This window comes from Coprococcus sp. RTP21428st1_C9_RTP21428_210409 (assembly GCF_040227395.1).
Classification (GTDB): domain Bacteria; phylum Bacillota; class Clostridia; order Lachnospirales; family Lachnospiraceae; genus Coprococcus; species Coprococcus aceti.
In genome coordinates, this window is sequence record NZ_JBEHVV010000012.1 from 1 (window position 1) to 50,454 (window position 50,454).

The 50,454-nt window shown below is 46.1% G+C and carries 39 protein-coding genes and 2 tRNA genes; 37 read left to right on the top strand and 4 right to left on the bottom strand.

Annotated features, from left to right (window positions below; translation table 11 throughout):
- The 7 genes from pyrF to ABUA34_RS04020 all read left to right on the top strand — a co-directional run.
- Positions 1–854: orotidine-5'-phosphate decarboxylase (gene pyrF / locus ABUA34_RS03990; protein ID WP_349822875.1), on the top strand; the 854-nt coding region annotated here is incomplete at its 5' end.
- A 72-nt stretch (positions 855–926) separates the two neighbouring features.
- Positions 927–1,691 (top strand): dihydroorotate dehydrogenase electron transfer subunit, encoded by a 765-nt coding sequence (locus ABUA34_RS03995; protein WP_055144778.1) that lies wholly within the window; start codon positions 927–929, stop codon positions 1,689–1,691.
- Positions 1,692–1,702: 11 nt separating this feature from the next.
- On the top strand, positions 1,703–2,605 hold the full coding sequence (locus ABUA34_RS04000) for a dihydroorotate dehydrogenase (protein ID WP_502880154.1): 903 nt from the start codon (positions 1,703–1,705) through the stop codon (positions 2,603–2,605).
- A 43-nt stretch (positions 2,606–2,648) separates the two neighbouring features.
- Positions 2,649–6,185 carry an EAL domain-containing protein gene (locus tag ABUA34_RS04005; protein WP_349822877.1) on the top strand — a complete coding sequence of 1,179 codons (3,537 nt, stop codon included), beginning with the start codon at positions 2,649–2,651 and terminating at the stop codon, positions 6,183–6,185.
- Positions 6,186–6,264: 79 nt separating this feature from the next.
- The gene (gene pyrE, locus ABUA34_RS04010) at positions 6,265–6,939 is read left to right on the top strand and encodes an orotate phosphoribosyltransferase (RefSeq protein ID WP_349822878.1); all 675 of its coding nucleotides are present in this window, start codon (positions 6,265–6,267) and stop codon (positions 6,937–6,939) included.
- A 112-nt stretch (positions 6,940–7,051) separates the two neighbouring features.
- Positions 7,052–9,157 carry an LTA synthase family protein gene (locus ABUA34_RS04015; RefSeq protein ID WP_173795463.1) on the top strand — a complete coding sequence of 702 codons (2,106 nt, stop codon included), beginning with the start codon at positions 7,052–7,054 and terminating at the stop codon, positions 9,155–9,157.
- A gap of 113 nt (positions 9,158–9,270) precedes the next feature.
- Complete coding sequence (locus ABUA34_RS04020; protein WP_015534804.1) at positions 9,271–10,143, top strand: methionyl aminopeptidase; 873 nt, start codon at positions 9,271–9,273, stop codon at positions 10,141–10,143.
- Positions 10,144–10,265: 122 nt separating this feature from the next.
- Here the strand turns inward: ABUA34_RS04020 and htpG are convergent, their stop codons facing one another.
- Both htpG and ABUA34_RS04030 read right to left on the bottom strand, forming a co-directional pair.
- Positions 10,266–12,224, bottom strand: a complete 1,959-nt coding sequence (gene htpG, locus ABUA34_RS04025) for a molecular chaperone HtpG (protein ID WP_349822879.1) — start codon at positions 12,222–12,224, stop codon at positions 10,266–10,268.
- Positions 12,225–12,474: 250 nt separating this feature from the next.
- Complete coding sequence (locus tag ABUA34_RS04030; protein WP_055144706.1) at positions 12,475–12,972, bottom strand: DUF5721 family protein; 498 nt, start codon at positions 12,970–12,972, stop codon at positions 12,475–12,477.
- Between the two features lie 182 nt (positions 12,973–13,154).
- Between ABUA34_RS04030 and glgA the strand changes: the two genes are divergently transcribed.
- The 16 genes from glgA to ABUA34_RS04110 all read left to right on the top strand — a co-directional run bounded on the left by glgA (position 13,155) and on the right by ABUA34_RS04110 (position 31,504).
- Positions 13,155–14,591, top strand: a complete 1,437-nt coding sequence (gene glgA / locus ABUA34_RS04035; RefSeq protein ID WP_015534807.1) for a glycogen synthase GlgA — start codon at positions 13,155–13,157, stop codon at positions 14,589–14,591.
- Between the two features lie 94 nt (positions 14,592–14,685).
- Positions 14,686–16,431, top strand: a complete 1,746-nt coding sequence (locus ABUA34_RS04040) for an Rqc2 family fibronectin-binding protein (protein WP_055280072.1) — start codon at positions 14,686–14,688, stop codon at positions 16,429–16,431.
- Positions 16,432–16,526: 95 nt separating this feature from the next.
- On the top strand, positions 16,527–17,405 hold the full coding sequence (locus ABUA34_RS04045) for a YicC/YloC family endoribonuclease (RefSeq protein WP_022216788.1): 879 nt from the start codon (positions 16,527–16,529) through the stop codon (positions 17,403–17,405).
- 27 nt (positions 17,406–17,432) lie between these two features.
- On the top strand, positions 17,433–18,071 hold the full coding sequence (gene gmk, locus ABUA34_RS04050) for a guanylate kinase (protein WP_015534810.1): 639 nt from the start codon (positions 17,433–17,435) through the stop codon (positions 18,069–18,071).
- A gap of 77 nt (positions 18,072–18,148) precedes the next feature.
- Complete coding sequence (gene rpoZ, locus ABUA34_RS04055; protein ID WP_015534811.1) at positions 18,149–18,388, top strand: DNA-directed RNA polymerase subunit omega; 240 nt, start codon at positions 18,149–18,151, stop codon at positions 18,386–18,388.
- 137 nt (positions 18,389–18,525) lie between these two features.
- Positions 18,526–20,079 carry a UDP-N-acetylmuramoyl-L-alanyl-D-glutamate--2,6-diaminopimelate ligase gene (locus ABUA34_RS04060; protein ID WP_022216786.1) on the top strand — a complete coding sequence of 518 codons (1,554 nt, stop codon included), beginning with the start codon at positions 18,526–18,528 and terminating at the stop codon, positions 20,077–20,079.
- Positions 20,048–22,306 carry a replication restart helicase PriA gene (gene priA / locus ABUA34_RS04065; protein ID WP_349822880.1) on the top strand — a complete coding sequence of 753 codons (2,259 nt, stop codon included), beginning with the start codon at positions 20,048–20,050 and terminating at the stop codon, positions 22,304–22,306. The genes ABUA34_RS04060 and priA overlap by 32 nt, the downstream gene beginning before the upstream one ends.
- A 20-nt stretch (positions 22,307–22,326) precedes the next feature.
- Positions 22,327–22,794 (top strand): peptide deformylase, encoded by a 468-nt coding sequence (gene def, locus ABUA34_RS04070; protein WP_015534815.1) that lies wholly within the window; start codon positions 22,327–22,329, stop codon positions 22,792–22,794.
- A 34-nt stretch (positions 22,795–22,828) separates the two neighbouring features.
- On the top strand, positions 22,829–23,755 hold the full coding sequence (gene fmt, locus ABUA34_RS04075) for a methionyl-tRNA formyltransferase (protein WP_022216784.1): 927 nt from the start codon (positions 22,829–22,831) through the stop codon (positions 23,753–23,755).
- 20 nt (positions 23,756–23,775) lie between these two features.
- The gene (rsmB, locus tag ABUA34_RS04080) at positions 23,776–25,128 is read left to right on the top strand and encodes a 16S rRNA (cytosine(967)-C(5))-methyltransferase RsmB (RefSeq protein ID WP_349822881.1); all 1,353 of its coding nucleotides are present in this window, start codon (positions 23,776–23,778) and stop codon (positions 25,126–25,128) included.
- A 30-nt stretch (positions 25,129–25,158) separates the two neighbouring features.
- Positions 25,159–26,235, top strand: a complete 1,077-nt coding sequence (gene rlmN / locus ABUA34_RS04085) for a dual-specificity RNA methyltransferase RlmN (RefSeq protein ID WP_055144700.1) — start codon at positions 25,159–25,161, stop codon at positions 26,233–26,235.
- An 83-nt stretch (positions 26,236–26,318) separates the two neighbouring features.
- Positions 26,319–27,053 (top strand): Stp1/IreP family PP2C-type Ser/Thr phosphatase, encoded by a 735-nt coding sequence (locus ABUA34_RS04090; protein ID WP_015534819.1) that lies wholly within the window; start codon positions 26,319–26,321, stop codon positions 27,051–27,053.
- 6 nt (positions 27,054–27,059) lie between these two features.
- Positions 27,060–29,270: a Stk1 family PASTA domain-containing Ser/Thr kinase gene (pknB, locus tag ABUA34_RS04095; protein ID WP_349822882.1), complete on the top strand. Its 2,211-nt coding sequence runs from the start codon at positions 27,060–27,062 to the stop codon at positions 29,268–29,270.
- Positions 29,271–29,284: 14 nt separating this feature from the next.
- Positions 29,285–30,157 carry a ribosome small subunit-dependent GTPase A gene (gene rsgA, locus ABUA34_RS04100; RefSeq protein ID WP_117549456.1) on the top strand — a complete coding sequence of 291 codons (873 nt, stop codon included), beginning with the start codon at positions 29,285–29,287 and terminating at the stop codon, positions 30,155–30,157.
- Positions 30,157–30,819 (top strand): ribulose-phosphate 3-epimerase, encoded by a 663-nt coding sequence (gene rpe / locus ABUA34_RS04105; RefSeq protein WP_117549067.1) that lies wholly within the window; start codon positions 30,157–30,159, stop codon positions 30,817–30,819. The genes rsgA and rpe overlap by 1 nt, the downstream gene beginning before the upstream one ends.
- Before the next feature lie 22 nt (positions 30,820–30,841).
- Positions 30,842–31,504 (top strand): thiamine diphosphokinase, encoded by a 663-nt coding sequence (locus ABUA34_RS04110; RefSeq protein ID WP_349822883.1) that lies wholly within the window; start codon positions 30,842–30,844, stop codon positions 31,502–31,504.
- A gap of 110 nt (positions 31,505–31,614) precedes the next feature.
- Here the strand turns inward: ABUA34_RS04110 and ABUA34_RS04115 are convergent, their stop codons facing one another.
- A complete protein-coding gene (locus tag ABUA34_RS04115; protein WP_238050233.1) occupies positions 31,615–33,639 on the bottom strand; it encodes a Na/Pi cotransporter family protein in 2,025 nt (674 codons plus the stop codon).
- 272 nt (positions 33,640–33,911) lie between these two features.
- Here ABUA34_RS04115 and ABUA34_RS04120 point away from each other — a divergent pair, with 272 nt between their 5' ends.
- Positions 33,912–35,360 (top strand): SLC5/6 family protein, encoded by a 1,449-nt coding sequence (locus tag ABUA34_RS04120; RefSeq protein ID WP_055224119.1) that lies wholly within the window; start codon positions 33,912–33,914, stop codon positions 35,358–35,360.
- A gap of 15 nt (positions 35,361–35,375) precedes the next feature.
- Positions 35,376–35,831 (top strand): 23S rRNA (pseudouridine(1915)-N(3))-methyltransferase RlmH, encoded by a 456-nt coding sequence (locus ABUA34_RS04125; RefSeq protein ID WP_015534824.1) that lies wholly within the window; start codon positions 35,376–35,378, stop codon positions 35,829–35,831.
- 6 nt (positions 35,832–35,837) lie between these two features.
- Here ABUA34_RS04125 and ABUA34_RS04130 read toward each other — a convergent pair whose 3' ends face one another.
- Positions 35,838–36,236 (bottom strand): 23S rRNA (pseudouridine(1915)-N(3))-methyltransferase RlmH, encoded by a 399-nt coding sequence (locus ABUA34_RS04130; protein WP_015534825.1) that lies wholly within the window; start codon positions 36,234–36,236, stop codon positions 35,838–35,840.
- 122 nt (positions 36,237–36,358) lie between these two features.
- Here ABUA34_RS04130 and ABUA34_RS04135 point away from each other — a divergent pair, with 122 nt between their 5' ends.
- The 12 genes from ABUA34_RS04135 to ABUA34_RS04190 all read left to right on the top strand — a co-directional run bounded on the left by ABUA34_RS04135 (position 36,359) and on the right by ABUA34_RS04190 (position 50,452).
- Entirely contained in the window at positions 36,359–37,171 is an 813-nt protein-coding gene (locus ABUA34_RS04135) for a Cof-type HAD-IIB family hydrolase (protein WP_022216777.1), read from the top strand.
- Positions 37,172–37,291: 120 nt separating this feature from the next.
- Positions 37,292–38,704 (top strand): LCP family protein, encoded by a 1,413-nt coding sequence (locus tag ABUA34_RS04140; protein ID WP_022216776.1) that lies wholly within the window; start codon positions 37,292–37,294, stop codon positions 38,702–38,704.
- A 250-nt stretch (positions 38,705–38,954) separates the two neighbouring features.
- The gene (gene pyrH / locus ABUA34_RS04145) at positions 38,955–39,653 is read left to right on the top strand and encodes a UMP kinase (RefSeq protein ID WP_055145001.1); all 699 of its coding nucleotides are present in this window, start codon (positions 38,955–38,957) and stop codon (positions 39,651–39,653) included.
- Between the two features lie 45 nt (positions 39,654–39,698).
- Positions 39,699–40,244, top strand: a complete 546-nt coding sequence (frr, locus tag ABUA34_RS04150; RefSeq protein ID WP_015534829.1) for a ribosome recycling factor — start codon at positions 39,699–39,701, stop codon at positions 40,242–40,244.
- A 45-nt stretch (positions 40,245–40,289) separates the two neighbouring features.
- A complete protein-coding gene (gene uppS / locus ABUA34_RS04155; RefSeq protein WP_055224115.1) occupies positions 40,290–41,018 on the top strand; it encodes an undecaprenyl pyrophosphate synthase in 729 nt (242 codons plus the stop codon).
- A 21-nt stretch (positions 41,019–41,039) separates the two neighbouring features.
- A complete protein-coding gene (locus tag ABUA34_RS04160; protein WP_055224113.1) occupies positions 41,040–41,837 on the top strand; it encodes a phosphatidate cytidylyltransferase in 798 nt (265 codons plus the stop codon).
- Positions 41,838–41,929: 92 nt separating this feature from the next.
- Entirely contained in the window at positions 41,930–43,072 is a 1,143-nt protein-coding gene (gene dxr / locus ABUA34_RS04165) for a 1-deoxy-D-xylulose-5-phosphate reductoisomerase (RefSeq protein ID WP_055280012.1), read from the top strand.
- Position 43,073: 1 nt separating this feature from the next.
- Positions 43,074–44,171 (top strand): M50 family metallopeptidase, encoded by a 1,098-nt coding sequence (locus ABUA34_RS04170; RefSeq protein WP_055144682.1) that lies wholly within the window; start codon positions 43,074–43,076, stop codon positions 44,169–44,171.
- A gap of 58 nt (positions 44,172–44,229) precedes the next feature.
- Positions 44,230–45,279: a flavodoxin-dependent (E)-4-hydroxy-3-methylbut-2-enyl-diphosphate synthase gene (gene ispG, locus ABUA34_RS04175; RefSeq protein ID WP_022216771.1), complete on the top strand. Its 1,050-nt coding sequence runs from the start codon at positions 44,230–44,232 to the stop codon at positions 45,277–45,279.
- A gap of 47 nt (positions 45,280–45,326) precedes the next feature.
- A complete protein-coding gene (locus ABUA34_RS04180) occupies positions 45,327–50,138 on the top strand; it encodes a PolC-type DNA polymerase III (protein WP_349818416.1) in 4,812 nt (1,603 codons plus the stop codon).
- 129 nt (positions 50,139–50,267) lie between these two features.
- Positions 50,268–50,339 (top strand) — tRNA-Glu (locus ABUA34_RS04185).
- A 41-nt stretch (positions 50,340–50,380) separates the two neighbouring features.
- Positions 50,381–50,452: transfer RNA gene (locus tag ABUA34_RS04190), tRNA-Glu, on the top strand.
- Positions 50,453–50,454: the final 2 nt, after the last annotated feature.

A 50,454-nucleotide genomic window follows, 5' to 3' on the forward strand; every position in this document is an offset into this window, starting at 1 on the left:
ACTATGTACCGGAGCATATCCAGAAAGCTGCATTTGCAGAGTATGGCGAGACACTTGAGGGCGCTGGTGAGGCTATATGGCAGTTCAACAAGGGAATAGTTGACGCTACATATGATCTTATACCTGCAGTTAAGCCACAGATAGCCATGTATGAGCAGTTCGGAATCGAGGGACTCAAGGCATTCAAGAAGACAGTTGACTATTGCAAGGAGAAGGGACTTGTCGTTATCGGAGATATAAAAAGAGGCGATATAGGTTCAACATCAACAGCATATGCGGTTGGTCATATCGGAAAGGTACAGGTGGGAAGCAAGACATATGCTGGATTTGATGAGGATTTCATCACAGTAAACCCGTATCTTGGAACAGACGGAATCAAGCCATTTGTGGATGTGTGCAAGGAGGAGAACAAGGGTATATTCGTTCTCGTCAAGACATCCAATCCATCATCAGGTGAGTTCCAGGACAGACTTGTGGATGGACGTCCACTCTATGAGATAGTCGGAGATATGGTTGACAAATGGGGCAGCGATGTTGTAGGTGAATCAGGATATTCAGCGGTTGGAGCTGTTGTCGGTGCCACATACCCTGAGATGGGCAAGGTGCTGAGAAAGGTTATGCCAAAGTCATTTATCCTTGTTCCGGGTTACGGAGCACAGGGGGGTAAGGCTGCAGACCTTGTACACTACTTCAATGAGGACAGACTCGGTGCGATCGTCAACTCATCAAGAGGAATCATAGCTGCTTACAAGCAGGACAAGTATGCACAGTTTGGTGCTGAGAACTATGCAGATGCCTCAAGACAGGCAGTAGTTGACATGATCGAGGATATCAACGGCGCACTTGATGCGTAAAAAGCAGAAAGTGTTTGGCGGATCAAGGTAGTTCGCCGTACACTGATAATAGAATGATTATGGAGGAAGAGTATGGGCAAACTTAAGATGACAGCAAAGGTGGTCAGTCAGGAGACTCTTGCCACAGATGTATACAGTCTGGTGCTTGAAGCTCCAGAGATAGCTTCACAGGCTATAGCAGGACAGTTCGTGTCTGTATATACTCACGATGGCAGCAAGATGCTCCCGAGACCTATCAGCCTCTGCGGAATAGACAGGGAGGCGGGAACACTCCGCCTTGTATACAGAGTGGTTGGATTTGGAACAAAGGAATTTTCACAGCTTGCGGCTGGAGATACGGTCGATATATTGGGGCCTCTCGGCAACGGCTTCATGAAGTCCGACAAGAAGGCGATCCTGATAGGCGGAGGTATAGGAATCCCACCTATGTTACAGCTTGCAAAAGAGCTTGATTGTGAGAAGTCAGTCGTGCTCGGCTACAGGGATGAGATATTCCTGAACGAGGAATTTGAGCCATACGCACAGGTGTATATGTCATCTGAGGATGGACAGCACGGTGTGAAGGGCAACGTAATAGATGCCATAAAGGAATACGGCGTGGACGGTGCTGTCATATATGCATGTGGCCCTACTCCTATGCTTCGGGGAATCAAGGCATACGCCATGGAGAAGGGCATCGAGTGCCAGATATCCATGGAGGAGAAGATGGCGTGCGGCGTGGGCGCATGTCTTGCCTGCGTATGCAAGACAAAGGATATAGATGAGCATTCACAGGTGCACAACAGAAGGATCTGTAAGGATGGACCTGTATTCTACGCTGAGGAGGTGGAGCTGTAATGTCAGATAAGATCAATATGTCAGTGGATATAGCGGGTGTGACTCTCAAGAATCCAATAACAGTAGCTTCAGGAACATTTGGCTCAGGCATGGAGTACAGCGAGTTCGTGGATCTTTCACAGCTCGGTGCAGTAACCACCAAGGGCGTGGCAAATGTGCCATGGCCGGGCAATCCGACACCACGTATAGCTGAGACTTACGGCGGCATGATGAATGCCATAGGACTTCAGAATCCTGGAATCGATGTGTTCAAGAAGAGAGATATACCATTCCTCAGGGATTATGATACAAAGATCATTGTAAATGTGTGTGGAAAGTCCAAGGAGGACTATGTTGACTGCGTTGAGAAGCTTGGCGATTGTGATGTGGATCTGCTTGAGATCAACGTGTCATGTCCGAATGTAAAAGAGGGCGGAATCGCATTTGGCCAGCAGCCGGATGCGCTCTACGATATAACAAAGGCAGTCAAGGCAGCGGCAAAGCAGCCTATCATCATGAAGCTGAGTCCGAATGTCACAGACATAACAGAGATGGCCAGAGCTGCAGAGGCTGGCGGTGCTGATGCGGTATCACTCATCAATACACTGACAGGTATGAAGATAGATGTGAACAGAAGAACATTTGCAGTGGCAAATAAAACTGCAGGTGTGTCAGGCCCTGCGATCCATCCGATAGCAGTCAGAATGGTATACCAGGTGGCAAATGCAATAAAGCTTCCTATCATCGGAATGGGCGGCGTGGCTACCACAGAAGATGCCCTTGAGATGATTATGGTTGGCGCAAGTGCGGTGGCAGTTGGAACGTCCAACTTCCACAATCCTTATGCAACAGTGGAGATCATAAAGGGTATTGAGGAGTATATGAAGAAGAATTCCATCAGCGATATCCATGAGCTGATAGGCTGTGTAAAATAGAACGATATAAGTCTTCTGTAAGAGTTTTAAGGGGTGTTGGGTTATGGAAGATAACATAGATATTGAAAGATATGCACAAAAACTCCGCATGGAACTGGATGAGGCGCTTGGCAGAAATGAGGAGCTCAGCGAGGAGATATCTGATCACGCAAGGATGCTGGAGAAGACTCTTGACAATCTGGCAGGCGGTGTGGGTATATTTGAACTTCACGGGAATAAGCCGGCTGTCAGGTACATGAGCAAAAGCTTTTACAAGCTGTTCAATGTGACCGAGGATCAGATGAGTGGATATGCCAGTGACTACGTGATGCTGGCTATTCCAGAGGATCGGTCTGTCCTTAAGAAGCAGATCCTGGAGACCATAACGAGTAACAAGACCACGGTGCGTGACATCCGCTTTACGGATGTGAATACCGGGGGATATTTGTGGATACAGGTCTGCCTTTCTGTCATGTCCATAAAAAAGGGAATTATCGCACTGTGTGCGGTGTTTATCGATGTGACAAGCAAGATGGAAGCGGAGCTGGAGAACAAGGCGCAGTCTGAGATGCTCAGGCTGATACTTCAGGGAAGCGGAGAGTCCATAATCGTGTACGATGTCCCAACGGATACTCTGATAAATAAGAAGGTCGTGGATGGCGAGATGGTCACCACCATGAAATATGAGAATTTCTATAAGGGCATCGACACTAACAGGATAGTCCACGCTGACGACAGAGACGCCGTGACCGGCATGTTCAGAAAGATCCTTGATGCGGATGCGGATAGCTGTGACAGGCTGATGGGTGATCTGCGCCTTGATCTGAATGGCGGAGGCAAATGTGAGTGGTACAGAGTGCTCTTTGTTCCTCTCAGGGACTCCAAGAAAAAGGTTTGCAAGATATTCGGAAAATATTACTCCATAAACGATGAGAAGATAAGAAGTCAGGAGCTTCAACTCAGGGCGGAGAGGGATTCTCTGACGGGACTTTACAATCATGTCACATTTCAGCACAAGGTGACAGATATGCTTGAGTCATTCCCAGGTGAGCTCTGCGCTTTTTATATCATGGATATTGACGACTTCAAACATATAAATGACGCATTTGGACACTATGCGGGGGATGATCTCCTGTGTGATGTTGCTGTGACTCTTGAGGAAGTTGCCTCGGCGGCCGGAGGATTCTCAGGACGACTGGGAGGCGATGAATTTGCACTGTTCATCCCGATCGTCGACAGAAGGGAGGATGTGTATAAGCTTGCTGATGATATACAGTCCAGACTCACCACCATCAACTGCAGTCTTCCGCACACTATGTCCGTGGGAATAAGCGTTCACAGGATAGAGGATGGGATAGAATTTGATTTGTTGTACAGCGAGTCGGATCAGGCGTTGTACGCGGCAAAGAGGGGCGGCAAGAACCGTTACTGTGACTATGCCGACTCAGCGGATATGCATTCATGTGATTCGCATCACAGCGGATATACATACAATGATGACGAAGGTCTTATGCTGGATGAGATATCTGGTATAGCATATGTTGCGGACATGAAGACCCACGAGATGTATTTCCTCAACAAGGCGGCGAAGAGAAGCCTTGGAATTGCGGAGAACGACGATTCTTACAAGGGTAAAAAGTGCTTTGAGATAACCCAGGGCGGTGATGACCAGTGCCCATTTTGTTCTAATGAGATACTGGTTCCCGGACAGAGCTATGTATGGAATCACTACAACAGCAAGGCAAAGGGACTGTATGTGGTGAAGGATAAGATAGTTGACTGGCACGGAAGAAAGAGCCGGCTTGAGATTGCAGTTGACGTGTCTGATATAGATAAGACAACACAGGTTCTGGCGGACAGCTATGACATAGAGGATGCCCTTGTCAATTTCATGGCGAATATAACTTCAAAGCAGAGCAGTGAGGAGAAATATACCAGTCTGCTCGAGGTGATTGGAACTTTCTACAATTCCAAGAACGCCTGCCTTGTGGAGTATGGACAGGATGGCACAGGGGAGCTTTATTACTGGAAATCATCAGACGAGGAGTCGATAGAGGATGGTCTGAAGGCTCTTGTCACACAGAAAATGAGGGATGAACTGGAGAAGGAAGTCCTCAGGGACGAGGTTCTCATAGTGAACCGTTCCCATCCATTAAGGAATCCTGAAACAGGATTTGCACGGATGCTGAGTGACAGCAGGATATGGTCACTGTATGCGGTTCCGATCATAGTGGACGATGAACTGCTCGGCAGGGTATTTGTGTTCAATCCGGAGAAGCATAATGGAAACATAAGACTCATGAAGAACTTTGCTGCCTTTATCGGAAGTGAGATATATCAGAGACATCTGAAGGAGGATCAGCAGTTTGAGTTCACCCATGATAAGCAGACAAAATGCTTTAACAGGAACAGTTACATAGACTATATAAGAAGCAGAAAGAATTTGAGCAGTCTGGGACTGGTTGCTGTGGATATCAATGAGATAAGGGGCATCGCGGAGATGTTCGGACCGGATTATGCGGACGATGTGATTCTGCAGTTTGTCGGAAGGATAAGGAAGACGTTCCCGGACGACAGGGTGTTCCGCATGGGCTATGAAAGCTTTATCATCATATGTGAAAATATTGAGCAGTTGAAGTTCAATGTATACGCTTCAAGACTCAGGGAAAATCTGCTCTACGGTGAGTTCACGGCATGCTGTGGCTATGTCTGGACAGATTGCAATATTGATGTCCGCAGGATGGAGGATCATGCGGCAAATCTCCTGTATTCCGAGAAGCAGCGGTGGTATGAACAGCAGGACTGTCATTCGGTGAAGTGGAATACGCTGAAAAAGGATATGGTGAAGAAGGAGCTTGAGGAAGGACTGTTCTATGTCCTTTATCAGCCGAAGATGCTGTATCCGTCAGGAAAGATATGCGGGGCAGAGGCCCTTGTAAGATATTCCGGAAATGATGACTTGGCGGATGTTATCGACAGGCTTGAGAAGAGCAGAACTGTAAAATATGTGGATTTTTACGTGCTTGAGAATGTGTGCAGAGATCTGGCAAAATGGCATGAAGAGGGAATGCCATACATCCCGGTATCCTGTAACTTTTCCAGAATGTCGCTTATAGAGAGCAATGTGGCCAAGCAGATAGCAGCAGTGGTTGACAGGTACGGAATACCGCATGATGTGGTCGAGATAGAGATAACGGAGTCGGTCAGTGAGCAGGAGCATGATACTCTGGTGAACATTTCGAACAATATACATGAACTGGGCTTCAGGATCGCGATGGACGATTTTGGAACAAAATACTCAAATGTCGCCATGCTTGCCCATATGGGATTTGACATTATCAAGTTCGACAAGAGCATGATAAATGACATAACTGTCAATCCGGTGGATCGCACGGTTATGTGTCATCTCATAAACATGTGCAATGAACTGGGAATGTTCTGTATAGCTGAGGGTGTGGAGACCGAGGATCAGGCGGATGCGCTCAGCAGCATGGGACTGGCTTGTATACAGGGGTATCTGTGCAGCAGGCCGCTGGAGAAAGAAAAGTATGTGGAGATGTGCAGGGAAAGAGGCATATCACAGCCGTACACCAATAAATAATTGAATCTTTATATGGATTATGGTAGTATGTGTAAGAAAAAGGGCAAAAAAGCCTGAAAACAGGAGGATTCGCAGAGACATGGAACAGTACAAGAAGGAATTTATCGAATTTATGATTGACTGTAACGTACTCAAGTTTGGAGATTTCGTTACAAAGAGTGGAAGAAAGACACCATTTTTTGTCAATACAGGCTTTTACAGAACAGGTGCCCAGCTCAAGAGGCTTGGCGAGTATTATGCTGAGGCTATAAATGCAGAGTTTGGTCTGGACTTTGATGTGTTATTTGGTCCTGCATACAAGGGAATACCTCTCACAGTTGCGACAACTATGTCCATAGCAGAGATGTACGATGAGGACATCAAGTATTGCTCAAACAGAAAAGAGGTAAAGGATCACGGCGACAAGGGAATACTCCTTGGAAGTCCTATAGAGGATGGCGATAAGGTTGTCATCATCGAGGATGTCACAACAGCCGGAACATCTATTCAGGAGACACTTCCTATCATCAAGGCACAGGGCGACGTGGATGTCATGGGTCTTGTGGTTTCAGTAGACAGAATGGAGAGAGGCCAGGGCGAGAAGAGTGCGCTGACAGAGATCGAGGAGAACTACGGAATCAAGACAACAGCTATCGTAACAATGGCAGAGGTAGTGGAGCATCTTTACAACAGAGAGTATAAGGGAAGAGTTATCATAGATGACACCCTTAAGGCCACTATCGACGCTTACTACGATCAGTACGGTGTAAAGTAGATATAATATATCTTAAAATATTGTAAAAAGTCTTAAAATATTATATAAAATAAAGATATGGAGTTAAGGGCCATATCTTTATTTTTTTTGTTTATATGGGAGATTTCAACGTATGATAAAGTTTTTTAAGGCGATGTTTGGGGATGTAAGGGAATATTTCAGAAAATGGTCGGGGTGGATACTGTTCACTGTGTTGATCCTGTATTATGAATTGCTGTTTCACGGCATGAATTTCAGCCTGGATGATGGAAACATAGCCGCTATAATAGCATTTGCGGTGGTGGCGGGAGGCGTGTTCGGCGTGCTGACAGGATTTTTTCCGCCGGTCATCAATAAGATACTTGCAACGCTGTTCACGTTGTTTACGGGTGTGATCTTCATCGCCCAGTACGTATATCATTCTGTCTTCAACAACTATCTGTCTGTTATTGGAACCATAAAATTCGGCAATCAGGCTGTGGACAATGCGGACACGGTCATATCCAATATAAAGGCACAGATAGTGGACGTTATTCTTCTGGCTGTCCCGGTGCTCATAATGATCGTGTGCATATGGACATTTATGGCATTTGACAGGAGAAGGTGGTGGGTGAACCTCATAGGTGCCGCCGGAACAGCTCTGGTGTATGCCACAACACTGTTTGTGATGTGGGCTGTGAACTCGGATGTGTACAGTCCGTACAATTTATACAAGGAATATACATCGGTTGATCTCTCTATTGAAAAGCTCGGCGTCATGGAGAGTTTTGTGGTGGATGTCAGAGAGGGTATCGCAGGCAAGAGCTCAGCACAGAGCAGGATAAACTTTGCCTCGGGTGGTGAGGTCGATATCGACTCACTTGCCTCCACAGAGAGCACAACGATGCAGGAGATTACCACCGAGACGGTGGATGTCGCGGAAGCGACCACAGAGGAGGTTGTGATCGACACATCCCCGAATGTCCTGGATTTGGATTTTGATGCCATAAATGACCTTGCGGGAAATGATGCGGTTTCATCGCTCAGCGAATATTTTGCAAATATACCCCCGACAAATAAGAATGAATATACAGGTATGTTCGAGGGCTATAATGTCATATGGATAACTGCGGAGGGGTTCTCAGGCTATGCGCTTGATTCCGGTCTGTTCCCTACACTGTCAAAACTTGCGGACGAGGGCTTTGTCTTTGAAAATTACTATCAGCCGCTATGGTACGGTTCAACATTAGGCGGAGAGTATGCAAACCTGATGGGAAGCCCGACTAAGAACGGTTCATACCTCAGTATGTGCAGGGCTGCCGACAATGAGAATGGCATGCTGTTTTCCATGGCGAATACGCTCAAGAGACTCGGCTATAGCTGTTACGGATTCCATGACAACGACTATACATATTATGACAGGAATATCACCCATCCGGCGCTGGGATACGAGTGGATAGCCAGCGGTAATGGGCTTGAGTACCAGACTGACGAGAACGGGCAGGACATGTGGCCTCAGTCGGATCTTGTCATGATGGAGGAGACATTTGACAAGTATACAGAGACGCAGCCGTTCCACCTGTACTATCTGACGGTCAGCGGTCATGTGCCATATGGATACGGTGCGGCAAATGCCATGGCGGAGAAGAACAAGGCTGTGGTCAGTGACCTTAACTATGTCCTGGATACGACAAAGGCATATCTGGCATCCCAGTACGAAACGGAAAAGATGCTTGAATATATGATGAAGAGACTTGAGAAGAAGGGGCTGCTGGACAATACTGTTATCGTCCTGGCGGGGGATCATGTACCGTATGACAATATGGACGTTGTGGATGAACTGGCAGGGGAGAACTTTGAAAACAGTCTTGAGGCGTACAGGAGCAGACTTGTCATATGGTCGGCGTCGATGGAGAAGCCGGTGAGAGTTGACAAGGTGTGCAGCAGTATAGATATCCTGCCGACCATGCTCAATCTCATGGGAGTGGATTATGATTCGAGGCTCATCATAGGAAGGGATATCCTGTCAGACAGTACAGGACTGGTGCTGTTCCCGGACAGAAGCTTTATAACGGATGCATTTGAATATAACGCAGTCACGGACACGCTGACATCCCACACGGGTGCGGAGGTATCGGATGACAGTTTCATTGCGATGCAGCTATATGTCGCGGATAAATTTACAGCAGCTGACAACATAACAGAGTCGGGGTATTATACATATGTTGCCAGGTATCTGGGGATAGACGAGTATAATTGACAATATTTATCATATTAAAATGTGGAATTATTCTCAAAAACGTATTATAGTATTTGTGGCTAATACCATAGGTATGTAATGAAAATATTATGCAATAAAGAAAGAGGTTAATTATGAAACTTGGTAGAAATGATATGTGCTGGTGCGGAAGTGGTAAGAAATACAAGACCTGTCACCTGGCTCTTGACGATAAGCTTGAGGATATGAAGAACAGAGGATTCAAGATTCCTACACATGCGATGATCAAGAACGCAGAGCAGATCGAGGGAATCAGGGAGGCTTCAAAGGTCAACACATCTGTGCTCGACTACATAACTCCATTTGTCAAGATAGGAGTGTCTACCAGAGAGCTGGATGACCTTATCTATAACTATACAAAGTCCATAGACGCTATTCCTGCATGTCTTGGATATGAGGGATATCCTAAGAGTGTGTGTATATCGGTAAATGATGTGGTATGCCACGGCATTCCAAGTGATGACATTATTCTCCAGGATGGAGATATAGTTAATATCGACTGTACAACAGAGTACAAGGGATATTTCGGAGACTCATCAAGAATGTTCATGCTGGGAAATGTTGATCCCGCATGGAAGAAGCTTGTAGAAGATACAAAGAAGGCTCTTGATATAGGTGTTGAGGTGTGCAGCAAGCCATATGTGACCATAGGAGATATAGGATATGCCATCAACAAATTTGCACAGGAGCAGGGCTATTCGGTTGTCCGTGAGATAGGTGGCCATGGAGTAGGTCTTGCAATTCATGAGGAGCCTTATGTAAGTCATATAGGACAGCCTGGCAAGGATTATGTGCTTGCTCCGGGAATGGTGTTTACCATTGAGCCTATGATCAACATGGGCGGCCCTGATGTATATCAGGATGCAGATGACGGCTGGACTATCTACACGGAGGATGGCTCACCATCGGCACAGTGGGAGTACACACTGGTTATGACAGAACATGGAGTGGAGATACTTGCCCACTAGGGAGTGGAATAGAATAAAAGAGCAGCAGCCTGATATGCTATCAAAGACATATCGGGCTGCTGCTTTTTGTTGTGTTAGTTATCCATTAGGATCTGCTGCCGTAAACCGGCAGACAGATTATATTACTTTGTAAGTATTCCAAGGATCTCGTTGCTTCTTGCGATGAACTTGGTCATTGCCTCTGCTGACAGTGGACGGTTGGCAAGTACGGCCAGATCATATAACTGGCAGCAGATCGTAGCTGTGTTGTCGCTGTCAGGGTTGTCCAGAACGTATTTAACAAGCTTGTTGTTGCTGTTCAGGATTAGTGTCTCGCCCTCGCCCTGACCGAACATTGATGGATCCATACCGGCCATGCCGTACATCTTCATCATTTCCTGCATACGTCTTGTCTCCTCAGGCTGGGTGAGGATAGAAGATGTATTCTCATCCTTCAGGGATTCAACCTTTACATTCAGGTTCTTCATGTCGAGAGCCTTCTCAAATGTAGCTGTGAGCTTATCCTTGTATTCCTTTGCAGTCTCCTCGGAGAGCTCCTCGCCGACAAAGTTGTCAGAGAGCTCAGCGTCTATTCTGTAGAAGTGAACATTCTCATTCTTCTGCTCAAGCAGTGTGATGAATGGGCTGTCGATGGTCTGTGTCATGATCAGCGCGTCCATGCCCTCAGCCTTGAACATATTGATGTACTGTGACTGAGCCTGCTCATCGGTTACATAGAATACCTTGTTCTCATACTTTTCCTTTCCAGCCTCAAGATACTCAGGGAGAGTTATATATTTGCCCGCGAGATTCTTGTATATACAGAAGTCCTTCATCTTGTCGAGGAACTTGAGATCCTTCAGACAACCAAACTTGATAAATGGGTTGATGTCATCCCAGTACTTCTCGTAGTCCTCTCTGTGTGTCTTGTACATGCCGGACAGCTTGTCTGCAACCTTCTTGGTGATGTAGTCTGAGATCTTCTTGACAAATCCGTCATTCTGAAGCGCACTACGTGATACGTTCAGTGGAAGATCAGGACAGTCGATACATCCCTTTAAGAGCATGAGGAACTCAGGAATTACTTCCTTGATATTGTCGGCGACGAATACCTGGTTGTTGTACAGCTTGATCGTTCCCTCAAGGTTGTCATACTGTGTATTGATCTTAGGGAAGTACAGGATACCTTTCAGGTTGAATGGGTAGTCCATGTTCAGGTGTATCCAGAACAGAGGCTCCTTGTAGTCGTGGAATACCTTTCTGTAGAACTCCTTGTATTCCTCGTCGGTGCAGTCGTTTGGATGCTTTGCCCACAGTGGGGTAGTGGTGTTGAGTGGCTTAGGAGCTTCAGGCTTCTTCTCCTCGGTCTTTGTATCGTCTGCGTCTGGGCCCTTGCTGTCCTCAGCATTATCTGCTGTGTCGCTGACTTCCTTTGCATCCACGTCTACAGTAGCATCCTTAGGATCTTCCTGTGGCTCGTCTGCGTTGGTGTAGTAGATCTCAACAGGCATGAACGAACAATACTTGTCGATGACCTCCTTGATCCTGTATTCATTTGCAAATTCATAGCTGTCCTCGTTCAGATAAAGGGTGATGGTAGTACCTCGGTCAGCCTTAATGCACTTCTTCATGGAGTATTCAAGGCCGTCCTCGCACTCCCAGTATACAGCGTCCTCGCCGTCCTTGTATGACTTTGTCTCGATGGTGACCTTGTCGGCAACCATGAATGCGGAGTAGAAGCCCAGTCCGAAGTGGCCGATGATCTGTTCCTCTGTTGCCTTGTCCTTGTACTGCTCAAGGAATGCCTCGGCTCCTGAGAAAGCGATCTGGTTGATATATTTCTCAACCTCCTCCTCAGTCATACCGATACCGTTATCGGTAAATGTGATGGTCTTGTCGTTGGCACTTGTGGCCACATCTATACGATATGGCTCATCCGGCTCGTCAAATTCGCCCATAAGAGACAGCTTCTTAAGCTTTGTAACGGCATCACAGCCGTTTGATATAAGCTCCCTGACAAATATATCGTGGTCTGAATACAGCCACTTCTTGATGACAGGGAAAATGTTTTCACTGTTGATCGATAAATTTCCGTTCTTCATAATTGTATACATCTCCTTAAAATATAATGGTTTTCAATGAAAGATGTGTCATCCCCGATCTGTGTTCAATCTTAATAGAAATGTACACTGACACATCAGGCTAAAAGGTATGATAAATCAGCTGGGAACTAAAGTCAAGAAAAAATTAGCACTCAGACAAAATGAGTGCTAACAGGGGCGGCGCGTAAAAAAATCCGGCATCAGATGAGGTGCCGGATCTTCAAAAATCATATTAAATTTCTTCAAAAAATCAGCTTTCGGTGAAATATATTCCGGCAGTCTTCAGGAAATCCCTGATCTCCGCATCCCACACATGCTCAAGGGTCTTATCCATGGTGAATATGTTCTGGGTCGCCATGGATGTGAGTTGTATGCTCATGCCGTCATAGTAGACGTTCAAGGTGAGATTTGCCACATCAGATACAGGTATGGTGAGATGGTTCTTCTCAAGCATATCCATGATGTCCGGCTGGGAGAGCACGAGCACTATCTTGAAGCTCAGTGGCAGCTTCTTTCCTCTTATAACATTATATACATGTGGTTTTATGGACTCCCATGAGGCGTAGGATGTGGAAGCCATGAGCTCCAGCTCCTCCTTGTCATAGAAATCCTTGTTTACCCTTCCGTCAAAGCTGTATGTTATCCCGCTTTTTACAAATGCCTCCATGGCGAGAAAACGGTCAAATGTATTGTCCATCAGAAGCTTCTTCACGAAGTCCCTGGTCTCGGTGATGGTGATGTCTAACATTGAAAATCTCCTGTTTTCTGGATTGTGATCCAGCCGTATCTGCGTGCGGCTGCATGCTAAAAGTATATCAGCGGAATGTGGCAAATGCAACAATATAGATACACTGATTTATTGAATTATGGATACCCGTGTGATATAATGTACAAGGATTTAATGTCTAAATGTTATGGAGGGTTTATTTGATGAAGAAGGTTGCATATATAGCATCAGAGTGTGTGCCATTTATAAAGACGGGTGGTCTTGCGGATGTAGTTGGAACACTGCCAAAGATATTTGATAAGAACGAGTATGATGTGAGAGTCATCATGCCGAATTATCTCTGTATTCCGAACAAGTACAGGGAGAAGATGCAGTATATAACGCATTTTTATATGGACATCGGTTACAAGAATGATTATGTTGGCGTTATGTATCTGGAGTATGAGGGTGTCAAGGTATATTTCATAGATAACGAGTATTACTTTAACGGATTTACACCTTATGGTGATGTAAAGTGGGATATCGAGAAGTTCTGTTATTTCTCAAAGGCAGCGCTTTCGATCCTTCCATCGATCGGTTTCCAGCCGGATATACTTCACTGTCATGACTGGCAGGCAGGACTTGTGCCTGTATATCTCAAGACTCTGTTTGCAGGAGATATGTTCTATACAAGCATGAAGTCTGTTATGACTATTCATAATCTCCAGTTCCAGGGCAAGTGGGATATAAAGACCATTCAGGAGTATTCAGGACTCCCTGATTATGTATTTACACCGGACAAGCTGGAGATCCAGAAGGATGCTTCCATGCTTAAGGGCGGACTTGTATATGCAGATAAGATAACAACGGTAAGTAACACATATGCCAAGGAGATACAGACTCCATATTATGGAGAGGGACTTGACGGGCTCTTAAGTGCCAGATGGCAGTCACTCTGGGGCATTGTCAACGGTATAGATTACGAGGTATGGAATCCTGCAACAGATCCACAGGTATATAAGAACTACAGCGTGGATAACTTCAGACAGCTCAAGAAGATCAACAAGATCGAACTGCAGAAGGAATGTGGACTTCCTCAGGATGAGAATCAGTTTGTAATAGGAATCATATCCAGACTCACAGACCAGAAGGGTCTTGATCTGGTTGACAGGATCATGAACGATATATGCTGTGACGGAGTACAGTTCATCGTCCTCGGAACCGGTGACGGCAAGTACGAGAACATGTTCAAGTATTATCAGGGAATACATCCTGCAAAGGTATCAGCGAACATCTATTATTCAGATGAGAGATCTCATAAGATGTATGCAGGCTGCGATGTGATGCTCGTGCCTTCAAGATTTGAGCCATGTGGACTCACACAGCTCATGGCACTCAGATATGGCACAGTTCCAGTAGTAAGAGAGACAGGTGGTCTTGCAGATACTGTTGAGGCTTATAATCAGTTCGAGGGTACAGGAACAGGATTCTCATTTGCTAATTATGATGCATATGAGCTCCTCAATGCCATAAACTATGCAAAGGAAGTGTACTATAACAACAAAGAGGCATGGTATGGAATCCAGGAGCGTGGCATGAGACAGGATTACTCATGGTATAACTCAGCGAATATATATAAGGATCTCTACAATTCACTGTAGGATCAGGATAACAGTAATGTGGTAGTAGATATGGAAGAGGCAGAGAATGAATTTGCATTTTCTGCCTTTTTTCAGGGATATAGGAGAGACAGATATGGCGTTTGACGGAATAGTGATATCCAATGTGGTAAGAGACATGAAGGAGAAACTCATCGACGGAAGGATATATAAGATATATCAGCCGGAGAAGGACGAGCTCAACATAGTAATAAAGAATAACAGGGAGAATTACAGGTTGCTCATGTCTGCGGATGCAAGCCTCCCGCTTATATACTTTCAGCAGTCCGCCAAGGAGAATCCTATGACAGCGCCGAATTTCTGTATGCTCCTCAGGAAGCATATCAACAACGGAAGGATAGTTGATGTGTATCAGCCGGGCTTTGAGAGAATAGTTGTCATGGTCATCGAGCATCTGGACGAGCTTGGAGATCTAAAGAGAAAGAAACTCATCATAGAGATCATGGGTAAGCACAGCAATATCATATTTGCCACGGATGAGAATGTCATCATCGACAGCATAAAGCATATATCCCATATGGTGAGCTCAGTGAGGGAGGTTCTTCCGGGCAGGACTTATGAGTATCCTCCGGCGGGAGGAAAGGTATCCCCGCTTGAGATAGAGCGCGGGGACTTCATAGAGCGTGTGAGCTCGAGCCCTACGAATATCATAAAGGCGATATACCAGAACATAACCGGATTTTCACCGGTTGTGGCGAGTGAGATAACCTACAGGGCAGGACTTGACGGCAACATGCCTGTGGACAGCATGAGCGAGGCGGATGTCGCAAGGCTTTATGATGAATTTGCCGGGATAGTATCTGATATAAGGAACGGGGACTATACTCCTGAGATCATACTGGACGGTTACACTCCAGTGGAGTTCTCGTCGGTGCATCTGTCGATGTACAGCGACAAGACCATAGAATCAAGGGATGACATTTCAAAGGTGCTTGATGAGTATTTCTACAGAAAGAGTGCGGTCACAAGGATAAGACAGAAGTCATCGGATCTCAGAAAGATCGTCTCGAATGCCATTGAGAGAACGAGCAAGAAGTACGACCTGCAGCTCGCTCAGTTAAAGGACACTGAATCCAGGGAAAAGTACCGTGTGTACGGAGAACTGATCAACACATATGGTTACAATATAGAACAGGGAGCGGACAGTTTTGAGGCTCTCAACTACTATACTAACGAGATGATAAAGATCCCGCTTGACAAGACCATATCTGTTATGGACAACTCCAAGAGATATTTTGCGAGATACAACAAGCTCAAGAGGACTTATGAGGCACTTACACAGCTCACTGTCGAGACGAAGAGTGAGCTGGAGCATCTTCAGTCGGTACAGACGTTCCTTGATATGGCGATAGATGAGAATTCACTGGCACAGGTCAAGGAGGAGCTCGTAGCCTGCGGATATGTAAAGGGACATTACGGACGCAAGGGCGACAGGAAAAAGGCAAAGTCAAAACCGCTGCACTACATATCCAGCGATGGATTCCATATGTATGTGGGCAAGAATAATATCCAGAACGATGAGCTCACATTTAAATTCGCAAATGGTGGGGATATGTGGTTCCATGCTAAGAAGATGCCGGGTTCCCATGTCATCGTGAGACTTGAGGGTGCGGGAGAACTTCCTGATTCTACATATGAGGAGGCGGCAAGACTTGCAGCGTATTATTCGTCTGGAAGGACGGCACCGAAGGTGGAGATAGACTATACCGAGCGCAGAAATATCAAAAAGCCTGCGGGGGCAAAGCCTGGATTTGTAATATATCATACGAATTACTCGATGATTGCAGAGCCGAGGATTGCGGGAATAGAGGAAGTACAATAAATAATTTGATTTTTAAACAGGTGTGAAGTATAATATATTATCTGTTATCAGGTAATTGAAAACAACATATAACCTGGGAATATTAGGAGACAGATATGGTAAAAAGCATGACAGGATTTGGCCGCAGCGAGAGGGTGACTGATGCATACAAGATAGTTGTAGAGATGAAGTCAGTCAATCACAGATTCTGCGACATCAATATAAAGCTCCCGAAGAAGATAAGCTTCTTTGAGACAAACATAAGAACATATCTCAAAAAATATATTGAGAGAGGAAAGGTTGACGTGTTCATCACATACGAGGATTTCTCGGATGACAATGTCAAGCTGAAGTACAACAAGGACGTTGCCGAGAAGTACATGGGATATTTCGAGGAGATGTCCAAGGATTTTGGAATTGAGAACAGCATAACACCTGCACAGCTTGGAGGCTTCCCTGACGTGTTCACGGTTGAGGAGCAGGCGGTCGACCAGGATGAGCTGTGGAAGATAATAGAGACATCCCTTGACGAGGCTGCGAAGATGTTCGTGCAGTCGAGGATAACAGAGGGAGAGAACCTTAAGAAGGACATGATCGACAAGCTTGACGGAATGAGAGCTGCCGTTGATTATATAGAGGAGATATCACCTGAACTTGTGGAGGAGTACAGGCGCAAGCTCACGGACAAGATCACAGAGGTTCTTGACAATCCTGTTATAGATGAGAACAGGATCGCCACAGAGGTCGTTATATATGCGGACAAGATATGTGTGGACGAGGAGACTGTAAGGCTTAAGAGCCATATCAGCAGCACGAAGAAGATTCTGGAGGATGGCGGAAGCGTTGGCAGGAAGCTGGACTTCATCGCACAGGAGATGAACAGAGAGGCGAACACGATACTTTCAAAGGCCAATTCACTTGATGTGTCAGACAAGGCGATACAGCTCAAGACTGACATAGAGAAGGTCAGAGAGCAGATACAGAATCTGGAATAGAATACATAATTTTTAGAGGTAATGATGATGGCAGATAAGAATACAAAGCGTGGATCGCTCATAGTCATATCCGGTTTTTCAGGAGTTGGAAAGGGCACAGTTGTCAAGAGACTTGTGTCGGATTTTGGATATAACCTTTCAGTGTCGGCGACGACAAGATCACCGAGAGAGGGTGAGGTCGATGGAAGAGAGTATTATTTCATGGATCGCAAGGATTTTGAGAATCTCATTGACTACGGCGGATTTATCGAGTGGACACAGTATGTAGAGAATTATTATGGAACTCCAAAGAAGTATGTTGAGGAGAAGCTTGCTGATGGCAAGGACGTCATACTCGAGATAGAGGTCATGGGTGCACTCAATGTCAAGAAGCAGTTCCCTGATGCGCTTCTCATATTTATATCAGCTCCAAGCATAAGCGAGCTTAAGAGCAGACTGGCAGGAAGAGGAACAGAGTCGGAGGAGACCATAATCAAGAGACTCCGAAAGGCCACAGAGGAAGCTGAGGACATGGACAAGTACGACTACATCATAGTCAACGATGATCTGGACGAGTGTATACACACCGTGGATTCAGTCATCAGAAGCTATGGCTGCAGAAGAGATAATCAGCTTGGATATATAGCCGGAATAAAAGAAGAGCTTGCAGAGATAAAGAAACTCTGATAAATTAGACTGGATAACAGTGGACAGCAGTTTAGAAGAATATTTCAATAATCATATAAGAAAGGGGATATAATATCATGTTACATCCATCATACACAGACTTAATGTCAGTAGTAAATGCAGAGGTTGAGCCAGGTGAGCAGCCTGTAGTAAACAGCAGATATTCAATCGTTCTTGCAACAGCAAAGAGAGCAAGAGAGATCATTGATGGTCAGGAGCCTATGGTGGCAGCAGACCCAAAGAAGAAGCCATTATCCATCGCTGTAGATGAAGTTTACCATGGAAAGGTAAAGATCGTCGGAGCAGACGAGGATTAACAGACCGGAATATATAGCGGTAAGTGAGAAGAATGGAGGTTGGAGCTTTTAGCACAGCCTCCTATTTTTCTGATACACAACTGTGCCGGATGTGGCATATTCTAAATAAACAGGAATATGTCGACGGGAGGTGTATCATGAGGGCGTCAGATGTTCTAAAAGGCACGGTCTATGAGATCCTGGCAGGGGACATTGACTGTCAGATTACGGATCTGGCAGATGATTCCAGAGATGTCACACAGGGAACTCTTTTTGTGTGCCGGAGAGGTGCGAGAACAGATGGACATCGCTATATAGATGATGCCGTGGCAAGGGGCGCAGCGTGTATAGTCATGACAGATGATATCGGCATACCTGCGGAGCGGTCAGCCGGACGCTGGGGGGATACCGATGGTGTACTGATCGTGAGACTGTATGACTATCGCCACGGTATAGGAATGATATGTAATAATTTTTGGAATTTTCCGTCACGAAGTATGAAGGTTATAGGTGTGACCGGGACAAAGGGAAAGACCACGGTCGCATGTATGATAAAGTCTATGCTGGACAGATGGGGGCGTAGAACCGGTCTTGTGGGAACCATAGAGATCGATGACTGTATCCGGAAGATACCATCTGTGAACACCACTCCGGGAACGATATATCTCCATCGCAAGCTTGCAGACATGGTGGCAAATGGTGCGGAATACTGCGTCATGGAGGTATCGTCACAGGGGCTTATGCACGGCCGTGTGTCAGGGGTAGAATTTGATATATGCGTATATACAAATCTTGCTCCGGATCACATTGGGCGGAATGAACACCGCACATTTGCCGAGTATGGGAGATGGAAGAGAAGCCTGTTCTCAAAGTGTAAGACTGCGGTGATAAATGCAGATGACATGTATTCTGGGTGTATTGCTGCCGAGGCTGTGAATGCAGGGGCTGAAGTGGTATATTATGGTGTGAGGAATCACACTGCAGCCGGGGATGGCAATGTGTGTATGGCGGGAGCAATACACAGGCTCATTCTCCATAGAGTTATGGGGATAGGCTATGAGTGTGAGAGAACGGACGGGGAGAGCACTTACATGACTGTTGGCATACCGGGAGAGTTCAATGTGTACAATTCTCTTGCTGCGGTAACCACTTGCGGGATCATCGGGATACCGATGGAGGTAATGCAGGATTCGCAGTCGGATATGAAGGTGAGGGGCAGACTCGAGCCGGTGGAGATTCCGGGATACGCAAGGATATTCATCGATTATGCCCACAATGCCGTGAGCCTGGAAAATGTACTGACCACCCTCAGACAGTACAGGCCGAAGAGGCTTATATGTCTGTTCGGATGCGGCGGCAACAGATCAGCCGGGCGCAGAAAAGGCATGGGATTTGTGTCGGGCAGGCTGGCGGATATGACGGTCATAACAAGTGATAACCCGAGGTTTGAATCCCCGGAGGCGATAATGACGGATATTGAGACCGGGGTTCTCGAGGGCGGAGGAGAATATGTAAAGATATGCAGCCGTCTGGATGCTATAAGATACGCTCTGGAGATTTCGGACAGGGATGATATAGTCCTTCTGGCCGGCAAAGGCCATGAGACATATCAGGATATAGAGGGACGCAGGACACAAATGGACGAGAGAGAAATGATACGGCAGATATTGGAGGAGAAAAATGCGGGGATTGTACGCAGATGTGATAATTGATATATCCCATGAGGCGATAGACAGAACATTTCAATATGCTATTCCTGACGATATTGCCGGCAGGATACAGATAGGAAGTCAGGTCAACATTCCATTTGGCAAGGGAAATAATCTGAGAAAAGGCTATGTCATAGGGATATCGGATTCCACGGAATATGATGAGAGCAGGATAAAGTCTATAGATTCTCTGTGCGAGGACGGCGTGGCAGCTCCGGGAAGGCTCCTTGCCCTTGCGGCGTGGATAAAGGAGAACTACGGCTCCACCATGATAAATGCCATCCAGACGGTGATGCCGGTGAAAAAAACGGTTAAGTCCGTGGTGGTCAGATATATTGTCCTTTCATGCGAGGATGTGGACACATGGGAATACAGATATATGAAGAAGAATGCCAGGGCAAAGCTCAGGCTCCTCCGCGAGCTTATGGTGAGACATGAGCTCACAATGACGGAGGCCACCGGGACTTTGAATGTGTCATATCAGGCGGTTAAGGCCATGGAGGACGAAGGTGTCGTTCGTATCGTTGAGGACAGCAGATACCGGGATGTGGTGTCTGACGCGGTGAGGCAGCAGGCATTTGAGGCTCCTGATATAGAGCTTAACAGTGACCAGCAGAGGATAGTCGATGATTTCGTAAGTGATGCAGATCAGGGTATACACAGGACATATCTTCTTCATGGCGTGACGGGAAGCGGCAAGACTGAGGTGTATGTGAGGTGTATCCGTGAAGTCGTCCGCGCGGGCAGACAGGCGATCGTGCTGATACCTGAGATAGCACTCACGTATCAGACACTGACATATTTCTCCAGATACTTTGGTGACCGTGTGACCATGGTCAACTCAAAGCTCAGCAGCGGGGAGAAGTATGATCAGTTTGAGCGCGCAAGGAAGGGCGATGTGGATGTGGTGATAGGCCCGAGGTCTGCGCTGTTTACCCCATTTGAGAAGCTGGGACTTATAATAATAGATGAGGAGCATGAGAGCAGCTATAAGAGTGACAGCCCTCCAAAATATCACGCAAGGGAGACTGCCATAGAACGTGCAAGGCTTGAGGGGGCGAGTGTCATACTCGGTTCCGCAACTCCTTCTGTGGAGAGCTACAAGCGTGCACTGGCGGGTGAGTACAGGCTGTGGACCATGGACAGCCGTGTTGAGGGCAGAGCCATGGCAGAGACAAGCATAGTAGATCTCAGGGATGAACTCCACCGGGGCAACAGATCCATAATAAGCGACGAGCTTGCAAATGATATAGCGGACAGGCTCAGCAAGCGGGAACAGATCATGCTGTTCATCAACAAGCGGGGATATAACAGCTTTGTATCCTGCAGGAGCTGCGGAGAGGCAGTGAAATGCCCGCACTGTGACGTGTCCATGGCACTGCACTCTGGAAATAATACACAGAAGGGCGTGCTTGTGTGCCACTACTGCGGATTCAGAATGCCGGAGCCGGACAAATGTCCGGCGTGCGGTTCAAAGCTCATAGGAGGCTATGGAGTCGGAACCGAGAAGGTCGAGCAGGAGGTACACAGGTTGTTCCCGGAGGCCAGGACCTTAAGGATGGACAGGGATACGACCTCGAAGAAGAATTCTCATGAGCAGATACTTGAGAGCTTCGGAAGAGGCGATGCGGACATACTCATAGGAACCCAGATGATAGTCAAGGGACATGACTTTTCCAGAGTGACACTTGTGGGTGTGTTGCTGGCGGATCTCACACTGTTCAGCGGAGACTACAGAGCCGGTGAGAGGACATTTGACCTGCTGACCCAGGCTGCGGGAAGAGCAGGAAGAGGAGATGTGCCCGGAAAGGTTGTGATACAGACCTACAAGCCGGACAACTACGCCATAACTGCGGCAGCATCCCAGGATTACAGGGCATTCTACGATATCGAGGAGGCGTACAGATCACTCATGAGGTATCCGCCGGAGTGGAATATGATGGTCATAATGGGCACGGGCATGGATGAAGAACAGCTTGCCAATATAATGGATAGGATGTATTCTCTTATAAGGGGAAAATATATAAATGCAGGACATCTGTCTGTGATCGGTCCTTCGGAACCGGCCATATCAAAGATAAAGGATGTGTACAGGCGGGTGTTGTATATAAAACACCGGGATTACAGGATGCTGGTGGATGTCAAGGATTATGTCGAGGAATGGCTTAAGGAGAACGGAGAGAACGATGTGAGCGTATTCTTTGACCTGAATCCGGTAAATATGTATTAGTGAAAAGGAGATTTGTGGACATGGCGATAAGAAATATAAGATATGACGGAGATGACATACTCAGAAAGGTGTGCAGACCGGTTGAGAAGATGGATGACAGAACACTTACACTCATAGATGACATGTTTGATACCATGTATGAGGCAAATGGAGTTGGACTTGCCGCACCTCAGGTTGGAATCCTCAAGAGGATAGTTGTTATCGATGTCGGCGATGACAATCCACTCTGTCTTATAAATCCTGTGATAACAGAATCAGACGGAGAGCAGACAGGTGAGGAGGGATGCCTCAGCCTTCCTGGAAAATTTGGAACAGTTACAAGACCTATGCATGTAATATGCAAGGCATTTGACGAGAATATGGAGGAGTTTACAGTCGAGGGAGAGGGACTTCTGGCGAGAGCTATCTGCCACGAGCTTGATCATCTTGACGGAAAGCTCTACAAGGATCTTGTCGAGGATGGCCTTCACGAGGTAGAGCAGAATTAAGAGATACTTAACCTATAACAAGGAGGACATGCAGATGAGAGTTATATATATGGGAACCCCTGATTTTGCCGTGCACGCACTTGTATCCATAGTGGAAGCGGGACATGACGTTGTGGCATGCTTTACGCAGCCGGACAAGGCAAAGGGAAGGAGCAAAAAGCTTCAACCGACACCGGTGAAGGTACAGGCAATGGAATATGATATTCCGGTATATCAGCCGGTGAAGCTCCGTGAGCAGGAGAACGTGGACATCATCAGAGAGTATGCACCTGATGTGATAGTTGTGGCAGCATATGGCCAGATACTTCCTGAGAGCATACTCAATATTCCGAAGTACGGATGTGTCAATATCCATGCATCGTTGCTCCCGAAGTACCGCGGTGCGGCGCCTATCGAGTGGGCGATCATTGACGGCGAGAAGGAGACCGGAGTCACCACCATGTACATGGCAAAGGGACTTGATACCGGAGATATGATAGAACATTCGATTGTGTCTATCGGTGACGATGACACTGGAGAGACATTGACGGACAAGCTTGCGGCAAGCGGTGCGCAGCTTATACTGTCAACCCTTGAAAAGCTTGAGAATGGAACTGCGGTCCGGACACCTCAGGATGACAGCCTGAGCTGTTACGCTTCCATGTTGAACAAGGGTATGGGAGATATAGATTTCAGTGAGCCGGCAGAGAAGATAGAGAGACTTGTGAGAGGCCTTCAGCCATGGCCTTGTGCATACACAAGGATAGGCGGCAAGAATGTCAAGATATATGGGGCAAAGGTAGTGAGCCGTGAGGATGGCATTGCACCGGGTGAGATAACCATGGTGACCAAGAAGACATTTGCCATAGCGTGTGGACAGGATGCACTCCAGATAACAAGATTGCAGCCTGAGGGCAAGAAGCCTATGGATGCGGCGGCGTTCCTTGCGGGCAATAAACTCACAGCCGGAGAGCACATCTGATCAAATATATCTGATGAAGAATGGACAGAGGTAGAATGGATACAAAGACTCGAGAGGTGGTTCTGACCACATTACTGGACATAGAGAAAAATCATACATTTTCAAATATAGCACTTGGAACGGCACTCCGCGCCAACCAGTTCATGAGCAAACAGGACAGGGCGTACATCACGAGAATGGTCGAGGGAGTCACAGAGCAGAGGATAAAGCTGGACTACATAATAAACCAGTTCTCCAAAACAAAGGTGAACAAGTGCAAGCCGCTCATAAGATGCGTCCTCAGGATGGGAACTTACGAGCTGTTCTTTATGGACTCTGTTCCGGATTCGGCTGCCTGCAACCTGTCGGTGAAGCTGGCGGTGGATCATGGATTTGGAAGCCTCAGAGGCTTTGTCAACGGAGTGCTCAGAAATATCGCAAGAAACAGGGATGGTATAAAATATCCTGATAAGAACACATCACCTTTGGAATACTATTCGGTTGAATATTCAGTTCCTGTGGAGCTTGTGGAGATACTGTTGCAGGACTATGACAGCGAAACGGTGGACAGGATACTCGGAAGCAGCTACGAAATGCGTCCGACATCCATAAGGGTGAATACAGACAGGATAAGCGTTGATGAAGTCGAGAGGAAGCTGGAGGCCGCTGGAATAGAGACAGTGCGAGGAAGCCTGAATGACACATCACTTCTTATAAAGGGATATGATTATGTCAGAAGGATCCCAGGATTCATGGATGGAGAATTTGTTGTACAGGATCAGAGTTCGTGTCTGGCTGTAAGGGCAGCAGGTATACAGAATGGAGATCTGGTGGTGGATGTGTGTGCAGCACCGGGCGGCAAAACCATGTATGCCGCAAGTCTTGCGGGACAGACAGGAAGGGTTATCTCAAGGGATCTCACCGAGAACAAGACGGAGCTCATAGAGGAGAACGTGGACAGACTTGGACTGACAAATGTCACTGTCGAGGCATGGGATGCGAGAGACCTTGATGAGAACCTTGTCGGAAAGGCTGATGTGGTAATAGCAGACCTTCCGTGTTCGGGACTTGGCATAATGGGCAGGAAGAACGATATCAAGTACAATGTGACAGGTGACAGCATAGACGAGCTGGCACAGCTTCAAAGGGATATTCTTGACACTGTATCCAGATATGTGAAAACGGGTGGCACACTGGTGTATTCGACATGTACTATAGACAGCAAGGAGAATCAGAACAATGTTAAGTGGTTTGTGGAAAATCATGATTTTGAGACTGTGAGTATAGATGAGATCGTACCGGGGCACGGCGGCGATAAAGGATATGTAACTCTGTTACAGGGAGTAGATGAGTGTGATGGATTTTTCATATCGAAGTTCGTGCGTACAAAATAGATAGAACATGTATAAAAGATTGGACAGAGTATGGAAGTAAAGGATAGAGAAGATAAGGATATTAGACAGCCGGATCTGAAATCAATGAATATGGAAGAACTCAGGAACTGGGTCATCGGTGCCGGTCAGCCGGCATTCAGGGCGAAGCAGATATATCAGTGGTTTCATGTGAAGCTTGCGGACGGAACGGAGGAGATGACCAATCTGCCGAAAAGCCTCAGAGAGAAGATGGATGAATATGGAATATATGGTGTGAGCGTTGTCACCAGACTCATTTCAGAGGATGACGGCACAAATAAATTCCTGTTCAGACTCCATGATGGGAATGTCATAGAGAGCGTGCTCATGAAGTACAAGCATGGCAATTCCGTGTGCATATCATCCCAGGTGGGCTGCCGTATGGGCTGCAGGTTCTGTGCATCGACCATAGGCGGGCTGGTGAGGAATCTCACAGCGTCTGAGATGCTGTCACAGATATACAGCATCCAGAAGATAACAGGTGAGCGTGTGTCAAATGTGGTCGTGATGGGAACAGGAGAGCCGCTGGATAACTTTGACAATCTTGTCAGGTTCATAGAGATGCTGACGGACGAGAATGGACTGAACATAAGCCAGAGAAATGTCACAGTGTCGAGCTGCGGTTTAGTGCCTGAGATAAAGAGGCTTGCGGATATGGGGCTTTCCATTACATTTGCATTGTCGCTTCACGCGCCAAATGACGAGGACAGAAGGGCACTCATGCCGATAGCCAACAGATACAGCATTGCAGAGGTTCTGGACGCCTGTGATTATTACTTTGACAGGACGGGCAGGAGGATAACATTTGAGTATTCTCTTGTAAAAGGGCAGAATGACAGCCCTGAGAAGGCATGCGAGCTGGCGCGTCTCATAAGGGGAAGAAACTGCCATGTGAACCTCATTCCCGTAAATCCGATCAAGGAGAGGGATTACGAGAGGGCGGATAACAGCGCCATTGAGAATTTCAAAAATATTCTGGAAAGAAACCAGATAACAGCTACGGTGCGAAGAAGCATGGGGCGTGACATAGACGCAGCGTGCGGACAGCTCCGCCGTAAATATGAGGAGGAGAACAAGACGGATAAATAGTTCGTCTTGTTCTTTTTTATGTGTTGTGCTAAAATAGGCAAGGTGGCGTATCAGATAATATTTTAGGCTGATGGAGAGAATATATGAAATCATTTGGAATAACAGATGTTGGAAAAAAGCGTTCCATGAATCAGGACAGCATATTTTATACAGATGAGCCAATAGGGGCTATCAGCAATCTGTACATAGTTGCGGATGGCATGGGCGGTCATAAGGCCGGGGACGTTGCATCCAGAACGGCGATTGAAGCCGCAGTTGAATATATAAGTGAAAGCGAGATAAGCAATCCTGTATCGCTGCTCAAGAGGGCGATAATATATGCCAATGACAAGGTGTATAAGCTTGCGCTCAGCAATCCGGAGGATTACGCAGGTATGGGAACGACATTTGTAGCTGCAGTGATCGATGATGGAATCATGTATGTCGCGAATATAGGTGACAGCAGATTATATATAGTTAACAATGAGATAAGACAGGTCACACTTGATCACTCATTGGTTGAGGAGCTGATAAGGAATGGTCAGCTCGACAGGAATAAGGGACGGAATCATCCAGAGAAGAACATTATAACCCGAGCACTTGGAATAGGTGATGATGTGGTTCCGGATTTCTTTGAAGTAGAACTTTCAGCGGATGATAAGATCCTTCTATGTTCTGATGGTTTGTCGAACATGATAGAGGACGACGAGATTCGGGACATTGTATCAGAGTCGGATGATCTTAAGACAGTCGGTGAGAAGCTGGTGGAGAGAGCGAATTACTACGGCGGCAAGGACAATATATCTGCCGTTGTAGCTGCGATAGATTGGGAGGAATAAATTGGTATGTTAAATCCGGGAACGATGCTCAGCGGTCGTTATGAGATCATAGAATTGGTTGGATCTGGCGGTATGTCAGAGGTATATAAGGCAAAATGTCATGTGTTAAACAGATATGTTGCCATAAAGGTGCTTAAGCCTGAGTTCAGCTCAGACGTTAATTTTGTTACAAAGTTCAGGATAGAGGCCCAGTCTGCGGCGGGGCTGTCACATCCTAATATTGTGAATGTATACGATGTCGGTGAGGACAACGGAATATATTATATAGTAATGGAGCTTGTGGAGGGAACCACCCTCAAGGAATATATACAGGCCCACGGTAGAATAGAGCCTATGCAGGCGATTGATTTTGCCATACAGATAGCCCAGGGACTTCAGGCAGCCCATGAGCATCACACGATACACAGAGATATAAAGCCTCAGAACATCATCATGTCGAACAACGGCACGCTGAAGGTTACTGATTTCGGAATCGCAAGAGCCGCATCGTCAAGCACGACCACGACAAATGCGATGGGCAGTGTTCACTACATATCACCGGAGCAGGCAAGGGGCGGATTCTCAGATGAGAGAAGTGATATTTATTCACTCGGTATCACCATGTATGAGATGCTCACAGGACATGTTCCATTTGAAGGCGAGAACAATGTGGCTATAGCGCTGATGCACATTCAGGGCGAGATGGTATCACCTAGGGAGTATTACCCGGATATACCTACAAGCCTTGAGAAGATCATAAGAAAGTGTACACAGAAGAAGCCGGAGAGACGATATCTCACAGCAAATGCGCTTATAGCTGATCTCAACAGAGTAAAAGAGAATCCTAATATAGATTGTATAGTAGTGCCTAAGACCAGCGTTCCTACATCCCCTACCATTGAGATGACAAAGCAGGAGATGGAGATGATCAAGACCAGAAGACAGGTCGATAAGGCAGATACTACGGAGGTTCCACCTGTAAGTCCGAGAACGTCAGAGATCAAGGCTAACGTGCCAGTTATGCCGCCGTCACAGTTCGACGATCTGTTCCCAGATGACGACGATGAAGAGGATGATACGGACGAGTCAGTGGCAGATGATGGAGAACAGGAGCAGGAATACGATGGAGAAGAGGAGCTTGATCCAAGACTTAAGAAGATAATCATGGTATCAAGTATTGCCATCGCGGTGGTTCTTGCCATACTTGCCATACTTCTCATAGGCAAGATAGCCGGCTGGAATATTCTGGGCGGTAAGGGTAAGACGGAGGAAAGCACCGATGTCATAACCACAGAGGGATCGAACGACACAACTGCACAGGAGACAGTACCTATGGTCAATGTAGTAGGTCTGTATAAGACTGCGGCTGAGGAGCAGATGAAGAAGAATGGCTTCACCAACTATACATTTGTGGAGAAGACAGATGCCACAGTTGAGAAGGGCTATGTAATATCACAGAGTATAGATGATGGAACATCCATAACAAAGGATACACAGATAACTATTTACGTGTCATCTGGCAAGGAAAAGACCAAGGTGCCGAATGTTCTCGGATATGAGGACAGTCAGGCCACAACATTGCTCGAGGAGGCAGGACTTAAGGTAACACATGGCTATGCGTACGATGATAATGTTGAGAAGGATCATGTAATATCCTCAGATCCTGTTGCCGGAACAGAGGTTGAGGAGGGCTCAACAGTCAAGATAATCATCAGTAACGGTAAGGAGACTAAGAAGATCGCAGTTCCTAACCTCAAGGGTAGGTCTGAGGCAGATGCAGCAGCTAAGCTTCAGGAGGTCAACCTGGTAGGCAATCCAAGCTATGAGTACAGCGATGATGTGAAGGAAGGCCAGGTAATATCACAGGATCCTGAGGTCAACACTGAGGTTGACGAGGGAACTACCGTGTCATATGTTGTCAGTAAGGGACCTCAGAAGGTTACATACTCTGTATCTTTCAGCGGTTCAATATCGAATATAGAGTTTGATTTTGATACATTTGGAAGTGTGACAGTTGACATCTCATACACAATAGGCAGACAGACATTCTCTGTATACAGCGGCAAGGCTGGTGCAGGAGACTTCCCTATCAATATAGATGGAGTTGAGGGTCCTACAGGACTTGAGAGCAACCAGGGATCATTCTCTGTGACCATCACGGATTCAGAGGGAATAGATGTCACATCAAGCTTTAACACGGGCGGTTTGTCCGCTACATTTACACAGGAGAGTAATTAGTAGTGGCAGAGATCATATCAGGAAAGATAATCAAAGGAATCGGTGGATTCTATTATATAGACGCCGAGGATGGACATTTGTACGAATGTAAGGCGAAGGGCATCTTCAGAAACAAAAAGATCAAGCCCCTTGTCGGAGATAATGTGAATATAGAGATACTTGATCCTGAGAACAATCTAGGTAATATCGTTGAGATATTGCCTAGATTTAACTCTTTAATAAGACCTGCTGTGGCAAATGTGGATCAGACGATCATAATATTTGCCGTGAGCGAGCCTGAGCCGAACTTTAACCTGCTTGACAGATTCCTTGTCAGCATGGAGAAAAGCGGTGTTGAGACTATCATTTGTTTTAACAAGACGGATCTTTCGCCGGACAATATGGAGGCTTGCAGATCATACAGCAAGAGCGGGTATGAGACAATCTTTATAAGCGCCAGGGAAGGCGAGGGCATAGACAGGCTCAGGGAGATCATAAAAGACCGCACAACGGTGTTTGCGGGGCCATCGGGAGTCGGCAAGTCGTCTACTCTCAATGCGATCAAGCCAGAGGCGGAGGCCCAGACAGGCGCTATAAGTGACAAGATAAAGCGTGGCAAGCACACCACGAGACATTCTGAGCTCATGCACATTGGCGGCAGGACATATATTATGGACACACCGGGCTTTTCATCGCTCTATGTTGATTCCATAGAGGCGGAGGATCTCAAGGAGTATTTCCCGGATATTGCGGCATATACGGGAGAGTGCAGATTCAACATGTGCAATCATGTCAGTGAGCCGGATTGTCTGGTAAAGCAGGCGGTTGCGGACGGAGAGATAAGCCGTATAAGATACGAAGATTATGTAATGATATATAACGACTTAAAAGAAAAGAGGAAATGGTAATGATAATTCTTTCACCTTCATTATTGTCAGTTGATTTTGCACATATTGCGGACGGCATTGCGGAGCTTGACAGAGCGAAAGTTCCTGCGCTGCACCTTGACGTTATGGACGGTGCGTTTGTTCCGAACATATCATTTGGTGCGCCTGTCATAAAGTGTCTCAGAAAAGAGACGAACATGATATTTGACGTGCATCTCATGATAGAGGAGCCGGACAGATATCTTGAGGATTTCAAGAAGGCAGGTGCTGACTGGGTAACCGTACATGCAGAGAGCTGTAAGCATCTGCACAGAACCGTTGCCAGGATACATGAGCTTGGAATGAAGGCCGGAGTGGCACTCAATCCGGCAACTCCTGTATCAGTGCTTGACTATGTGATAGACGATCTGGATATGGTACTTGTTATGAGTGTCAATCCGGGATTCGGCGGACAGTCATTTATTCCTTCAGCACTCAGAAAGGTGGCTGAGGTCAGAAAAATGGCAGATGACAGAGGCCTTGAGCTCAATATAGAGGTGGATGGTGGAGTCAATCTGAAGAATGTGGGTGACGTCATAGAAGCTGGTGCAAATGTCATAGTTGCCGGTTCTGCGGTATTTGGCGGAGATGCTTATGAGAACAGCTGCAGCTTTCTCAAAGTATTTGAGAAATATGAGGCATAGATAATAAAGGGCAAATAGTGATATGAAGAGTTATATTATAATATCCGGAGGCAGAGTTGATCTGTATTCACTTCAGGAAATCATGGACAGACACCTTGAAAGCAGCAGAGTGATAGCTGTGGACAAGGGTATAGAGACCTGCAATAAGATAGGAATAGTACCGGATGTGATCGTGGGTGACTTCGATTCAGCCAGCAAGGTGACTGTGGGCGTGTACAGGAAGATGGCTAAAAAGATGCACTCCATACAGTTTGTTGATCTGGACACACACAAGGACTTCACGGATACTCATGTAGCCATCATGCATGCCATGGAGGAAGGTGCTACGGATATTTATATATTGGGGGCCACAGGAACAAGACTTGATCACACAATGGCAAACATAGGGCTACTCAAGGAATGTGCGGATAAAGGCGTAAATGCGTATATAGAGGATGACCATAATGTAATAACCATGATAAATTCCAGTGCCGGAATAAGCCGGCTAGAGGGATACGATTATATATCTTTTATACCGTACGGTGGATGCGTCACGGGGGTAACACTTACAGGGTTTGAATACAACGTGGAGAATCGTACATTTGAGATAGGAGACAGCCTTGGAGTGAGCAACCGGGTTGTATCGGAGGATGCAAGGATAGAGATAGAAGATGGCTATATGATCGTCAATTACAGCCGTGACTGATATGTTTTAAAAGACCAGGCATATAAACTACAATATAAATATAACGAAAAAGCTCTGCACAGTGTATTATCTGTGCAGAGCTTTTTCGCATAGCAGTTTGTTATATTCCTTTACTTTTTCTTGGAGTTCTTTTTACCCTTTTCAGGATATTTCTCGTTTATCTTTTCTTTTATCTTTTCGTGCCTGTCGGCTACTTTGTTTTTTGCTGATGACTTTTTCTTCTGGTCGGACTTCTGGTCGTTCTTTGACTCATTCTTTTGCTCCTCGCCGGAAACCTTAGCTTTGTTATCAGGTTCATCAGGTGTTGTTAATTCACGGAGTTCGCGGATGCTGGCATCAAAGCCTTCTGTTATCGGATCGGCATACATGGATGAATAATATGCATACAGAGCCTTGTATTCCTCAGATGTCTTGTATCCGGTGATGTAGATGTGTCCGTGCATCTCGTCCATATGGATACCCCTGATCTTCTTGGCAATGTGAAGGCCGATGTTCTTACAGTGGCTTCCGATCCTGTCAAGACTTGTGAGAATGTCAACCAGTGCAAATCCTCCAGGGATACCACATTCGCCCATCTGAAGTCTCACAACGTGGTGATCCTTTATAAGCTCTGTTATCTCGCTGATGGTCTGTGCAAGTGGCTCTATTCTTGATATTGCCTGAAGATCGTCCTCCTTGAAGGCGTTCAGAGTCATATCAATAATATTGTTAGTCGCCTTGAGCGCTGTCTGGATTTCATTCATTCCCTGATCTGAGAAGTTTATCTTCTGATCTATTATATTTCTCGATACAACGAGAAGATTCTCACAGTGGTCACCAATCCTTTCCATATCACTCAGACTGTTCAGAAGCTCAGACACATCAAGTCGTTCGGATCTGGACATGTTGTTCTGTGATGTTACCTTGAGGAGGAAGTTGTTGAGTGAGCTCTCACATTTGTCTATGAAATCCTCATTCTCCTCGAGTTTGGCGGCATCTTCTTCATTGAAATCACTGATGAGTCTGCATGCTATTGCAAAGTTCTCTCTTATGCAGTCAGCCATGGCAAACATGACATTTCTTGCCTGTGAAATAGCGATGGAAGGGGTAGCGATAAGTCTCGGATCCAGTGTGGCGAGCTCTTTGTCGATCTTGGACTCCTCGTCGTCCCTGATGATCTTTCCTGTAAGTTTTGCCACCTGATTGGAGAATGGCAGAAGTATCAGGCTTATGATAAAGTTGAACAGGAAGTGGACGTTTGCAATGTTACCACGGTTTACGACCTTGTCCATGAAAGGCATGTCTATGAAAAGCTGAAGTCCGTATATGACAATAACAAAGAACACAGCTCCGAATATGTTAAAGAGAAGATATGAGAGAGAAACTCTCTTTGCCTTCTTGTTCGCACCGATTCCCCCGAGGATAATGGTCATACACTTACCGATGTTCTGACCGATAATGATAGGAATGGCTGTTCCGTATGTAACGACGCCTGTGGACGAAATGGCCTGGAGTATACCTACTGATGCAGATGAACTCTGTATGATGGCTGTGAGCACAAGTCCTATTAAAATACCAAGTAATGGGTTATTAAACGATGTGAACAGATTCTGGAAGCTCTCTGATTCCTTAAGTGGCGCAAATACACCCTCCATGGTATTCATGCCGAGAAAGAGGATTCCAAGACCAACAAGAATACTTGCAATATCACGTTTCTTGTTGTTATTTGTAAATAGTATGATAAATGCACCTATACATATAAGGATAGGAGCAAATGATGACGGTTTTAAAAGTTTAAGAAGAATATTAGTCTCCGCAAGATCTCCAAGACGAAGGATCTGTGCGGTCGCGGTACTACCGATGTTGGCACCAAACACGACAGGTATGGCCTGCCCAAGCTTCATGATTCCGGCATTTACAAAGCCGATGAGCATGATGGTCGTTGCTGCCGAACTCTGAATGATGGCTGTTACGGCTGTACCGAGTGTAAAACCCTTGATAGTTCCCGTAAACTGATTTTTTCCGGTTGTAAGTTTCTCAAGAACCTTTTCCAGACTGCCACCGGCGAGATTCTTCAGCGAGGCACCCATGAGATTCATTCCGAACAGAAATAAACCTACGCCTCCGAGCAATGTTAAAATAGAAAATAAATCCAAAATTATAGCCCTCCTGAGTAAAATGAATTTTACCTGTGTTTCTGACAGGTAAAAAATATGTAATAAATATGTAAAATCCCATACGATTCAGATTATAACACATCACTAGTTTTTGTACTATTGAAAAAATAATGCAATTGATGGTAACATTTCGGCAAATGTCACAATAAATATGATGGTGGCGGCAAAACTTCAACTGTGGTAGAATGAGCAGGGTATATTATATAAAAATGATAACGAAGATTCAGATAAAAGAATGGAGTGGCTGATACATGTCTGTTTTTAGTGATAAGAGAGTATTTGGAATCAAAAGGCAGAACTGTGGCGGTGTGTCCACCGCAGGGCAGGTATGCGCCAATGATGTAATATTGTGGGTCATATTTCTGCTGCCTATTAATATAGTAATACATGGTGCAGGACAGTGCCTTGTGGCCATGGGATTGTTCGTGGGCAATGTTGTCGGATGGATATTTCTGTCAAAGCGTATGAATTCGTATGCTGAGATATCCCCTAAAAAGATACACAATGCTCCGGAGCTGTTCGCAGCAAGATATGGGTCATGGAAGTTGAAAGATCTGGTGTCCGTCATATGGATAGTGACGCTTGGCCTGATACTTGTGTCTGTTCTCAAGGTTATCGTATCGGTTGTCGCCTATTTTATGGACATGCCGGAGAGCATAAGCCTTGCCATCATAGTGTCATTTCTCATCCTTGCCACCATACTGGTTGACAATAAGCTGATGGGAATAATCAAGACAATAGTGTTCATAATGGTTATAATCGTATGTCTGACGATGATCGGACTGGTATTTTACAGGATGGATGCGAGGGAGATACTTGACAATTACAGGAGATCAAGGCTTGCAGGGGGAACCAGCATTTATCTGAATATACTGTATTACGATGGCAAAACAGTGGATATAGGAAGTGCGATATCCATGACGGGAGTAGGACTTGGATGTATAGCCATGCCGCTGATGTACAAGGGTGTCTTAAATATCCGGGATAACAAGGAGCTCGATGTCGGAAGAATATGGGCTGTAATCTTTGAAGGGTTCACAATACTTTCAAGCTGTATACTGGCACTTCTGGTCGTACCGGTGCTCTATCCTGAGAAGGCATGGGCAAATATGAACTCATTCCAGGTGTACAACCTGATGCTCAAGAAGCTGCTTGGAACGGGAACCTATGCGTATGTGTTCAGATTTGCCGCGCTTATGGTGTTTATAGCGGCGGTTGTCGTAATGCTGGAATCGTTCATGAGAAATATATGCGAACATATAAGAGGGCTTGTTCCGGCAATCTCAAGAGCCGGTGGAATCGCAAAGCTTCTTATAGATATAGGTGTTGTTGTGCTGACCGGATGCTGCATTTTCCTGGTGGCAGAGTTTGTTGAATTCAACAGAGAGCATATGATCGCCGAAAACTGGGGATTGTGTGCGGCGGCACTTGCGGCTCCTCTTTTCTGTACACTGACGTACAGGCATGCGACCGGAAAAGGCATGTATGCCGGAATAATAGCAGGAATACTCACATTTGTTATGTGGAAATATCTCCCGTTTGTGAACGGAGGCAGCCTGGCGGCATACTCGGGTATCAGCGGTGACGTGGTTGGATTTGCAGTGAGTCTGCTGTTCACCATTGGAGTAAGTGTGTGCACGCAGAAAAATACAGAGGAAGAACTGAAGATATTTGACAGGATGAGGGCTGATCAGGCCTGATCTGAAGGAGTTCATATGATATACAGGATTGCCTGCGTCGGCAGGATAAAGGAACAGCATTTTACGCAGATGTTAAATGAATATAAGAAGGAGATCGACAAGAGAGGGCGTCTGGAGATATGCGAGGTTCCTGACGAGAGGATACCTCAGAAGGCTGGCGACAAGGTAAATGCCATGATCATTGAGGCCGAGGCGGACAGGCTGAGACATGTGATCGGGAGAGACGACTATGTTATCGCACTGTGTATAGAAGGAAAGAAGACGACCACGGAAGGACTTGCCGATCAGGTCCGCAGGGCATCGGAGCGCGGACATGACACGGTTACATTTGTGATAGGGGGATCTCTTGGACTTGCTGCAGATATAGTGAGGAGGGCTGATTACAGGATGAGCGTGTCGGATATGACATTTCCGCATCAGCTCATAAGGGTGACGCTGGCGGAGCAGCTTGCGATCATAAGCCGGAGCTGACAGGGATTATTTGTGGTAGGTTATGTTGTTCAGGATAGTGTATGCCCTGTAGGTCTGCTCGGACAGCAGGAGGGCAGTCATCTCGGCGGACGGCTGTACTGAACAGAGAGAGAAATTTTCCATATCAGCTGTGAGTGATTCATCGTACCCTATGTAGAAGTTTATCTTTGAGGTACCGCTTGAAGTCAGACTGTTGATGCGGGCTGCGTAGTCCTCAGATGAGATGGTATCGGAGCCGGATATGCAGTAGTTTGTGGTGTTTTTCCCTGAGGTGCATTTAATTTTCCCTGCAACACATACTATAGACAGAGTACAGTATGGAGAAAGTCTCTTGACGTACTCGGCGATGGCTTTCTGATACAAAGGGTTGATTTTTTTCTGATTAACGTATATGTTTATATCCATGTGATTTCTCCTAAAGTCAGAAATGGGCGGCAGGATGGCATAACGGCATCCTAACTCTGACATTATATAGCATCAAGGAGAAAATATATAGCAAATTATGTTATAACATTATGGAGGATAAAATGAGTAAAAAATTACTGGCACTTGATATTGACGGAACGCTGACAAATACTCAGAAGGATATTACTCCGGCAACGCTGGAGAAAATAATAGAGGCACAGGAGAAGGGGAATATCGTTGCGATAGCATCGGGACGTCCACTGCCTGGAATAAGGAAGATAGCAGACACCATAGAGCTTGACAGATTTGGCGGATATGTGCTTGCTTTCAACGGCGGAAGGATCGTCGATTACAGTACCGGTGAGGTGGTATATCAGGCTGTGCTTGACAATGATGTGGTGAGGGATATATATGATTACTGTCTGAAAGCGGGCTGCGGAATGGTGACATACGATGGAGACCGAGTTATAACCGGAACTGATATAGACGGATACATGACATTTGAGGCAAGTATCAATCATATGGAGATCATGAGGATAGATAACTTCAGGGAATATATCGATTTCCCTCTCAACAAATGTCTTCTTACCGCAGATCCTGACAAGGCGGAGAAGATAGAGCAGGAGCTTGCAGAAAAGTTCGGTGATCAGCTTAACATATTCCGCTCGGAGCCATATTTTGTGGAGATCATGCCGCCAAATGTTCACAAGGCAACATCCCTTGAGAAGCTTCTTGAGGTCCTTGATATGGACAGAAAGGATCTTGTGGCGTGCGGTGACGGATATAATGACCTCACGATGATAGAGTATGCCGGTGTGGGAGTCGCCATGGCAAATGCACAGGACATAGTGAAGGAACATGCCGATTATATAACATTGTCAAATGACGAGGACGGACTTGTGCCGGTGGTGGACAAGTTTATCCTGGCTGACTGATCAAGTATAAAAAATGTGTGAATTATGTGTATCCCGTTGAATTGATGAGATATTTGTAGTAAAATGTATTGTTATATGAGTTAAATTTTGACAGATACATTCGATATTTAGGAGAAAAATATGGGAAATAAAATGAGTGGTCATGATGACGATGATATGAAGCGTGTTAAGGGCAGATATGCCGGAGAGATGCTTTTTGACGATGAAGATGATTATGATGACGATGCCGACGATTATTCAGATGATCATGGCAGAACCGGTATTGCAAAGGATGATTATTCCGACAGCGCATTTGGACCGGGCGCAGATGATGAAGAGGATGCGGCATCAGAAGAGGAAGCTTATACATCGGATGATGAATATTATGAAGATGAATATGCGGAAGAAGAGCAGGATATGAAGGATCAGAAGAGAAAGAAAAAGAACAGAGTATGGGGAATCATACTTGCAATCGAGGTTGTTGCAGCCATAGTCATAGGAGTTCTGTTTGTGAAGGCGTACATCAACAACACATATAACAAGATGCAGTACAAAGAGCTGAAGGACACTCATATAAATGAGGATCTGGATGAAGAAACAGTCAAGAAGATGACAGGATACACCAACATCGCATTGTTTGGTATAGATACCAGAGATGCAGGCATGGTTGACGAAGGAGTGCGTTCAGACAGTATAATCATCTGTAGCATCAACAATGATACACAGGAGGTCAAGCTTCTCTCACTGTACAGAGATACTTACCTTGAGCTCTGTAATGACAGCCAGTCATACGAGAAGGCAGCTCATGCATACGCATACGGCGGAGCACAGGGCGCTGTCAATATGATAAATAAGAACCTTGACCTGAATATAACAGATTACGTTGCAGTCAATTTCACAGCCCTCACAGAAGCCATCGATGCCCTGGGTGGAATTGATATAGAGCTGAAGGAGGAGGAGCTTTATAAGCTCAACCAGTGTATTGACGAGCAGATGGGTGTAAATGGTATTTATTCAGATTATGTATATGACACAGGTGTCGTTCATCTGAACGGTGTGCAGGCTACAGCCTACTCCAGAATCAGAAGTACAGATGAGGGTGATATAACAAGAACATGGAGACAGAGAACAGTTATCTCCAAGATGATAGAGGCGGCAAAGACAGCAGGAATCTCCAAGCTGCTTGATTGTATCAACGTGGTTGTGGATGATGTTGCATCAAGCCTTACAGAGGAAGAGATCATTGATATGGCAAAATCCTGCTTCAACTACAAGCTGTCTACTACAACAGGATTCCCGTTTACCATCGCCAGTCCTACCATGGATGAGGTGAGCTATGTCGTTGCCTGTGATCTCGCAACGAATGCCACAGCACTTCACAGATTCCTGTTCGACGACATGAATTATACACCGTCAGCTACCGTACAGAATATAAGCTACAACATCATCAATGATTCAGGCTGTGAGAATCAGCTCGATCTTGATACATTTACAGTTCAGGATGATGTGGATTCCATTGTATCGACGGAGTCAGATTATTCTGATGGCTATTGATGATATCTGGGATCTGAAAGCAGGATGTCGGGTGACATATAACAGAAATAAGCATAACAGCAAGGCACATATCATATGCACGTGTACACAGTGATATGTGCCTTTCTTTTTTACTTTGAAATGTAAAGGGTATGTGCTATAATGAATCAGGTCGTCAGGCAGATGTCTGCATGGGTTATCATGCCAGGATATGACGATATATAATATGAATAATAAAATATGAACACAAAGGATGGATCGCGATATGAAGATGGACAGAATTCTGCTCAAGATGAGCGGTGAAGCTCTTGCCGGTGATAAGAAACATGGTTTTGACGAGGAGACAGTCAGAGATGTGTCCAATCAGGTAAAGCAGATAGTAGACAAGGGAATACAGGTATGTGTAGTAATAGGAGGAGGAAACTTCTGGAGAGGAAGAACCTCAGACAACATGGACAGAGTTAAGGCGGATTCCATAGGAATGTTGGCAACTGTCATGAACTGTATCTACACAGCGGACAGCTTCAGAAGCTGCGGAATAAAGACACACATCATGACACCATTTGTATGTGGTAATATGACTGAGCTTTTTGACAAGGACAAGGCAATCGCATATATGGAGCAGGGAGATGTCGTATTTTTTGCAGGTGGAATCGGCCATCCATATTTCTCAACAGATATGGCGACAGTGCTTATGGCAATAGAGGTTCAGGCAGATGTCATTCTTTCAGGTAAGGCCATCGATGGAGTATATGACAGTGATCCTAAGACCAATCCGAACGCTAAGAAGTATGATAGCATGAAGATGAGCGATATAGTAGACAACAAGCTCGGAGTAATAGATCTTGCCTCAGCAGTTCTTGCCATGGAGAACAAGATGCCTATGATGCTGTTTGGCCTGAATGATGAGAACAGCATAGTGAAAGCCGTTACAGGCGGTTTCACCGGAACATATGTGAATGCGGAATAAAAGGGAAAATAATAAGAAAAATATATAATCCAGGAGGAATGAATCATGTTAACACAGTACGAAGAGAAGATGCAGAAGTCAGTTGAGAATCTTGAGGCTGAGTATGCTACCATCAGAGCAGGAAGAGCGAACCCTAACATCCTCAACAAGATCAAGGTTGAGTATTATGGAGTTCCAACACCTATGCAGCAGCTTGCAAATATAACTGTTCCAGAGGCCAGAACACTGGTCATCGCACCATGGGAGCCATCACTTGTCAAGGAGATAGAGAAGGCTATCATGAATTCTGATCTTGGAATCACACCTAACAACGATGGAAGAAACATCATCCTCAACTTCCCAGAGCTCACAGAGGACAGAAGAAAAGAGCTCGTCAAGGATATCAAGAAGAAGGGTGAGGGCGCAAAGGTCGCTATAAGAAATATCAGACGTGATGCCAACGATGCCATCAAGAAGATGGAGAAGAACGGAGACATAAGCGAGGACGAGCTCAAGGACAACGAGGACAAGATCCAGAAGCTCACAGATAAGTACGTTGGTCAGATCGACAAGGCTGTTGAGTCAAAATCCAAGGAGATCATGACAGTATAATAATCATGGATATGATGTATCCCTCAAATGGAATGCGGAGAGAATATGAAGAGAGAAATTAACGGAGAATTACTTAATGTGCCGGAGCACGTGGCTGTGATCATGGATGGAAATGGCAGATGGGCAAAGAAGAGATTTCTTCCCAGAAACTATGGACACGCAGAGGGTGCGAAGGCTCTAGAGGCTATATGTGAAAATTGCGATAAGCTTGGAATAAAGTATCTTACAGTGTATGCTTTTTCCACGGAGAACTGGAAGAGGTCTGTTGAGGAAGTCACAGGTATCATGAATCTTTTCAGAAAGTACCTGGTTGACAGTATAGAGAGATCTAACAACTCCAACATGAAGGTTAACCTCATAGGTAAGCGAGAGGGCCTCCCGGAGGATATAGTTCAGAAGATGGATGAGCTGGAGAGGGAGACTGCGGGGAATACAGGACTTCAGTTCCATATAGCGATAAACTACGGTGGACGTGATGAGATTGTCAGGGCGGTGAAGAAGATCATGAAGGATGCCGATGCGGGAAAGATCAGTGCGGATGACATTGACGAGAGCCTGTTTGCGGAATATCTCGACACAAAGGGTGTGCCTGATCCTGATCTGCTAATAAGGACAAGCGGTGAGGAGAGAACATCCAACTTCCTCCCATGGCAGCTTGCATATTCTGAGTTTTATTTCACAGATACACTGTGGCCTGATTTTGACATGGATTCTCTGATAGAAGCCGTGAGGTACTACAATAAGAGAGAGAGAAGATTCGGAGATGCAAAATAGTTATCCGGAGGATATTAGTTAATGAAACAGAGAGTGATAAGTGGTGCGGTTCTGGTAGTGATACTGGCCATCACATTATATTTTGGAGGGATAGTAACATGCGGCCTTATGGCTCTGGTATCCCTTGTGGGCAATATGGAGCTGCTCAGAGTATACGGAGTGAACAAGAAGACTCCGGGAATCGTGTGTTACCTGGCGACAGTTCTGTATTATATAGCCATATACCTGGATCGTATGGACATTATTGTTCCTATGATGGTCGTATATTTATTGGTTATGCTTGCTGTGTATGTGCTGACATTCCCAACATACAGCGATAAACAGATCATGGCGGCATTTATGGATTTCTTCTATGTAAGTGTCATGCTGTCATTTGTATATCTCATAAGAAACATGGAGCATGGACTGGTACTTGTCCTGCTGATATTTGTCAGCTCATGGATAAATGATACATGTGCTTACTTCGTGGGAAGAGCCCTCGGAAAGCACAAGATGGCACCTGTGCTCAGCCCTAAGAAGAGCATAGAGGGTCTTATCGGCGGTATCGTTGGAGCAGGTGTATTCGGAGCAGTGTTTGGCATATTGTTTGATAAGTATGTAGACACCATGAACTATGCGCCATTACTTTTTGCAGTTGTCGGCGCTGTCGGTGCACTTCCGGCGGTTATTGGAGATCTGGCAGCATCTGCGATAAAGAGAAATAACGACATCAAGGACTACGGAAAGCTGATTCCGGGTCACGGAGGAATATTGGACAGATTTGACAGCATAATATTTACAGCACCGATAATTTATTATCTGCTTGTATATCTGCTGTAGGATACATGATGGGCAGTGCCCAGTGGGTTCACTGGATACTGCCTATTATATTCGGATAGATGATCCGGTAAATCCGGATACAGGAGGATAACATGAAGAATGTAGCGATAATTGGCTCTACAGGTTCAATTGGAACACAGACCCTTGAGATAGTTAGGGTTCAGGAAGATCTGAATATAGTGGCGCTTGCCGCCGGAAGTAATATAGAGCTCCTGGAAAAACAGGCGAGGGAGTTTTCGCCTGAGGTTGTTGGAATATGGAGCGAAGAGAATGCTGCGAGACTCAGAGAGTGCCTTGCGGACACTGACATAAGAGTTGTTGCGGGCATGGACGGATTGATAGAGATAGCAGAGCTTTCGTCATCAGACATCCTTGTCACGGCAATAGTTGGCATGATCGGAATAAGACCGACTATAGCAGCCATAAATGCGGGAAAGGACATAGCACTTGCCAATAAAGAGACTCTGGTGACAGCGGGACATATCATCATGCCGCTGGCGGCGGAGAAGAATGTAGCGATACTGCCTGTTGACAGCGAACATTCCGCTATATTCCAGTCCCTTCAGGGAAATGTGCACGGCGATGTGGAGAAGATACTGCTCACAGCGTCAGGTGGGCCTTTCAGGGGAAAGGATACCGCATTTCTTGAGAATGTTCAGGTGGAGGATGCGCTCAAGCATCCAAACTGGAGTATGGGAAGAAAGATAACAATAGATTCAGCAACCATGGTCAACAAGGGACTTGAGGTTATAGAGGCAAAGTGGCTCTTTGATGTGAAGCCGGAGAATATCCAGGTGGTAGTCCAGCCACAGAGCATAATCCACTCGATGGTTGAGTACAGGGATGGCGCAGTCATAGCACAGCTTGGAACTCCGGACATGAAGCTTCCGATACAGTACGCTTTGTGTTATCCGGAGAGAAGATACATGGCCGGTGACAGACTGAACTTCTGGACTATGAACTCGATTCTTCTTGAGAAGCCGGACATGGATACATTTAAGGGATTAAAGTATGCGTATTCTGCCATAGCAGATGGCGGTTCAATGCCGACTGTATTCAATGCGGCAAATGAGTGCGCAGTGTCAAAATTCCTTGACAGGAAGATACGCTTCCTCGATATATACAGGATAATAGAGGAGTGTATGGCGAGTCATACAGTTATAGAAAACCCTGACGTGTCACAGATACTTGACACTGAGCGCTGGGTATATGATTTTGTAGAAAGCAGGTGGTAGATTGAACATAATTCTCATAATTCTAGTATTTGGTGTGATAATATTTTTTCATGAGCTTGGACATTTTATTGTCGCAAAGATCAATCATATATCGGTAATTGAGTTTTCCATGGGACTTGGCCCAAAACTCTTCTCGTTTACCAAGAAGGATACACAGTATTCACTGAGACTCATACCTCTGGGCGGTTATTGTATGCTGCTAAGCGAAGGCGAGGAAGGTCATGAGGATGACGAGAACGCATTTGAGAAGAAGTCTATATGGGTGCGTATGGCGGAGGTTCTTGCCGGTCCGTTCATGAACATAGTTATAGCATTTATCTTTTCAGCGGTCATAATCCACTTCTGTGGTACAGATCCTGCGACTATCGGCAGGGTGTACGACAGCGAGATGGCGAAGGAAAGCGAGTATGCGGATGTTGTCAAGGAGTTCAATGGAGTTTATCCTGCGGAGCAGGCCGGGATAGAGGATGGAGATACCGTCCTTGAGATCGGCGGAAGCAAGATCAAGAATTTCAGGGAGCTTCAGATATATCTTGAGATATACGGGGACGGTTCTCCTATAGACCTCAAGATGCAGAAGAAGGATGGCACGGTGTACGATACGACTGTATATCCGGTGGAGACAAGTGCAGGTTATAAGGTGGGAATCGTAAGCTGCGGTTATGTCTTGCCACAGAATTTTGGCGAGCTGATGAAGTATTCTGCCTATGAGGTCAGATACTGGGTCAAGGCCACGTTCCTGAGCCTTAAGCTCATAGTCACCAGACAGGTCAGCTCAGATGAGGTGTCCGGCCCTGTGGGTGTGGCAAAGTCCATGAACGATACGTTCAATGAGGCTGCAAAGGTCGATGTCCTTACGGTTCTCCTCAACTGGATGAACTATATAGTGCTTCTCTCGGCCAACCTTGGAATCATGAATATGCTTCCGATACCGGGACTTGACGGAGGACGTTTCCTGTTCCTGCTGATCGAGCTTATAACCAGGCGGAAGGTTCCGAAGGACAAGGAAAACATAGTCACATTTGTGGGATTTGTGCTGGTCATGATCCTCATGGTCGTAATATTGTTCAATGATATAAAGAATGTATTTTTCAGTTAAAGACAATTAAAGAAGGAGGAAAGGCGCCAGTGCTTATGTACTGGCGCTGTGAGTATATATGAAGACAAGAGAGATCCACATAGGTGACAGGGTTATAGGCGGAGGCAATCCGATACTTATACAGTCCATGACCAACACAAAGACGAGCGATGTGGAGGCTACGGTTGCACAGATACTCCAGCTTGAGAAGGCCGGATGTGACATAATCAGATGTACGATAAACGATGAGGCTGCAGCAGATGCAATCCCGGCTATAAAGAAACAGATCCACATTCCGCTTGTGGGCGACATACATTTTGACTACAGGCTTGCCATAAAGGCCATAGAAAATGGTGTGGACAAGATCAGGATAAATCCGGGAAATATCGGAGGACAGGAGAAGCTGGCAAAGGTAGTCGAGGCTGCCAGAAAGAGAAATATTCCTATAAGGGTCGGTGTAAACAGTGGTTCTCTGGAGAAGAATCTCGTGGAGAAGTACGGCGGAGTGACCGCAGAGGGAATAGTTGAGAGCGCTCTTGACAAGGTGCGCATGATCGAGGAGCTTGACTATCACAACATAGTCATAAGCATCAAGTCGTCTGATGTTATGATGTGCGTGAGAGCCCATGAGCTCATCGCGGACAAGACAGATTACCCTCTGCATGTGGGAATCACAGAGTCAGGAACCGTCACAAGAGGAAATATCAAATCATCGGTGGGACTTGGAATCATACTCCATGAGGGAATAGGCGATACGATAAGAGTGTCCCTGACAGGAGATCCGGTGGATGAGATCCTGTCGGCAAAGCTTATTCTCAAGGCTCTTGGACTCAGAAAGGGCGGAGTAGAGCTTGTGTCATGTCCGACCTGTGGACGTACTGAGATTGACCTTATCGGACTTGCAAACAAGGTTGAAAAGCTTGTGTCAGACTATGACCATCTCAATATTAAAGTCGCAGTTATGGGGTGTGTGGTGAACGGCCCGGGAGAGGCTAAGGAGGCAGACCTTGGTATTGCAGGAGGCAAGGGCTGCGGACTGCTCATCAAAAAGGGTGAGATAGTTGGCAAACTCAGTGAGGATGAATTTATACCGGCGCTGAAGCGCGAGTTAGATAATTGGAGTGAATAGGATTGAACAACGAAGATCGTATTTGGGAACAAGAGAATATAGATCAGATGTATGCCGATGAGATGCAGACTCAGATGGATTATGAAGCCCAGATGGCTGAACAGGAGATGTATGAGAGCCAGATGTATGCTGATATGCAGCAGGAGAGCGCATCGTACACCCAGGCGGATGTTCACGACTCGGACTGGCATATCGCAGATGATATGGAGGAAGATGCCGAGGACGAAGACGTGGTCAGTGATGGCTCTGCAACGGCGGTTTCAGATGCCGGAAATGAGCAGGCGGAGCTCTTCATGACGGTGTTCCCCGGAGTGGAGATGACTAAGGAGCTTGCAGGTCTGTTCACCGAGGTGTATGTGACAAAAGTCACGATATATGACAGTAAAAATATCCTGCAGGTTGACATAAGATCGAGACATATAATAAGCAGACCGAATATAGAAAAGGCGGAGGAGTGTATCCGTAAGTTTGTATTTGGCAATAAAAGGTATACGGTCCAGATACGGGAACACTATACACTTTCTACACAGTACAATCTCGAAGCAATAGTCAAAGCATATCAGGACAGCATACTTTACGATATAAGATCATTCAGCAATGTGGGCTACAGGCTTATATCCAGATCGATAGGAGAACTGTACTGTGACGGAGACGCGATAACCATAGCTATAGAGGACAGTAAGATAGCGCATATACACGCTGAGAAAATAAAGGCGTATATGGAGGAGATGTTCCAGGAGAGATTTGACCTGAATGTCAATGTTGCATTTGAGTACAGTGAGGCGGACAAGGAGAAGCTGAGGAGAGCCAGTGCACTTGTTGAGCAGCAGAAGATAGATGCCATATTGAACAACCTCAGGGATCATGGCGACATCATCGTGGATGGAAAGGCCGTGGACAAGGATAAGCTCGGAGTGTCGAAGAAGGAAGATAAGAAGAGCGAGGGACACAAGCCTGATGAGAAGAAGGCTGCTCCTGCATCCTCCGGCGGCGATTCAGGCCAGAAAAATGGCGGTGAAAAGGAGAAGTTCGGAAGAAGGCGAAGATATTCAGATGATCCAGAGGTGTTCATAGGAAGAGATGTGGAGGGCAAGCTGCTTGAGATATCCAGCATCAACGATGGTATCGGAGAGGTCGTCATCCACGGACAGATCATGAGCACTGAGGAGAGAGAGCTCCGAAATGGCAAGATCATACTGACGGGATATATAACAGATTTCACAGACACCATAGGCTTCAAGATGTTCTGCAGTCCTGAGGATATGGAGGTCTACCGCGAGGAGATACAGAAGGGTAAGTTCTATAGGATGAAGGGCCTTGCCGAGTTCGACTCGTATGCCAAGGAGGTTATGATATGCCGAGTGCTCGGTATGAAGCACATTCAGGACTTCCGTGTACCTCGTATGGATACATATCCTGAGAAGCGTGTCGAGCTTCACATGCATACCAAGATGAGCGAGATGGACAGCGTGGTCGATATAGAGACCATCGTGAAGCGTGCCAGCGACTGGGGACACCCTGCCATAGCGATCACGGATCACGGTGTTGTTCAGGCTTTCCCTATAGCAAACCATACAAAGGGACTCAGAAAAGATTTCAAGATCATATATGGTGTCGAGGGTTACTTTGTCGATGACCTGAAGGATCTGGTCAAGAACTCAAGGAATCAGAGCCTTGATTCGGAATACGTGGTATTTGATATAGAGACAACGGGACTTTCCAAGAAGCACAACAAGATCATAGAGATCGGTGCGGTCAAGGTGAAGGACGGAGAGGTCGTAGATACATTCTCGGAGTTTATAAATCCGGGTGTGCCTATCCCATACCAGATAGAACAGCTCACATCCATCAATGATGATATGGTAAAGGATGCGCCGATGTTCGATGTGATCGTGCCGAGATTTGTGGAGTTCTGCGGTGACGATATCGTGGTTGCCCACAATGCGTCATTTGATACGGGATTTGTGAGAATGAATGCGGAGGAGCTTGGACTTAAGTTCGACAACACGGTTCTGGATACCATGACGCTCAGCCATATACTTCTGCCGGAGCTTGGAAAATTCACTCTGGACAGAGTGTGTAAGGAACTCAAAGTCGTGAATGCGCATCACCACAGAGCCATAGACGATGCGGAGGCCACGGCGAAAGTATTCTTCAAGCTACTCGACATGCTGAAGGAGAGAGATGTTAAGACCATGGATGATCTAAATGTCCTTGGAAGCACCTCACCTGATGCGATCAAAAAGGATAAGACATATCACGGAATCATCCTGGCAAAGAACGAGATAGGAAGAGTCAATCTGTACAGGCTCATATCTGAGTCTCATCTGACATATTTTGCGCGAAGGCCGCGTATGCCGATGAGTCTCATCAACAAATACAGAGAGGGTCTGATAATAGGCTCTGCCTGTGAGGCGGGAGAGCTGTTCCGTGCCATAGTTGATGATGCGTCGGATGAGGAGATAGTGAGACTGGTCAACTGGTTTGACTACCTTGAGATACAGCCGCTTGGCAACAATGAATTCATGACGAGGGATACAAGGAATCCAAAGACCATGGACGATCTGATCGGATACAACAAGAGGATCGTGGAGCTCGGAGAGATGTTCAACAAGCCAGTGGTCGCAACCTGTGATGTGCATTTCCTTGATCCTGAGGATTATATATACAGGGCGATCATCATGAAGAGCAAGGGCTTTGACGATGCTGATATGCAGCCACCGCTGTATTTCCGTACCACGGAGGAGATGCTGGCAGAGTTCCAGTATCTTGGAAGTGACAAGGCCAAGGAGGTCGTCATCACAAACACGAATATGATAGCGGACATGATAGAGAGGATAGAGCCGGTCAGACCGGACAAGGCGCCTCCTATCATCGAGAATTCGGATCAGACACTTACGGATATATGTTATACCAAGGCACATGAGATATATGGCCCAGACCTGCCACCTCAGGTTCAGGAGAGACTTGACAGGGAGCTGCACTCCATCATTTCAAATGGATTTGCGGTTATGTACATCATCGCACAGAAGCTTGTGTGGGATTCCAATGACCACGGATATCTGGTTGGTTCCCGAGGTTCGGTTGGATCTTCATTTGTCGCAACAATGGCCGGTATCACGGAGGTAAATCCGCTGTCGGCTCACTATATCTGTCCGAAATGCCACTTTGTGGATTTTGATTCAGAGCTTGTAAAGTCGTATTCGGGAATGAGCGGATGTGATATGCCGGACAGAGACTGTCCGAATTGTGGAACACCGCTTATAAAGGAAGGACACGATATACCATTCGAGACATTCCTTGGATTCAACGGAGACAAGGAGCCTGATATCGATCTGAACTTCTCGGGTGAGTATCAGTCGAAGGCACATGCATACACCGAGGTACTCTTCGGCAAGGGCAAGGCATTCAAGGCGGGAACCGTAGGTGGTGTTGCGGAAAAGACAGCATTTGGTTATGTGTATAATTACTTCAAGGATCACTCCAAGGAGGATCTCATGGCGGAGGCCAAGGCGTCCGGAATGGATGAGAAGGCCGCGAAGAAGTACGCTGAGGAGAATGCAACGGTCACAAAGAGAAGATGCGAGATGGAGCGTCTGGCCCTGGGATGTACCGGTGTCAGGAGAACCACGGGGCAGCATCCGGGTGGTATGATAGTCCTTCCGAGACATGAGGAGATATATTCATTTACACCTATACAGCACCCGGCAAATGATGTGACGTCGGATATTATCACATCGCACTTTGAGTACCATTCAATCGATCATAACCTGCTGAAGCTTGATATTCTCGGCCATGATGATCCGACTATGATAAGGCGTCTGGAGGATCTGACGGGACTTGATGCCACAAAGATAAGACTTGATGACAAGGATGTCATGGAATTGTTTCACAGCACAAAGTCGCTGGGGATCACACCGGAGGATATCAATGGGATACCTCTTGGAAGCCTGGGGGTGCCGGAGTTCGGAACAGACTTTGCTATGCAGATGCTTATAGATGCCAAGCCGACATGTTTCTCAGATCTTGTGCGAATAGCGGGTCTGGCGCATGGAACCGATGTATGGCTGGGCAACGCGCAGGAGCTCATCAAGTCGGGCAAGTGTACCATATCGACAGCCATTTGTTGTCGTGACGATATTATGGTTTATCTGATACACATGGGACTTGATGCCGGACTTGCCTTCAATATCATGGAGAAAGTCCGTAAAGGAATAGTTGCCAAGGGCAAATGTGACAAATGGGATGACTGGAAGGCGGAGATGGCTGCCCACGGAGTACCGGACTGGTACGTATGGTCATGTCAGAAGATCAAGTACATGTTCCCGAAGGCCCATGCGGCGGCCTATGTCATGATGGCGTGGAGAATTGCCTGGTTCAAGGTCAATTATCCGCTTGAATACTATACAGCATTCTTCAGTATCAGAGCTGATGACTTCAGCTATGAGATGATGTGCTTTGGCAAGGAGAGAGTTCTCTTCCATATCAATGAGATAAGCAAGGTGGACAAGAACAAGAGATCAGCCAAGGACGAGGGCAAGCTCAAGGATCTGAAGATAGTTCTCGAGATGTACGCAAGAGGCTACGACTTTGTTCCAATAGATATATACAAGGCAAAGGCTGACAGGTTCCAGATAATAGACGGCAAGATCATGCCATCCTTCGCATCCATAGAAGGAATGGGAGAGAAGGCTGCACAGCAGCTCTACGATGCCGCCCAGAAGGGGCCGTTCCTCTCCAAGGAGGAGATCAATGAGCGTGCAAAGATCGGCAAGGGAACCATCGAGAAGATGAGTGAACTTGGAATCCTGGACGGAATGCCGGAGACAAATCAGCTTTCGCTGTTTGACTTTATGTAGGCTGGCGGAACAAATTAAGTCAATAATCTGAAAAAAGTTTGCAATTTTATAAAAAAGTGCTTGCATTCTGCTTTCGTTTCTGTTATATTAAACAGGTCGCAAGCGAAGCGGCAGGATACAAGCACTTATGGTTCGTTGGTCAAGCGGCTAAGACGTCGCCCTCTCACGGCGAAAACAGGGGTTCGATTCCCCTACGAACTGCTAAGAATCGAAAGATTCAATAATTAGATAACAAGACCTATGGTTCGTTGGTCAAGCGGCTAAGACGTCGCCCTCTCACGGCGAAAACAGGGGTTCGATTCCCCTACGAACTGCT

Bases quoted from the DNA above. Each gene is read 5' to 3' on its own strand.
- ABUA34_RS03995 (WP_055144778.1), top strand. From the start codon at position 927: ATGGGCAAACTTAAGATGACAGCAAAGGTGGTCAGTCAGGAGACTCTT.
- ABUA34_RS04005 (WP_349822877.1), top strand. From the start codon at position 2,649: ATGGAAGATAACATAGATATTGAAAGATATGCACAAAAACTCCGCATG.
- pyrE (WP_349822878.1), top strand. From the start codon at position 6,265: ATGGAACAGTACAAGAAGGAATTTATCGAATTTATGATTGACTGTAAC.
- ABUA34_RS04015 (WP_173795463.1), top strand. From the start codon at position 7,052: ATGATAAAGTTTTTTAAGGCGATGTTTGGGGATGTAAGGGAATATTTC.
- ABUA34_RS04020 (WP_015534804.1), top strand. From the start codon at position 9,271: ATGAAACTTGGTAGAAATGATATGTGCTGGTGCGGAAGTGGTAAGAAA.
- htpG (WP_349822879.1), bottom strand. From the start codon at position 12,224: ATGAAGAACGGAAATTTATCGATCAACAGTGAAAACATTTTCCCTGTC.
- ABUA34_RS04030 (WP_055144706.1), bottom strand. From the start codon at position 12,972: ATGTTAGACATCACCATCACCGAGACCAGGGACTTCGTGAAGAAGCTT.
- glgA (WP_015534807.1), top strand. From the start codon at position 13,155: ATGAAGAAGGTTGCATATATAGCATCAGAGTGTGTGCCATTTATAAAG.
- ABUA34_RS04040 (WP_055280072.1), top strand. From the start codon at position 14,686: ATGGCGTTTGACGGAATAGTGATATCCAATGTGGTAAGAGACATGAAG.
- ABUA34_RS04045 (WP_022216788.1), top strand. From the start codon at position 16,527: ATGGTAAAAAGCATGACAGGATTTGGCCGCAGCGAGAGGGTGACTGAT.
- gmk (WP_015534810.1), top strand. From the start codon at position 17,433: ATGGCAGATAAGAATACAAAGCGTGGATCGCTCATAGTCATATCCGGT.
- rpoZ (WP_015534811.1), top strand. From the start codon at position 18,149: ATGTTACATCCATCATACACAGACTTAATGTCAGTAGTAAATGCAGAG.
- ABUA34_RS04060 (WP_022216786.1), top strand. From the start codon at position 18,526: ATGAGGGCGTCAGATGTTCTAAAAGGCACGGTCTATGAGATCCTGGCA.
- priA (WP_349822880.1), top strand. From the start codon at position 20,048: ATGCGGGGATTGTACGCAGATGTGATAATTGATATATCCCATGAGGCG.
- def (WP_015534815.1), top strand. From the start codon at position 22,327: ATGGCGATAAGAAATATAAGATATGACGGAGATGACATACTCAGAAAG.
- fmt (WP_022216784.1), top strand. From the start codon at position 22,829: ATGAGAGTTATATATATGGGAACCCCTGATTTTGCCGTGCACGCACTT.
- rsmB (WP_349822881.1), top strand. From the start codon at position 23,776: ATGGACAGAGGTAGAATGGATACAAAGACTCGAGAGGTGGTTCTGACC.
- rlmN (WP_055144700.1), top strand. From the start codon at position 25,159: ATGGAAGTAAAGGATAGAGAAGATAAGGATATTAGACAGCCGGATCTG.
- ABUA34_RS04090 (WP_015534819.1), top strand. From the start codon at position 26,319: ATGAAATCATTTGGAATAACAGATGTTGGAAAAAAGCGTTCCATGAAT.
- pknB (WP_349822882.1), top strand. From the start codon at position 27,060: ATGTTAAATCCGGGAACGATGCTCAGCGGTCGTTATGAGATCATAGAA.
- rpe (WP_117549067.1), top strand. From the start codon at position 30,157: ATGATAATTCTTTCACCTTCATTATTGTCAGTTGATTTTGCACATATT.
- ABUA34_RS04110 (WP_349822883.1), top strand. From the start codon at position 30,842: ATGAAGAGTTATATTATAATATCCGGAGGCAGAGTTGATCTGTATTCA.
- ABUA34_RS04120 (WP_055224119.1), top strand. From the start codon at position 33,912: ATGTCTGTTTTTAGTGATAAGAGAGTATTTGGAATCAAAAGGCAGAAC.
- ABUA34_RS04125 (WP_015534824.1), top strand. From the start codon at position 35,376: ATGATATACAGGATTGCCTGCGTCGGCAGGATAAAGGAACAGCATTTT.
- ABUA34_RS04130 (WP_015534825.1), bottom strand. From the start codon at position 36,236: ATGGATATAAACATATACGTTAATCAGAAAAAAATCAACCCTTTGTAT.
- ABUA34_RS04135 (WP_022216777.1), top strand. From the start codon at position 36,359: ATGAGTAAAAAATTACTGGCACTTGATATTGACGGAACGCTGACAAAT.
- ABUA34_RS04140 (WP_022216776.1), top strand. From the start codon at position 37,292: ATGGGAAATAAAATGAGTGGTCATGATGACGATGATATGAAGCGTGTT.
- pyrH (WP_055145001.1), top strand. From the start codon at position 38,955: ATGGACAGAATTCTGCTCAAGATGAGCGGTGAAGCTCTTGCCGGTGAT.
- frr (WP_015534829.1), top strand. From the start codon at position 39,699: ATGTTAACACAGTACGAAGAGAAGATGCAGAAGTCAGTTGAGAATCTT.
- uppS (WP_055224115.1), top strand. From the start codon at position 40,290: ATGAAGAGAGAAATTAACGGAGAATTACTTAATGTGCCGGAGCACGTG.
- ABUA34_RS04160 (WP_055224113.1), top strand. From the start codon at position 41,040: ATGAAACAGAGAGTGATAAGTGGTGCGGTTCTGGTAGTGATACTGGCC.
- dxr (WP_055280012.1), top strand. From the start codon at position 41,930: ATGAAGAATGTAGCGATAATTGGCTCTACAGGTTCAATTGGAACACAG.
- ispG (WP_022216771.1), top strand. From the start codon at position 44,230: ATGAAGACAAGAGAGATCCACATAGGTGACAGGGTTATAGGCGGAGGC.
- ABUA34_RS04180 (WP_349818416.1), top strand. From the start codon at position 45,327: ATGTATGCCGATGAGATGCAGACTCAGATGGATTATGAAGCCCAGATG.